This window comes from Rhodococcus shunpengi (assembly GCF_048381395.1).
In the GTDB taxonomy this organism is placed as follows: domain Bacteria; phylum Actinomycetota; class Actinomycetes; order Mycobacteriales; family Mycobacteriaceae; genus Rhodococcus.
In genome coordinates this window covers 48,199-105,869 of the sequence record NZ_JBLWIU010000034.1, presented here as the reverse complement: position 1 = coordinate 105,869, position 57,671 = coordinate 48,199, and the positions used below count along the sequence as shown (strand labels likewise).

The 57,671-nt window shown below is 68.9% G+C and carries 46 protein-coding genes and 3 tRNA genes (1 of these 49 running past the window's edge); 22 read left to right on the top strand and 27 right to left on the bottom strand.

The genetic code is table 11. The features are described 5' to 3' along the window. Positions 1 to 1,538 carry the 3' portion of an aminopeptidase N gene (gene pepN, locus ACNJ7K_RS20740; RefSeq protein ID WP_230787679.1) on the top strand. The gene continues 1,045 nt to the left of window position 1, outside the view, so 1,538 of the gene's 2,583 nt are visible here — the last part of the coding sequence; its start codon lies beyond the left edge, outside the window; the stop codon is at positions 1,536 to 1,538. A gap of 111 nt (positions 1,539 to 1,649) precedes the next feature. On the opposite strand, the gene ACNJ7K_RS20735 is transcribed toward pepN, so the two are convergent. Genes ACNJ7K_RS20735 through ACNJ7K_RS20725 form a run of 3 tightly spaced genes read right to left on the bottom strand, consistent with a single transcriptional unit; the run spans position 1,650 to position 3,071 of the window. Further along, entirely contained in the window at positions 1,650 to 2,123 is a 474-nt protein-coding gene (locus ACNJ7K_RS20735) for a DUF5130 domain-containing protein (protein ID WP_120282182.1), read from the bottom strand. After that, complete coding sequence (gene ctaJ / locus ACNJ7K_RS20730; RefSeq protein ID WP_016691850.1) at positions 2,110 to 2,382, bottom strand: aa3-type cytochrome oxidase subunit CtaJ; 273 nt, start codon at positions 2,380 to 2,382, stop codon at positions 2,110 to 2,112. The genes ACNJ7K_RS20735 and ctaJ overlap by 14 nt, the downstream gene beginning before the upstream one ends. Positions 2,383 to 2,441: 59 nt before the next feature. Then, positions 2,442 to 3,071 carry an HNH endonuclease gene (locus ACNJ7K_RS20725; protein WP_080597645.1) on the bottom strand — a complete coding sequence of 210 codons (630 nt, stop codon included), beginning with the start codon at positions 3,069 to 3,071 and terminating at the stop codon, positions 2,442 to 2,444. A gap of 186 nt (positions 3,072 to 3,257) precedes the next feature. Here ACNJ7K_RS20725 and ACNJ7K_RS20720 point away from each other — a divergent pair, with 186 nt between their 5' ends. Beyond that, the gene (locus ACNJ7K_RS20720) at positions 3,258 to 3,650 is read left to right on the top strand and encodes a globin (RefSeq protein ID WP_006551125.1); all 393 of its coding nucleotides are present in this window, start codon (positions 3,258 to 3,260) and stop codon (positions 3,648 to 3,650) included. A gap of 18 nt (positions 3,651 to 3,668) precedes the next feature. Here the strand turns inward: ACNJ7K_RS20720 and ACNJ7K_RS20715 are convergent, their stop codons facing one another. Next, a complete protein-coding gene (locus ACNJ7K_RS20715; RefSeq protein WP_159418646.1) occupies positions 3,669 to 4,088 on the bottom strand; it encodes a cupin domain-containing protein in 420 nt (139 codons plus the stop codon). Between the two features lie 85 nt (positions 4,089 to 4,173). Here ACNJ7K_RS20715 and ACNJ7K_RS20710 point away from each other — a divergent pair, with 85 nt between their 5' ends. Beyond that, on the top strand, positions 4,174 to 5,835 hold the full coding sequence (locus tag ACNJ7K_RS20710) for a glycoside hydrolase family 13 protein (RefSeq protein ID WP_487042123.1): 1,662 nt from the start codon (positions 4,174 to 4,176) through the stop codon (positions 5,833 to 5,835). A gap of 7 nt (positions 5,836 to 5,842) precedes the next feature. On the opposite strand, the gene ACNJ7K_RS20705 is transcribed toward ACNJ7K_RS20710, so the two are convergent. The 6 genes from ACNJ7K_RS20705 to ACNJ7K_RS20680 all read right to left on the bottom strand — a co-directional run bounded on the left by ACNJ7K_RS20705 (position 5,843) and on the right by ACNJ7K_RS20680 (position 15,359). Further along, on the bottom strand, positions 5,843 to 6,538 hold the full coding sequence (locus ACNJ7K_RS20705) for a DUF8185 domain-containing protein (protein WP_120282179.1): 696 nt from the start codon (positions 6,536 to 6,538) through the stop codon (positions 5,843 to 5,845). A gap of 28 nt (positions 6,539 to 6,566) precedes the next feature. Beyond that, positions 6,567 to 7,001 carry an acyl-CoA thioesterase gene (locus tag ACNJ7K_RS20700; protein ID WP_120282178.1) on the bottom strand — a complete coding sequence of 145 codons (435 nt, stop codon included), beginning with the start codon at positions 6,999 to 7,001 and terminating at the stop codon, positions 6,567 to 6,569. A gap of 3 nt (positions 7,002 to 7,004) precedes the next feature. Continuing rightward, positions 7,005 to 11,813, bottom strand: a complete 4,809-nt coding sequence (locus ACNJ7K_RS20695; protein WP_120284156.1) for an NAD-glutamate dehydrogenase — start codon at positions 11,811 to 11,813, stop codon at positions 7,005 to 7,007. Between the two features lie 140 nt (positions 11,814 to 11,953). Continuing rightward, positions 11,954 to 12,376: an acyl-CoA thioesterase gene (locus ACNJ7K_RS20690; protein ID WP_120282177.1), complete on the bottom strand. Its 423-nt coding sequence runs from the start codon at positions 12,374 to 12,376 to the stop codon at positions 11,954 to 11,956. After that, positions 12,369 to 14,042, bottom strand: coding sequence for an energy-dependent translational throttle protein EttA (ettA, locus tag ACNJ7K_RS20685; protein ID WP_120282176.1), 1,674 nt, complete (start codon positions 14,040 to 14,042; stop codon positions 12,369 to 12,371). Before ettA ends, ACNJ7K_RS20690 begins: the two co-directional genes overlap by 8 nt. Before the next feature lie 165 nt (positions 14,043 to 14,207). After that, positions 14,208 to 15,359 carry a lipase family protein gene (locus ACNJ7K_RS20680; RefSeq protein WP_487042122.1) on the bottom strand — a complete coding sequence of 384 codons (1,152 nt, stop codon included), beginning with the start codon at positions 15,357 to 15,359 and terminating at the stop codon, positions 14,208 to 14,210. A gap of 96 nt (positions 15,360 to 15,455) precedes the next feature. Here ACNJ7K_RS20680 and ACNJ7K_RS20675 point away from each other — a divergent pair, with 96 nt between their 5' ends. Beyond that, a complete protein-coding gene (locus ACNJ7K_RS20675; protein ID WP_120282174.1) occupies positions 15,456 to 16,310 on the top strand; it encodes a tryptophan-rich sensory protein in 855 nt (284 codons plus the stop codon). A gap of 75 nt (positions 16,311 to 16,385) precedes the next feature. Here the strand turns inward: ACNJ7K_RS20675 and ACNJ7K_RS20670 are convergent, their stop codons facing one another. The 7 genes from ACNJ7K_RS20670 to ACNJ7K_RS20640 are packed head-to-tail and all read right to left on the bottom strand — an operon-like array spanning position 16,386 to position 25,290. Continuing rightward, positions 16,386 to 18,419 (bottom strand): bifunctional copper resistance protein CopD/cytochrome c oxidase assembly protein, encoded by a 2,034-nt coding sequence (locus tag ACNJ7K_RS20670; RefSeq protein WP_159418648.1) that lies wholly within the window; start codon positions 18,417 to 18,419, stop codon positions 16,386 to 16,388. 2 nt (positions 18,420 to 18,421) lie between these two features. Beyond that, on the bottom strand, positions 18,422 to 19,672 hold the full coding sequence (locus tag ACNJ7K_RS20665) for a vWA domain-containing protein (RefSeq protein ID WP_120282172.1): 1,251 nt from the start codon (positions 19,670 to 19,672) through the stop codon (positions 18,422 to 18,424). Next, the gene (locus ACNJ7K_RS20660; RefSeq protein WP_120282171.1) at positions 19,669 to 20,568 is read right to left on the bottom strand and encodes an AAA family ATPase; all 900 of its coding nucleotides are present in this window, start codon (positions 20,566 to 20,568) and stop codon (positions 19,669 to 19,671) included. Before ACNJ7K_RS20660 ends, ACNJ7K_RS20665 begins: the two co-directional genes overlap by 4 nt. Continuing rightward, the gene (locus ACNJ7K_RS20655; protein ID WP_183070799.1) at positions 20,565 to 21,476 is read right to left on the bottom strand and encodes an XdhC family protein; all 912 of its coding nucleotides are present in this window, start codon (positions 21,474 to 21,476) and stop codon (positions 20,565 to 20,567) included. The genes ACNJ7K_RS20660 and ACNJ7K_RS20655 overlap by 4 nt, the downstream gene beginning before the upstream one ends. Positions 21,477 to 21,522: 46 nt before the next feature. Further along, the gene (locus ACNJ7K_RS20650) at positions 21,523 to 23,916 is read right to left on the bottom strand and encodes an aerobic carbon-monoxide dehydrogenase large subunit (RefSeq protein ID WP_230787683.1); all 2,394 of its coding nucleotides are present in this window, start codon (positions 23,914 to 23,916) and stop codon (positions 21,523 to 21,525) included. Beyond that, positions 23,916 to 24,401: a (2Fe-2S)-binding protein gene (locus ACNJ7K_RS20645; protein WP_019289024.1), complete on the bottom strand. Its 486-nt coding sequence runs from the start codon at positions 24,399 to 24,401 to the stop codon at positions 23,916 to 23,918. The genes ACNJ7K_RS20650 and ACNJ7K_RS20645 overlap by 1 nt, the downstream gene beginning before the upstream one ends. 4 nt (positions 24,402 to 24,405) lie before the next feature. Continuing rightward, positions 24,406 to 25,290, bottom strand: coding sequence for an FAD binding domain-containing protein (locus tag ACNJ7K_RS20640; protein WP_487042121.1), 885 nt, complete (start codon positions 25,288 to 25,290; stop codon positions 24,406 to 24,408). 246 nt (positions 25,291 to 25,536) lie between these two features. Between ACNJ7K_RS20640 and ACNJ7K_RS20635 the strand changes: the two genes are divergently transcribed. The 3 genes from ACNJ7K_RS20635 to gdhA all read left to right on the top strand — a co-directional run bounded on the left by ACNJ7K_RS20635 (position 25,537) and on the right by gdhA (position 27,875). Continuing rightward, positions 25,537 to 26,193, top strand: a complete 657-nt coding sequence (locus ACNJ7K_RS20635; protein WP_120282167.1) for a DedA family protein — start codon at positions 25,537 to 25,539, stop codon at positions 26,191 to 26,193. A 62-nt stretch (positions 26,194 to 26,255) separates the two neighbouring features. Beyond that, positions 26,256 to 26,329 (top strand) — tRNA-Arg (locus tag ACNJ7K_RS20630). Between the two features lie 202 nt (positions 26,330 to 26,531). Continuing rightward, positions 26,532 to 27,875 (top strand): NADP-specific glutamate dehydrogenase, encoded by a 1,344-nt coding sequence (gdhA, locus tag ACNJ7K_RS20625; RefSeq protein ID WP_487042120.1) that lies wholly within the window; start codon positions 26,532 to 26,534, stop codon positions 27,873 to 27,875. Positions 27,876 to 28,008: 133 nt separating this feature from the next. Here the strand turns inward: gdhA and selB are convergent, their stop codons facing one another. The 3 genes from selB to ACNJ7K_RS20610 all read right to left on the bottom strand — a co-directional run bounded on the left by selB (position 28,009) and on the right by ACNJ7K_RS20610 (position 31,182). Beyond that, on the bottom strand, positions 28,009 to 29,751 hold the full coding sequence (selB, locus tag ACNJ7K_RS20620; protein ID WP_487042119.1) for a selenocysteine-specific translation elongation factor: 1,743 nt from the start codon (positions 29,749 to 29,751) through the stop codon (positions 28,009 to 28,011). Continuing rightward, positions 29,751 to 31,055, bottom strand: a complete 1,305-nt coding sequence (selA, locus tag ACNJ7K_RS20615) for an L-seryl-tRNA(Sec) selenium transferase (protein ID WP_487042118.1) — start codon at positions 31,053 to 31,055, stop codon at positions 29,751 to 29,753. The genes selB and selA overlap by 1 nt, the downstream gene beginning before the upstream one ends. A gap of 32 nt (positions 31,056 to 31,087) precedes the next feature. Continuing rightward, positions 31,088 to 31,182, bottom strand: a tRNA-Sec gene (locus tag ACNJ7K_RS20610). Positions 31,183 to 31,240: 58 nt separating this feature from the next. On the opposite strand from ACNJ7K_RS20610, the gene selD reads away from it, so the two are divergent. The 5 genes from selD (at position 31,241) to ACNJ7K_RS20585 (ending at position 38,976) form a co-directional block, all read left to right on the top strand. Then, a complete protein-coding gene (gene selD, locus ACNJ7K_RS20605) occupies positions 31,241 to 32,263 on the top strand; it encodes a selenide, water dikinase SelD (RefSeq protein WP_487042117.1) in 1,023 nt (340 codons plus the stop codon). 103 nt (positions 32,264 to 32,366) lie between these two features. Further along, positions 32,367 to 35,711 (top strand): formate dehydrogenase, encoded by a 3,345-nt coding sequence (gene fdh / locus ACNJ7K_RS20600; protein WP_487042116.1) that lies wholly within the window; start codon positions 32,367 to 32,369, stop codon positions 35,709 to 35,711. Then, positions 35,708 to 36,619 carry a 4Fe-4S dicluster domain-containing protein gene (locus ACNJ7K_RS20595; protein ID WP_024100544.1) on the top strand — a complete coding sequence of 304 codons (912 nt, stop codon included), beginning with the start codon at positions 35,708 to 35,710 and terminating at the stop codon, positions 36,617 to 36,619. Before fdh ends, ACNJ7K_RS20595 begins: the two co-directional genes overlap by 4 nt. Continuing rightward, complete coding sequence (gene nrfD / locus ACNJ7K_RS20590; RefSeq protein ID WP_120282162.1) at positions 36,619 to 37,638, top strand: NrfD/PsrC family molybdoenzyme membrane anchor subunit; 1,020 nt, start codon at positions 36,619 to 36,621, stop codon at positions 37,636 to 37,638. Before ACNJ7K_RS20595 ends, nrfD begins: the two co-directional genes overlap by 1 nt. A 33-nt stretch (positions 37,639 to 37,671) precedes the next feature. Next, on the top strand, positions 37,672 to 38,976 hold the full coding sequence (locus ACNJ7K_RS20585; protein WP_120282161.1) for an L-lactate MFS transporter: 1,305 nt from the start codon (positions 37,672 to 37,674) through the stop codon (positions 38,974 to 38,976). A gap of 22 nt (positions 38,977 to 38,998) precedes the next feature. Here the strand turns inward: ACNJ7K_RS20585 and ACNJ7K_RS20580 are convergent, their stop codons facing one another. After that, positions 38,999 to 41,383 carry an ATP-binding protein gene (locus ACNJ7K_RS20580; RefSeq protein WP_487042115.1) on the bottom strand — a complete coding sequence of 795 codons (2,385 nt, stop codon included), beginning with the start codon at positions 41,381 to 41,383 and terminating at the stop codon, positions 38,999 to 39,001. 177 nt (positions 41,384 to 41,560) lie between these two features. On the opposite strand from ACNJ7K_RS20580, the gene ACNJ7K_RS20575 reads away from it, so the two are divergent. Beyond that, the gene (locus tag ACNJ7K_RS20575) at positions 41,561 to 43,204 is read left to right on the top strand and encodes a flavin-containing monooxygenase (protein WP_487042114.1); all 1,644 of its coding nucleotides are present in this window, start codon (positions 41,561 to 41,563) and stop codon (positions 43,202 to 43,204) included. A gap of 38 nt (positions 43,205 to 43,242) precedes the next feature. Beyond that, positions 43,243 to 44,190 (top strand): alpha/beta hydrolase, encoded by a 948-nt coding sequence (locus tag ACNJ7K_RS20570; RefSeq protein ID WP_487042113.1) that lies wholly within the window; start codon positions 43,243 to 43,245, stop codon positions 44,188 to 44,190. A 25-nt stretch (positions 44,191 to 44,215) separates the two neighbouring features. Here ACNJ7K_RS20570 and ACNJ7K_RS20565 read toward each other — a convergent pair whose 3' ends face one another. The 3 genes from ACNJ7K_RS20565 to ACNJ7K_RS20555 are packed head-to-tail and all read right to left on the bottom strand — an operon-like array spanning position 44,216 to position 46,850. Then, positions 44,216 to 44,458 (bottom strand): hypothetical protein, encoded by a 243-nt coding sequence (locus ACNJ7K_RS20565; protein WP_120282158.1) that lies wholly within the window; start codon positions 44,456 to 44,458, stop codon positions 44,216 to 44,218. Next, on the bottom strand, positions 44,436 to 45,692 hold the full coding sequence (locus tag ACNJ7K_RS20560; RefSeq protein WP_159418665.1) for a fatty acid desaturase family protein: 1,257 nt from the start codon (positions 45,690 to 45,692) through the stop codon (positions 44,436 to 44,438). Before ACNJ7K_RS20560 ends, ACNJ7K_RS20565 begins: the two co-directional genes overlap by 23 nt. 39 nt (positions 45,693 to 45,731) lie before the next feature. Continuing rightward, a complete protein-coding gene (locus tag ACNJ7K_RS20555; protein ID WP_487042112.1) occupies positions 45,732 to 46,850 on the bottom strand; it encodes a ferredoxin reductase in 1,119 nt (372 codons plus the stop codon). Between the two features lie 154 nt (positions 46,851 to 47,004). On the opposite strand from ACNJ7K_RS20555, the gene ACNJ7K_RS20550 reads away from it, so the two are divergent. Further along, positions 47,005 to 47,658 (top strand): TetR family transcriptional regulator, encoded by a 654-nt coding sequence (locus ACNJ7K_RS20550; RefSeq protein WP_487042111.1) that lies wholly within the window; start codon positions 47,005 to 47,007, stop codon positions 47,656 to 47,658. Positions 47,659 to 47,736: 78 nt separating this feature from the next. Then, positions 47,737 to 48,570, top strand: coding sequence for an alpha/beta fold hydrolase (locus ACNJ7K_RS20545; RefSeq protein WP_088897404.1), 834 nt, complete (start codon positions 47,737 to 47,739; stop codon positions 48,568 to 48,570). A 23-nt stretch (positions 48,571 to 48,593) separates the two neighbouring features. Here the strand turns inward: ACNJ7K_RS20545 and ACNJ7K_RS20540 are convergent, their stop codons facing one another. Further along, positions 48,594 to 49,130: a TetR/AcrR family transcriptional regulator gene (locus ACNJ7K_RS20540; RefSeq protein WP_120282155.1), complete on the bottom strand. Its 537-nt coding sequence runs from the start codon at positions 49,128 to 49,130 to the stop codon at positions 48,594 to 48,596. Between the two features lie 134 nt (positions 49,131 to 49,264). Here ACNJ7K_RS20540 and ACNJ7K_RS20535 point away from each other — a divergent pair, with 134 nt between their 5' ends. Next, positions 49,265 to 50,086 (top strand): thioesterase family protein, encoded by an 822-nt coding sequence (locus ACNJ7K_RS20535; RefSeq protein ID WP_120282154.1) that lies wholly within the window; start codon positions 49,265 to 49,267, stop codon positions 50,084 to 50,086. Between the two features lie 87 nt (positions 50,087 to 50,173). Then, positions 50,174 to 51,064: an SGNH/GDSL hydrolase family protein gene (locus ACNJ7K_RS20530; RefSeq protein ID WP_372473116.1), complete on the top strand. Its 891-nt coding sequence runs from the start codon at positions 50,174 to 50,176 to the stop codon at positions 51,062 to 51,064. 6 nt (positions 51,065 to 51,070) lie between these two features. On the opposite strand, the gene ACNJ7K_RS20525 is transcribed toward ACNJ7K_RS20530, so the two are convergent. Next, on the bottom strand, positions 51,071 to 52,402 hold the full coding sequence (locus ACNJ7K_RS20525) for an MFS transporter (protein WP_120282152.1): 1,332 nt from the start codon (positions 52,400 to 52,402) through the stop codon (positions 51,071 to 51,073). A gap of 155 nt (positions 52,403 to 52,557) precedes the next feature. Here ACNJ7K_RS20525 and cmrA point away from each other — a divergent pair, with 155 nt between their 5' ends. Continuing rightward, entirely contained in the window at positions 52,558 to 53,364 is an 807-nt protein-coding gene (cmrA, locus tag ACNJ7K_RS20520; protein WP_230787722.1) for a mycolate reductase, read from the top strand. Between the two features lie 27 nt (positions 53,365 to 53,391). On the opposite strand, the gene ACNJ7K_RS20515 is transcribed toward cmrA, so the two are convergent. After that, a complete protein-coding gene (locus tag ACNJ7K_RS20515; RefSeq protein WP_230787725.1) occupies positions 53,392 to 54,933 on the bottom strand; it encodes a helicase HerA-like domain-containing protein in 1,542 nt (513 codons plus the stop codon). A gap of 273 nt (positions 54,934 to 55,206) precedes the next feature. On the opposite strand from ACNJ7K_RS20515, the gene ACNJ7K_RS20510 reads away from it, so the two are divergent. The 3 genes from ACNJ7K_RS20510 to ACNJ7K_RS20500 all read left to right on the top strand — a co-directional run bounded on the left by ACNJ7K_RS20510 (position 55,207) and on the right by ACNJ7K_RS20500 (position 57,561). After that, positions 55,207 to 56,730, top strand: coding sequence for a flavin-containing monooxygenase (locus ACNJ7K_RS20510; RefSeq protein ID WP_487042110.1), 1,524 nt, complete (start codon positions 55,207 to 55,209; stop codon positions 56,728 to 56,730). A 72-nt stretch (positions 56,731 to 56,802) separates the two neighbouring features. Continuing rightward, a complete protein-coding gene (gene orn / locus ACNJ7K_RS20505; RefSeq protein ID WP_024100533.1) occupies positions 56,803 to 57,402 on the top strand; it encodes an oligoribonuclease in 600 nt (199 codons plus the stop codon). Positions 57,403 to 57,488: 86 nt separating this feature from the next. Further along, positions 57,489 to 57,561: transfer RNA gene (locus tag ACNJ7K_RS20500), tRNA-His, on the top strand. Positions 57,562 to 57,671 lie beyond the last annotated feature (110 nt).

Below are 57,671 nucleotides of genomic sequence, written 5' to 3'. Positions count from 1 at the left end.
TCGCGAACGTCGAGAAGTCGTGGGCCTACCGGCAGGACCAGCTGCCGTCGACACACCCGATCGCCGCCGACATCCCCGATCTCGCCGCGGTCGAGGTCAACTTCGACGGCATCACCTACGCCAAGGGCGCGTCGGTGCTCAAGCAACTCGTCGCCTATGTGGGGCAGGAGCCCTTCCTCGCCGGCCTGCGCGAGTACTTCCGCGACCACGCCTACGGCAACGCCACCTTCGACGACCTGCTCGCCGCGCTGGAGAAGGCCTCCGGCCGCGACCTGTCGGACTGGGGTGCCCAATGGCTCAAGACCACCGGCCTGAACATCCTGCGACCGGACTTCGAGGTCGACGACCAGGGACGCTTCACGCGTTTCGCGGTGGTGCAGGAAGGTGCCCAGCCCGGCGCCGGTGAGTTCCGCGTGCACCGCCTCGCGATCGGTGTGTACGACGACGACGGCTCCGGCAAGCTCGTCCGCACGCACCGCGTGGAGATCGACGTCGACGCCGCCGAGCGCACCGAGGTCCCCGATCTGGTGGGTGTACCGCGCGGCGCGTTCGTGCTCGTCAACGACGACGACCTGACGTACTGCTCGGTGCGGCTCGACGAGGAGTCGCTCGCGACCGTCATCGACCGGGTCGGCGCCATCGCCGAGTCGCTGCCGCGCACCCTGGTGTGGTCGGCGGCGTGGGAGATGACCCGTCAGGCCGAGATGAAGGCGCGCGACTTCGTCGCCCTCGTGCAGCGCGGGATCGCCGCCGAGACCGAGGTCGGTGTCGTCCAGCGTCTGCTCATGCAAGCGCACACCGCGCTGGAGAGCTACGCCGACCCGTCCTGGGCCGCGGAGCAGGGCCGGGCGGACTTCGCCAACCGCCTGCTCGAGCTCGCCCGCGAGTCCGAGGCCGGCTCCGACCATCAGCTCGCGTTCGTCAACGCGCTCACCACCGCGTACCTGTCGCCTTGGCACACCGAGGTGCTCGAGGAGCTGCTGGGCGCCGATCCGGCGACAGTCGGCCTGCCCGGGCTGACGGTCGACACCGATCTGCGCTGGCGGATCGTCCAGGCGCTCGCCGCGGCGGGTGAGGTCGACGCCGAGGGTGTCGAGTCGCCGTTCATCGACGCGGAGGCCGAACGCGACCCGACGGCTGCGGGTGCCCGCCAGGCGGCGGCCGCCCGCGCGGCCCGTCCGCAGGAGGCCGTCAAGGAACAGGTGTGGCAGACGGTCGTGCACGACGACAGCGTCCCGAACATCACGGCGCGCGCCGTGATCGGCGGTTTCGCCCCGGCCGGTCAGGGCGAACTGCTCGAGCCGTACGTCGCGCGGTACTTCGCGGAGGTGCCGGGAGTGTGGGAACGCCGTTCGAGCGAGGTCGCGCAGACCGTCGTGATCGGGCTCTACCCGTCGTGGTCGATCAGTGAGCAGTCGGTGGCGGCAGCCGACGAGTTCCTCGCCGACGACCATCCGCCGGCCCTGCGGCGACTCGTCGTCGAGGGTCGCGCCGGGGTCGTGCGCTCGTTGAAGGCACGCGCGTTCGACGTGTCCTGACGCACCGACCTCACCGAACGACTGTGGGCGGTGCCCACATGAGACGACTGTGGCCCGCTGCCTCTCCTTCACGGAGTGGCAGCGGGCCACAGATGGTTCGTGGGCTCCGTATCAGGGAGCGACCATGGCGTTCGCGATGACGCGGACAGCACTGGTGATGCCGTCGAGCAGATTCCCCTGACCGAAGGACGACACGGCCGCGGTGACGCCGAGCTGCAGCACCCGGTCGGTGGCGCGGTCGGCGGCGGTGCGACCCGAGCGGACCTCGATGCTCCGCTGGTTCGGGAAGACGGCCACGAGGACCGAGTTGTCGGCGTCCGGCGTCGTCGGCATCAGGGCGTCGGTCGCCGCAGCCGGATTCACGTCGTCACCGATGTAGACGGTGAACCGCACGTTGGTGATCCGCATCGCGTGCGTGAGCGTGTCGTCGAGGGTGATGAGGTCGCGGTCCTTGAACGGCGCACCCGTGAAGGCCTGCCCGAGACCGCGCACGGCGGAGATGCGTCCGCTCGCGGTGAGTGCCGCACCGTGCGGCAGGTTCTCCGGCGCGACGGCCGGACGCTGGATCACGTCACCACTTGCCACTTGCGGTACCTCCGATCAGCTCCGCCGAGGTCAGAGCGGCATGACCGTGACCATGATGCGGGTATTTCCAGGGATGGGTCGATTCGTCGGTCGCGGTCCACAGGAGCGGTCCGTGCTCCCATTTCCGGTCGAGCGTGTACGGGTCGTCCGACGGCGTGGAGCCCGGGTACTTGCTCATGACGAAGGACAGCCCACCGAAGACCAAGACGATCAGCAGCGGGATGCCGACGAAGATCAGGGTTGTCTCGAGAATGCTCACAGCCAAACGTTAGCCCAGCCGGGCCCGAAAGGCCTCATACGCCCCGGAGAACGACCCGATCAGGCCGCGCCCTCCCCCAGATAGGGCAGCCAGGTGGGGTGCAACTCGGGCAGGGTCGCGAGCAGGCGCCAGTGCCGACCCTTGGGCGGATTCGGCACCACACGCAGGGTCCATCCGAGTTCGGTGAGCAGCTTGTCGGCCTTGCGATGGTTGCACGGCGCGCAGCACGCGACGCAGTTCTCCCAGGTGTGCTCGCCGCCGCGGCTGCGCGGCACGACGTGGTCGATCGTCTCGGCCTTGCCTCCGCAGTAAGCGCACCGGTTCCGGTCGCGGTGCATGAGCGCGGCCCGGGTGAGCGGCACCCGGGCGTGATACGGAACGCGCACGTAGTTGCGCAGACGGATCACGGACGGCAGTTGCACGGACCATTCGGCCGACCGCACGAGCGGGGCGAGCGGATCGTCGTGCACGGTATCGGCCTTGCCCCCGGCCATCAGGACCACGGCCCTGCGGGCGGGCAGGGCGGTGAGCGGCTCGTAGGTGGCGTTGAGCAGCAAGACTCGACGTTTCAACCAGTCGGGTACCGTCGCGGTGCTGTCGTGCACCACGCGCAGTGTGGTAGCCCCCGGCACCCCTGCAGGGGCGTCCGCGGGCGGGAGTTGTCGATGCGAGCTGCTGCTGTGCTTCATACGACCTCCGAAAAGACTGGGAACAGTGGACCACGGATGCTCCCGAATCGCACCCCGAATCAGCGGACCGGTCCAGGTCGGGCCGGTGAACATCCGGTGACGGTCCCGCCCGGCACAGCTCGTCGGGCGGTGTGCGGTCGGGAGCGGGCACAATGGACGGTCGAGAGGGACGGTGAACGAATACAGATGAGTGACGAGCAGACCTTCTACGAGGCGGTCGGTGGCGCCGAGACGTTCCGCCGGCTCACTGCACGGTTCTACGAGGAGATCGCACGGGACGAGATCGTCCGGCCCCTGTATCCCGAGGAGGATCTCGGTCCGGCCGAACGGCGCATGCGGATGTTCCTGGAGCAGTACTGGGGCGGCCCGCGCACCTACTCCGAGGAACGGGGCCACCCGCGGCTGCGCATGCGTCATCATCCTTTCCGGATCGGGCCGCTCGAGCGCGACGCCTGGTTGCGGTGCATGCACACCGCGATCGCGTCGATCGACGAGAAGACGCTCGACGACGAGCACCGTCGGCAGCTCGTCGACTACATGAACATGGCGGCCGACTCGATGATGAATTCCCCTATCTAGGAGTCGGCGTGTCCGGGGTCAGCGGCCCAGTATCCGGCGCAGGCGGTCCTCCACCTTCTGGGTGAACCGCGCCGCCGGAGACAGATGACGACGCAGAATGGCGTGCTTGCGCACGTATTCGGGGACCTCCCACAGAGCGGTGGTCCCGGCTCGGAAGAGCGCCGCGTCCCCGGCACGCAAGGTGCGCGGCTCGGAGTCGACGGACGAGACGACGACCGAGCCCTCCACGATGTGGACGATCTCGTCGACGCCGAAATGCCAGTCGAAGCGACCGGCCGTGCAGTCCCACACGTGTGTGGTGGTGGTGCGGTCGGCGCTGGTCGCCCACTGACCGCTGCGTGCCACGGGGGCACCCTCGCGGATCCACGCAGGATTGATCGGGTCGTCGCGCAGCTCCACGTCGTCCAGCCGGACCGCGACGATCGATGTCGTATTCATGCCGTTCGTCCTATCATGCGACCCGGTCCGGACGGAACGGCCGCGGGCACCGTTCGCCCTGCCTTTCGCCTTGTCGTCTGACACGATGACTCTCGTGGCCCACCCCGCAGCACCGACCTCCGGACGAGGCGACCCGACGGCGTCGTGGTGGCGCAACGCGGTCTTCTACCAGGTCTATCCACGCTCGTTCGTCGACGCGAACGGTGACGGCATCGGCGACCTCGCGGGTGTGCGCAGCCGCCTCGGCTATCTCGAACTGCTCGGTGTCGACGCGATCTGGCTCAACCCGGTGATGCGTTCGCCGATGGCCGATCACGGCTACGACGTCTCCGACCCCCGCGACATCGACCCGCTGTTCGGGGACATCGCCGATCTCGAAGCGCTGGTCGCCGACGCCCACGCCCGCGGCATCCGGGTGGTGATGGACCTCGTACCGAACCACGTCAGCGTCGAGCACCGCTGGTTCCGGGCCGCGCTCGAAGCCGGGCCGGGCAGCCGCGAACGCCGGCGCTTCCACTTCCGCGACGGGCGCGGACCGGACGGCAGCGCGCCACCGAACAACTGGCCGAGCGTCTTCGGCGGGCCGGCCTGGACCCGCATCACCGAACCCGACGGCACGCCCGGTCAGTGGTATCTGCACGTCTTCGCTCCCGGGCAGCCCGATCTGAACTGGGACGACGAGGAGGTCGTCGAGGATCTCGACAAGACCCTGCGGTTCTGGCTGGACCGGGGCGTGGACGGTTTCCGCATCGATGTGGCCCACGGCATGGCCAAGCCCGCGGATCTTCCCGACCACGACGGGTGGGAGACCAACGAACTGCTCGGGCACTCCCCCGCCGACCCGCGGTTCAACAATCCCGAGGTGCACGACATCCACCGCCGCATCCGGCGGGTCTTCGACGAGTACCCCGACTCGGTGGCGATCGGTGAGATCTGGGTCGACGACCACGAACGGTTCGCCGAGTACCTGCGCCCGGACGAACTGCATCTCGCCTTCGACTTCCACCTGACGCTGTCGGACTGGGACGCCGACGCCGTCCGCGACGCGATCGAGAAGGGCCTGGCGGCGGTGACGTCGGTGCAGGCCTCACCGACGTGGACGCTGTCGAACCACGACGTCGACCGCGAGGTCACGCGGTACGGAGACGGTGAGGTCGGGCTCGCACGGGCACGCGCGATGATCCTCGTCGCCCTCGCCCTCCCGGGAGCCGTGTTCGTCTACAACGGTGCCGAACTGGGGTTGCCGAACGTCGACCTGCCCGAGGAGGTGCTGCAGGATCCGGTCTGGGAACGATCCGGCCACACCGAACGCGGACGCGACGGATGCCGCGTGCCGCTGCCGTGGGAAGGCGAGGCACCCCCCTTCGGATTCACTTCCGCCGGGTCGGCGTGGCTGCCCCAGCCCCCGGAGTGGTCGGCCCTGACCGTCGAGAAGCAACTCGAGGATGCGAGTTCGACGCTCTCGCTGTATCGCCGGGCGATCGAGATCCGCACGGAGCGAAGGCGACCGATCAGCACGGAGCGAACGCGACCCATCAGCACGGAGCGAAGGCGGGCCGAAGGCGGCGAGATCGGCTGGTACGGAAGCCCGGCGGGGTGCCTGGCCTTCCGCCGTTCCGACGGCCTGACCTGTGTGCTCAACGCCGGCGACGTCGCGGTCGATCTGCCTCCCGGTGAGGTGCTGCTCGCGAGTGCGCCGCTCACCGGACACGCACTGCCGCCGGACGCCGCCGCCTGGCTGGCGTGAGACCTCGTCAGAGGACGCTCAGACCGAGCCCGCCGCCGCGTCGCAGGTAGACCGACCCGAAGCGGGCGTCGAGGCGCATCCAGGTGGCGTGCGCCCGCACCCGGACCACCTCGGTGGGATCGATGTCCGTCGAGTCGACGCTGTCACGACCGGCACCGGGCACGAAGCCCATCGCACCGAGCGCGAACACCATGCGCATCGGCACGCCCACGGTCGTCCCGGCGCCGCTCACCTCGAGAACCTCCTGGGCGAGCAACGACGCCGGTGGCCCTTGCGCGCCGTGCTCGCGGGTGAGCGCGACGCCGCGTTGCGCGAGTTCGACGAGGATCCGGGCCGGCACGTCGTCGACGTGGACGTAACCGTCGTCGGGCGGAAGTGCGCCGCGCCAGGCGGAATCCATCGCCCAGCCCGGGTCGACCTGGGTGCGCGGTTCGGACCCGGCGAGGAGCGCGGCGCGCAGCGATTCGGCGGCCACGCAGGTGTCGGCCGGAGCCACGGTTCCGCGGACGACGCGTCCGGCGAGTACCTCGAAACCGGTACGTGTCCACACGCCGAGCAGTCCGTCGCCGCGGCGACGCAACCGCACCACCGCGGCCTCGTCGAGACGCGCGGCCCGGGCCAGGAAGGCGGCGAGATCGACGCTGTCGTCGGGGCCGGCGAGCGTCAGGAGGCGCTCTGCGTGCCGGATCCGGTCGTCGGTCACGTCGCCCTCGTCACTTGCGGTGCCACCGTCAGTTTCGTTGCCACTGCCGCAGGAACTCTCGTTCGTCGTTGCTGAGTCGGCGCAGGCGCTGGGTCTCGATGTCGAACGCCGCGATCTGGGTGGACGCGACCACCGCCGGCGCCGAGTCGACCGGAGCACCGCTCGGCCGCACCTCGTACCCGATCGTGAAGTCGACGGCCCGCACCTTCTCGGTCCACATCAGCACGTCGAGCGGACCGTCGTCGTGGCGCAGCTGACCGCGATAGCGCACGTGGAGGTCGGCGATGACGGCACCTTCGCGCAGGTCGCGGGTGGGGCGACCGTCGGCGAACAGCCACGGGATCCGTGCTTCCTCGAGGAGCGTGACCATCCGCGCGTGGTTGATGTGCTGGAAGACGTCCATGTCGGACCACCGCACCATCACCTCGGTGTGGAAACCGAACTGTTCGCCCGCACCGCTCACTCGTTACCTCCGATCGGATGCGCCCGTGCGCACCATGCCCCTGATCTGTCGTGCCGCCACCGACAAGGTGGCGAGGTCCAGACTTCCAGACGCGAAGATCTCGTCGAGCGCCGCCCTCGCACGGACGAGTTTGGATCCGTTGGACGACTCCCAGTCCTCGATCATCTCCTCGGTCGATTCCCCGGGTTCGGCGCCGGCGAGCACGTCGAGGACGATCGAACGCAACGAGCCGTACAGGTCGTCGCGCAGCGCGAGTCGCGCCAGCGAATGCCAGCGGTCGCCCCGTTCGAGACCGGAGACCGCCGTGAGCAGGCGGTCGACGCCGAGTCGCGCGTCGAGGGCGTAGTAGAGGTCGGCGACCTCCGCCTCGTCGCGCTGCTCGATGTCGGCGATGTCGATGACGTCGAGCAGCGGGAACTGGTCGAGGAGCCGGAAGACCACGCCCGTCAGCTCCTCTGGTGCTCCCCGCTCGAGGAGCGGACGGGTGCGGCGCACGAAGTCCTCGGCGTGGTGCCCACGCATCCAGTCCGCGACCCGCGGTGCGAGACGCGCGAATGCGTCGCGGTAGCGGCTGATCTCGGCCCCGACCGCGAGGGGCTGTGGCCGCGTGGCGAGGAGCCGGCGCGACGCCCGGTCGAGCACGCGGCGGGATTCGAGCAGCAGGTCGTCCTCGATGTCGACGCGCAGCCCGGCGGTCCGGATCTCGTCCCACAGGGCCGGTAACCCGAAGATGGTGGTGACGGCGGCGTAGGCGCGGATGGCGTCGGTCGCCGTCGCCCCGGCCTCCTCTGCGAGCCGGTAGACGTAGGTGGGGCCGCCGTTGTCGACGGTGGTGTTGGCCAGCATGGTGGCGACGATCTGCCGGCGCAGCGGATGCGCCCGGATCCCGGCCCGGAACCGCTCGCGCAGCGCGGACGGGAAGTAGGCGGGGAGGATCGCCGCGAAGGTCTCGCTGTCGGGCAGGTCCGTGGCGAGCAGGTCGTCGACGAGGGCGAGTTTGACGTGGGCGAGGAGCTGCGACAGCTCCGGCGACGTCAATCCCTCCCCCGCCGCTTCACGACGGTCGAACTCGGCCTCGTCGGGCAGGGCCTCGAGGTCGCGGTCGAGTCCGCGATCGAGTTCGAGGGCCGCGAGCAGACGACGGTGTACTCCCAGCAGGGACGGCGCGACGGCCCGCTCCAGTCCGAGCACGGCGTTCTGGGAGATGTTGTCGGCCAGAACGAGTTCGGCGACGTCGTCGGTCATCGACGCGAGCAGCGGATTGCGGTCCTCCGCCGCGAGCTCACCGGCGGTCACCATGGCGTCGAGGAGGATCTTGATGTTGACTTCGTGGTCGGAGCTGTCGACACCGGCCGAGTTGTCGATCGCGTCGGTGTTGATCTTTCCGCCGGCACGGGCGAACTCGATGCGGCCGCGTTGCGTGACACCGAGATTGCCGCCCTCGCCGACGACTCGGGCGCGCAGCTCCCGCCCGTCGACGCGCACGCCGTCGTTGCTCTTGTCCCCCACGTCCGCATGGGTTTCCGTCGACGCTTTCACGTAGGTGCCGACGCCGCCGTTCCACAACAGGTCGACGGGTGCGCGCAGGATCGCGCGGATCAATTCGGGCGGTGGGAGTTCCGTGACATCGTCGGGCAGGTCGAGCACCGCCCGCGCCTCGGGGCCGACGGGCACCGACTTGGCCGTCCGGTCCCACACCCCACCCCCGGCCGCGATGAGCTCTGCCGAGTAGTCCTTCCACGACGATCGCGGCAGTTCGAACAACCGGCGCCGCTCCTCGAACGACCGCTCCGGATCGGGATCGGGATCGAGGAAGATGTGCCGGTGGTCGAAGGCCGCGACGAGCCTGATGTGCCGGCTGAGCAGCATGCCGTTGCCGAAGACGTCGCCGCTCATGTCGCCGATGCCGACCACGGTGAAATCGTCCGTCTGCGGGTCGGATCCGAGTTCACGGAAGTGACGCCGGACGCTCTCCCACGCACCGCGCGCGGTGATGCCCATCTCCTTGTGGTCGTAGCCGGCGGAACCACCGGAGGCGAACGCGTCGCCGAGCCAGTAACCGTATTCCGCTGCAACGGAATTCGCGAGATCGGAGAACGACGCCGTGCCCTTGTCCGCGGCCACCACGAGATACGGGTCGTCGCTGTCGTGACGCACGACCCGTTGCGGCGGGACCGTCTCGTTGCGGGCAGCATCGAGATTGTCGGTGATGTCGAGCAGACCGGCGATGAAGCGCCGATAGCACCGTTCGCCGCGCTCGCGGACGGCACGACGATCCGCCTCGGCGTCGCCGGTCGGACGGGGCGAGTGCTTGACGACGAAGCCGCCCTTCGCCCCCACGGGCACGATCACCGCGTTCTTCACGGCCTGCGCCTTGACCAGGCCGAGCACCTCGGTGCGGAAGTCCTCCCGGCGGTCCGACCAGCGCAGACCACCGCGGGCGACGGGACCGAACCGCATGTGGACGCCCTCGACGGCCGGGGCGTAGACGAACACCTCGAAAGCCGGTCGCGGCTGGGGTAGTTCGGCGATCCGCCGCGGCTCGAACTTGAGCGACAACGCCCGGCCGTCCGGACGCTCGTGCCCGATCCCGCCGGCCACGTGGAAGTTGGTGCGCAGGGTCGCACGGATCAGGGAGAACAGTCCGCGGAGGATGCGGTCGGTGGCCAGTGCGGTCACCTCCGCGATCGTGGTCGTGATTTCCTCGGCGATCTGCTGTTCGCGTTCGGCGGAGGCATTCTCCGGATCGAACCGGGACTCGAACAGTCCGACGAGCAGGGCCGCGGTGCGCGGGGCGCCGAGCAACACACCTTCGATGTTGTACTGGCTGTACGGGAATTCGGTCTGGCGCAGGTACTTCGCGTAGGCCCGGACGAGCACGACCTGCCTCCAGGTGAGCCCGGCGCGCAGCACGAGCTGGTTGAACCGGTCGGTCTCGACCGCACCCCGCCATGCCACGGTGAAGGTGTCGGTGAGGCGACCCGCCAGCGTCGGATCGGTCTCGACGATGTCGGGCTCGATGTCCTCGGGCAGGCAGAGCCCGAAATCGTAGATCCAGCAGTCGATCCCGTCCGATCGTGGCAGCCGGTAGGGTCGCTCGTCGACGACCTCCACGCCGAGGCTCTGCAACACCGGGAGGATACGGCCGAGGGTGACCGTCTCGTCCGCGACGTACAGGGTGAAGCGCAACGACAACGGATCGTCGGATCCCGGCCGGTACAGGTGCGTGTCGAGATCACCGGAGTCGAGCGCTTCCAGACGCCGCAGGTCGTCCAGGGCGCGTTCGGAGCCGAAGTCCTCCTTGTACGCCTCGGGCACGACCTCGGAGTACCGCTGCACCAGCAACGGATCGAGATCGCCGGTCGCGGCCGCCGCCTCACCGAGCCGATCGGCCCAGTTGCGGGTCACCTCCGCGAGCATCGCCTGGATCCGCAGACGGTTGTCCTCGGAGGTGTCCACCTCGCGACGCGCGCGACCGGAGAACCGGATGGTCACATGCAGCAACGCGAGGTCGCGTTCGGAGACACGCGCGGTGTAGTCGAGTACGCCGCCGCCGAACTCGCGCAACAGGATGTCCTGGATCGCGACGCGCACCTTCGTCGTGTAGCGGTCGCGCGGCAGGTAGACCAGGCACGAGATGTATCGCCCGTAGGTGTCGACGCGGACGAACAACCGCACCTGCCGGCGGATGTCGACCACCGCGGTGACGGTCTCGTAGAGGGTGTCGGTGTCCATCGAGAACAGTTCCGCGCGGGGCACCGTCTGCATGATCTCGAGCATCGCCTGACCGCTGTAGGACGACAGTTCGACCCGCGCCCGCGCGACGACCTCCCGCACCCGGCGCGACACCACAGGGATGTCGAGGATGTTCTCGTGCAGAGCGGTCACCGTGAGGACACCGAGGAAACGGTCCTCTCCGACGACCGCGCCGTCGGCGTCGAGCCGGGCGACGCCGACGAAGTACGGGTAGACGGACCGGTGCACGGTGGCGGGAAGCGCGCCCTGGGTGAGCACGAGCAGCGGGCGGCGGCCCGTGCCGACCTCACCGGGCAGGTCGAGCGGGTCCGCGACCGAGGCGTCCGTGCGCAGCACTCCCCTGCCGCTGCCGGGTACGGGTGTCGCACGGACATGGTCGGCGCCGCCGTCGGGTACGAAGTCGTATCGGCGGTAGCCGAGCAGTGTGAAATTCCCGCCGCTCAACCATCGCAGCAGCTCGGCGGTTTCGGTGAGCTGGTCGGCAGTGTACTGCGCGGGCGGATCGGCGGCCAGGTCGTCGAGCGCGTCCGCGAGGTCGCGCTGCAGGGCGTGCATCTCCGCGGAATCCGACGCCACCTGCCGCACGTCGGACAACACGCGCCGCAGGCCGTGATCGATCTCCTCGACCGACTCGTCGTCGACGGGCCCACGCAGCTCGATGTGCATCCACGATTCGGCGGCTCCGCCCGAGGCCCGTCCGCCTTCGTCGGCCAGGCTCTCGAGGTCGCCGTCGGCAGTGCGACGCGCCGACAGGACGGGATGGATGACCGTCCCCACCGAGACGCCCAGCCGGGAGAGCAGTGCCAGCACCGATTCGACGAGCAGCGGCATGTCGTCGGTGACGATCTGCACGGCGACGCCCATGCCGTCGGTGCGGCGCACGCCGACGACAGCGGTGTCCGGTGCGCGGCGGCGACCGAGGCGGACGTGCTCGAACGCGGCCGCGCCGTGGTCGGTGGTGAATTCTCCGGAGCCCTGATAGATCCGCTCGAGGACTGCCTCGGGGGGAGTATCACTGCCCGTTGAATTTGTCTGCGCCACAGCCGGATCGGCCATCGACACCCCTCCTGCTCTATCGGGCGGATACACCGCGCGCCGCGGACGGACTCGTGATCGAGCCTATCCGCGGCGCGCAGTCGGGGGGTCGGAACCGGCGGGTCGGTAACCGGCTCGGCCGGCCGACACGATGTACCGGCTCAGCCGGTGGGCGCGACGGCGCGGTGCCGGTCGAGCACCGCCCGTACCTCGTCGGTCAACGGCCGGGACGTATCGGTCTCGGGATCGAAGCCGACGAGCACTGTGTCGGCGACGGCGCACACCGCGCCCTCCCGGTCGAGGATCGTCTGGCGCACCGTGAACGAGCTCGTGCCGAGACGCAGCACCGCCGTCTCGACCTCGATCGGTGCCGACGAGTCCTTGAGCGGCCGCAGGAACTCGACGTCCATCTTCCGGACGACAACTGCGTCGCGCGACGGCAACTCGCTCAGGAAGAACTTGATGCGTCCTTCCTGCAGGTACTCGACGACCTTGGCGTTGTTGACGTGTCCGAGCCGGTCGGAGTCGCCCCAGCGCACCTCGATCGGGCACCGGTAGTGCCGGTGCCCGTCAGGCTCAGTCACGCGTGAGCTTCCGGTGCGTGACACGGTGCGGACGTGCGGCGTCCGCACCGAGGCGCTCGATCTTGTTCGCCTCGTAGGCCTCGAAGTTGCCCTCGAACCAGAACCACTGGCCCTCTGCGACGTTGCCCTCCCACGCCAGGATGTGGGTACAGGTGCGGTCGAGGAACCAGCGGTCGTGGGAGATCACGACGGCGCAGCCCGGGAACTGCTGCAGCGCGTTCTCGAGCGACGACAGGGTCTCGACGTCGAGGTCGTTGGTCGGCTCGTCGAGGAGGATCAGGTTGCCGCCCTCCTTGAGCGTGAGCGCCAGGTTCAGGCGGTTGCGCTCACCACCGGACAGCACACCGGCCGGCTTCTGCTGATCGGGGCCCTTGAAACCGAACGCGCTCACGTAGGCACGCGAGGGCATCTCGTTCTGCCCGACCTCGATGAAGTCGAGACCGTCGGAGACCACCTCGAAGACCGTCTTCTTCGGATCGATGTTCGCGCGGTTCTGGTCGACGTAGCTGAGCTTGACCGTGTCGCCCACCTTGACGGTGCCGCTGTCCGGCTCCTCGAGACCGACGATCGTCTTGAACAGAGTGGTCTTGCCGACACCGTTGGGGCCGATGACACCGACGATGCCGTTGCGCGGCAGCGTGAACGACAGGTCCTTGATCAGGACGCGGCCGTCGAAGCCCTTGTCGAGGTGCTCGACCTCGACGACGACGTTGCCCAGACGCGGCGGCGTCGGGATCTGGATCTCCTCGAAGTCGAGCTTGCGGTGCTTCTCGGCCTCCGCAGCCATCTCCTCGTAACGGGCCAGACGCGCCTTGTTCTTCGTCTGCCGGGCCTTGGCGCCGGAGCGGACCCACTCGAGTTCCTCGCGGAGCCGCTTCTGCAGCTTCTGGTCCTTCTTGCCCTGCACCTCGAGGCGCTCGGCCTTCTTCTCCAGGTAGGTGGAGTAGTTGCCCTCGTAGGGATGCAGCTTGCCGCGGTCGACCTCGCAGATCCACTGCGCGACGTGATCGAGGAAGTACCGGTCGTGCGTGACGGCCAGCACGGCGCCCGGGTACGACGCGAGGAACTGCTCGAGCCACAGCACCGACTCGGCGTCGAGGTGGTTGGTGGGCTCGTCGAGGAGCAGCAGGTCGGGCTTGCTCAGCAGCAGCTTGCACAGCGCGACACGGCGGCGCTCACCACCGGAGAGGTGGGTGACGGGCTCGTCCGGCGGAGGGCAGCGCAGCGCGTCCATGGCCTGCTCGAGCTGCGAGTCGAGATCCCACGCGTTGGCGTGATCGAGCTCCTCCTGGAGCTTGCCCATCTCCTCCATCAGCTCGTCGGAGTAGTCGGTGGCCATGAGCTCGGCGATTTCGTTGAAGCGGTCGAGCTTGACCTTGATCTCGCCGAGGCCTTCCTCGACGTTCTCCTTGACCGTCTTCTCCTCGTTGAGGGGCGGCTCCTGCTGGAGGATGCCGACGGTGGCCTCCGGATCGAGGAAGGCCTCGCCGTTGCTGGGCTGATCGAGCCCGGCCATGATCTTGAGAATCGACGACTTGCCCGCGCCGTTGGGTCCGACGACGCCGATCTTCGCGCCGTGGTAGAAGCTCATGGTGACGTCATCGAGGATGACCTTGTCACCGTGCGCCTTGCGCACCTTCTTCATCGTGTAAATGAACTCCGCCATGACCACCAGCGTATCGGGCGACCGTCGATAACCCACATCGTGCGAACACGACAGGTGGGGCCGGCGCCGGAGTCCGGCAGGTGCCGGAGCCTCCGGCCGGGTCACACCAGCTCCGCTGCCGGGGTCACAGCAGCTCCGCTGCCGGGGTCACAGCAGCTCCCGCTGTCAGGGGTGCAGCAGCTCCGCGACGAAGCCCGTGGTGTCGGGTAGCGACGCGAACATCGTCTCCGAATGCCCTGTCGGGTACGTCCTGAACTGCGCGTTCGCGCCACCGGCCCACAGGTCCGCGATCAGTGTGAACGCGAGGGGCGCGGGCACCGTCGCGTCGCGCAGGCCCTGGGCGAGGAACAGCGGCCGGTCGTATCCGGCGGTCGGCACGGCCAGGTAGTCGGTGAACGCCGCACGGAACCGGTCGTCGCTCAGCGGTCGAGCGAGGACCTCACCGACGCCGACCTCGCCGTACCGGTCGCTCAGGTCGTCGTAGCAGAGGCGTTCGGCGGCGTCGACGATCTCCCGTCCGAGGGGTGTGAGATATCCGTCGAGGTCCAGGGCCGGATCGGCGTCGCGCAGGCCCGCGAAGATGTAGGCGGCGAAGGTGGTGAGTCCGTCGAGACCGAGATCGGGAAGGCCCGGGAATCCGAGCGGGAACAGGTACTCGAGGTTGGACGGGGCGCCGGTCGTGAGCGTCCCGCGGAAGTCCAGTTCGGGTGCCCGGGCGGTCGCGGCGCGCGCGGTGTGCAGGCCGGTGTGCCCGCCCTGGGACTGCCCGATCACGACCCAGCGGTCGGACAGCGACGGTTCGACGGCGCGTCCCGCCCTCACGATGTCGATGACGCTGTTCGCGGCGCTCTGTCCGTCCAGATAACGGTGCAACCCGTCCGACCCGAGACCCGGATAGTCGGCTGCCACGACGGCGTAACCCTGCCCGAGCCAGTGGTCGAGATAGGCGGTGTCGCGCGGTGTACGCGGCAACCGCGAGGGTGCGCACGAATCGTCGAGGCCGACGGTGCCGTGCGCCCACGCGACGACGGGCCACCCTCCCTCGGGAGGCGTGCCGTGGGGAAGGAACAACGCCCCGGTCGCGGTGGTGGGAGCGCCGCTGCGCCACCGCGTGGTGTAGGTCAGGGCCCGCGCCGAGGACGCGCCGGGTAGCGACAACCCGAGCTCGAGCGGGGCGACATCGACGACGGTCCCCGGCGTGTCGACGACGGCCCCCGGTGCCGGACTCGCGTGCACCGCGGGAGGTGCGAGGAGTGGCGTCAGCAGTGCCAGTGCACAGGTGAGCAGCAGGGCCGGGACACGCGCGGTACGGGTCACGTCGTGGACGATACGGGTCGTGCGGCCGGTGCGTTCGCATTCGTCCGATTCGCCGGATCGGGATTGAGTGATCCGCAGGACGGGCACCCTCCAGGCATGACATCCCATTCCCACGGATCCGCGCCCGCCACATCCCCCGCGACCCGCACCGGGCGCGACATCGCCCGCGTCGTGGCCGTGGCGGTGAGCGCTCCGCTTGCCGTCGTGGTGTCGTTCTTCGGTTCGGGTGCGGCCGGTGGGACGCCGGTCGCGGAAGCTGCAGGTGGTGCGTTGTCGGCGGATTCCACGGCGGTCGCGCCCGGAGGCCCGGCCTTCTCGATCTGGACCCTCATCTACGCCGGTCTGCTCGCGCTCGCGGTGTGGCAGGCACTGCCGGCGAACCACACCGACGCGCGTCAACGCGCCGCGGGCTGGTGGATCGCTGCGTCGATGCTGCTGAACGCAGCGTGGATCACGGCGATCCAGTTCGATCAGGTCTGGCTGAGTGTCGTGGTGATCGTCGCGCTGCTCGCCGTGCTCGTCCGGGTGTTCCTGATCTTCACGCGCGTCCTGCCGTCGAGCAGGCTCGAAGCGGTGGTCGTCGACGGCACGATGTTCGTCTACCTGGGCTGGGTGTCGGTGGCGACCGTCGCCAACACCGCCGCGGCGCTGCGTTACGAGGACATCGATCCGTTCGGCTGGGGAGCCGACGTGTGGGCGATCATCGTGCTGGCCGTCGTCGCCGCCGTCTCCGTGGTCCTCGCGACGGCAGGTCGGGGCCGACTGGCCGTGACCGGTGCGCTCGTGTGGGGTCTGGCATGGATCGCGGTCGCCCGCACGGGTGACGGCGGTCTGGTGTCCACTCCCGCAGCGGTCGCCGCCGTGACAGCCGCGGTCATCGCGGTCGTGGCCACCGTGGTGGCGCGCATCGGCGCCGAGCGCTCCCCCACCCGCACGACAGCAGCCGCCTGATTCCCTCGGACGTGCACATCTCGTCGGTCCGCTTCGGCGTGGCGCGACGAGATGTGCGCGTCGGAGCGGGTGCGGTCAGCGACCCTCGTGGTCGCGGCGCGCCAGCTCCGCGAACATCGCGTTGTGTGCCGCGAGATCGGCGTCGTCGTCACGCTCGGCGGCCCGGTCGACACGTCGCGCCGTGCGCCGGTCGCTGCGCGACCACTGGACGAGCAGAGCGAGCATCACGAGCACGAGCGGGATCTCGCCGGCCGACCACGCGATGCTGCCGCCGACCTTCTGATCGGAGAACAGGTCGTAGTTCCACGGCAGTGCCAGGCCGCGGTAGTAGCTCTCGGCCATCACCGTGCCCATGCTCATGAGGGTCACGCCGAAGAAGGCGTGGAACGGGAGCGAGCCGAAGACCATGGCCAGCTTCGTCACGGGCTGCAGATCGCGCGGCGACGGGTCGACGCCGATCACCACCCAGTAGAAGAGGTAGCCGCTCAGCAGGAAGTGCAGGTTCATCAGGACGTGCGCGGTGTGGCTGTCGATGAACGTGGTGAAGATCCCACCGAGATACAGGGCGTAGAAGCCGCCCACGAACATGACCGACGCGACGATCGGATGTGTGAAGAAGCGCGACGGCGGGCTGTGCAGGAACTCGAGGATCCATTCGCGCGGTCCGGGAGGGGCGTTGCGTCCGGCCGGCTTGAACGCACGCAGGGCGAGGGTCATCGCCCCGCCGAGCGCCAGGAGCACCGGGGCGAGCATCGACAGGGCCATGTGCGCGCCCATGTGCACGCTGAACATCGCCGGCGAGTACATCCCGACGCCCGAACTGGTGGCGACGAACAACACGAAGCAGCCCGAGAACCAGGCGATCGAGCGGCCGATCGGCCACGAGTCGCCGCGCTTGCGCAGCGTCCACAGTCCGACTGCATAGGCGGCGGCGAGCACGAGAGCAGCCGTGCCGAAGATCAGGTCGAAACGCCACTGCCCGAAGAACAGGCTCACGAACGACGGCGGTACGTCGAGCTGGTAGCCGAGCTCGACCTCCTGGATCGTCGGCACCGTAGCCGGCGGCGGCGGGGGCGTGCGGCCGAGTCCCACGGCCAGACCGATCGTCGCGGCGAGGACGAACGCCTCGACGAGGGTGAACCGCACGAGCGCGGACCGGCTGGTGGGGTCGGCTTCGAGTGCCGGCAGTGCCCGGCGGCGCTGCGCCCAGCCGAAGATGCCGAGCAGGACCAGCGCGACGATCTTCGCGAGCAGCAGCCTGCCGTAGGTGGTCGTGGTCAGGTCGTCGAACGACATGCGGACCGCGGCGTTGATGACGCCGCTGACGGCCATGACGACGAAGGCGAGTCCGGCGACGAAGGAGAACCGCCGGGCCGCGATGTCGGTGTGCTCACCGCCCCGCATGGAGTGCGCGAGCAGGGCGAACAACCCGCCCGCCCAGACGGACGCCGCGACGAGGTGCAGCACGAGGCTGTTGGTCGCCATGTCGTGCGAACCACCCGACGATGAGTGCCCGGTCAGGGCGATCGGCATGAGTGCGACGACCGACAGCAGCAGCAGATAGGGCGTCCACGACCAGCGCACCGTGAGCCGGATCAGCAGGGCGGTGATCAGGGCGAGCACCGTCGTCCAGGCCCAGGCCGACGCAGCCTCCACCTGACCGAGCGCCGAGAAGAGGTTCTCCGGCCGGATCGCCTCGCTCAGCGGGCTGCCGGAGGTGTCGGACAGGGTCAGCGGCACCATCAGCGCCGCCGTGACCGCCCACACCGTCGCCGCGACGCCCGCGGTCCGCACGGCGCGGTAGCCGCCGACGTCGAGCACACCCCCTCGTTGCGGGGGCACGAGGAAGGCGGCGAAGAACAGCGATCCGATGGTGATGACGGTCGCGATCTCGGAGATCGCGCGGACCGCGGGCAGACCGTAGGTGGTGAGCGGACCGGGGTCGGGGATGCCGAGCAACACCAGAGCCTGCGCAGCGGACAGCCCGACCGCGAACGCCGCGACGAGGGCGGCGAGGAGGCCGAGGAGGATCAGCAGTGCCGGCGGGTTTCCCCTCGTAGGGGCGGGCGCCGGAGGCTGCGCGGGAGACGCGAGCTCGGATGTTGCCATGCCTACCAGGGTAGGACGTCCACGCCATGACCTACGACACGCCGTCGGAGCCCTCCGGGGCCGGTAGCGGTGCCTGTGACGACGTCGACGGCGTGCTGCAGCGCGAGGAGTGTGTCGGCCGCCACCATCGCGTCGCAGTGCGGGAGCGCCGCGGACATCGACCCGGTGGAGGGTGTGAATCCGGACTGCCCGGCCCGGGGGTTGAGCCACACCACCCGGTGGGCGCGGCGCCGGATCCTGGCCAGGACGTGGGCGAGTGCGGTGGGATCGTCGCTGTCCCAACCGTCGGACGCGACGACGACGATCGCTCCGCGCAGCAGGTGTCCGTGATGGGAGGCGACCACCTCGGCGAGGGATCCGGCGATGCGCGTGCCCCCGAACCGGGTCCGCACACGCTCGTTGGCGACGTCGATCGCCTGCTCCACCGACCGGTGCCGCAGGACCGGGGTCAGACGCGTCGCTGTGGTGGAGAACACGAAGACCTCGGCCGTTCCGGTGTGCGCAAGAGCACGGACGAGATGCAGATACACCCCGACGTAGGGGCGCATCGACCGGCTGACATCGCAGAAGACGACGATCCGCCGCCGCCGTCGATCGGGGCGGGTGCGGATCAGCCGGAGCGGCTCGAACCCGGTACTGCGCGAGGCGGCGATGCTCGCCCGCACGTCGACGCGACCGGTGCGGCGTTCGACCCGGCGACGGGTGCGGCGGGTGGCCCATCGGACCCCGGCCTCCTCGATCCACGATTCGAGCAGTGCGAGTCGTGCGGGGTCGAGGTCGTCGAACCGCTGGTCGGCGATCGCCGCCAGTGCGCTCGCGACCTCGCGGCCGGGCCGATCGGCCGCCCGCTCCCCCTCCGCCGATTCGACGACGGTCCGGGTGACCCATGGGACGTCGTGGCCGCCGGCCGGAGCGTCCCGTATGCGGCGGGGCGCGTCCGTCGTGGGCGCCGCGCGCGGGCCGTCGTCCTCCGGCCCGGTGCGGCGGGCGTGTGGGTCGAGTGGGAGCGGAGCATCGCCGAAGATGCGGTCGAACACCGCGTCGAAGGTGGCGAGGCTCTCGTGCCGGTCGACGAGCGTGAGCCGCGCCGTCCAGTACAAACGGCTCCGGGTGCTCGGGGGGCATACGCGCAGAGCACGCGTGAGGGTCGCCGCTCCGTCCGCCGGTACCACGATCCCGGCGGACCTGAGCCGGTCGACCAGTCCGACCGCGAAGGCTGCGTGATCGACCCCGGGAAGCAACCGAGCGCTCACGACACCTCGGTGGAGACGAACCGGGTCAGCGCCTCCCCCAGCGCATCGACGTCGTCGGGAGTCTTCGCCAGTGCCGCGAGCGACATCGCCGCTTCGGGCCGGACGAGGTCGGCGACGCCGAGCGCCGCGAGGGCCGATACCCAGTCGATGGTCTCCGCGATCCCCGGCGCCTTGTCGAGATCGAGCCCGCGGGCCACCGCGACGAAATCCGTGGCACGTTCGACGAGCGCGGCGTTCGCCGACGGTACCGTGCGACGCAGGATCGCCACCGCGCGGGCACGGTCGGGAAAGTCGATCCAGTGGTACAGGCAGCGCCTTCGCAGTGCGTCGTGCAGGTCGCGGCTCCGGTTGGAGGTGAGCACCACGACGGGCGGGCGGGTCGCGGTGAGGGTGCCGAGCTCCGGGACGGTGACGGCGAACTCCCCCAGGAATTCGAGCAACAGCGCCTCGAATTCGTCGTCGGCGCGGTCGATCTCGTCGACGAGCAGGACGGCGGGTCTGTCGCCGCGATGGCGGACGCAGCGCAGGATCGGGCGTTCGAGGAGATACTCCTCGGAGTACAGGTCGGCCTCGGCGGGAACCTCGCCGCGCGCTTCGGCGAGCCGGATCGCGAGCAGTTGACGCTGGTAGTTCCAGTCGTAGAGGGCCTCGGCGACCGACAGTCCCTCGTAGCACTGCAACCGGATCAGCGGGCTACCGAGGATCTGCGCGAGGACCTTCGCTGCGGTGGTCTTGCCGACCCCGGGTTCGCCCTCGAGCAACAGTGGTCGGCCCAGCGCGACCGCGAGGTGGATCGCGGCGGCGGTGCCCTGATCGAGCAGATGGTCGTGGTCGTCGAACCTGGCGACCACGTCGTCGACGTCGGTGAAGATGCCCGGGGACGACGGATCGCTCACGCCACGTCGTCCTTCTCGTAGCGGCGGCGGCAGCCCGGGCAGCAGAACCACACCGTCCGCCCGGCGACGACGAGGTGCGGGGTCGACTCGGTGACCGTGACGGTCATCCCGCACACCGGGTCGACGGCCGTGCGCGGCTTCGGGCCCGTCTCCCTCGGCACCTCGATGCGTTGCGCGCTCTCCTCGGAGGATCGGGCCAACCCACCGCTGCGCGCGACCCGCACGATGTCGGCGACGATCGACAAACCGATCTCCGCCGGGGTGCGGGCACCGATGTCGAGGCCGACCGGGGTGTGGATGCGGGCACGCTCCTCGTCGGTCGGCTCCACCTCGTCGAGCACCGCGGCACCCCGGGTGCGACTCGCGACCAGGCCGACGTATCGGCTCCCGGCATCCAGAGCCGCACGGATCACACTCGCCTCGTCGCCCCCGTGGCTCGCGACGATCACCACCGACGCCTCGGCGGGCACGCGCGTCCCCCGGATCGGTTCCACCGAGTACTCGACGCGCCGCGCGAAGTCGCCCACGGCCTCGGCGACGGGCGAGTCCCCGAAGACGGCCACCACAATCGCGGGCATCCGCGGTTCGAGGAAGATCTCGGTGGCCCCACCGGACATGCACGGGTTGACCGCGATCGTCGCTCCCGGGGCGTCGGGGAACTCGCCGGCCCCGGCGGGCAGCACCCGCAGGAGCATGCTCTCCCCTCGTGCGAGCACCGTGCGGGACGCTTCGCGCACGGAACTCTCGGTGCACTGCCCGCCGACGAACCCCTCGATCGTGCCGTCGGCGAGGACGAGTGCCCGGTCGCCCGAATGTGCGGACGTCGGTGGTTGCGCCCGCACGACCGTCGCTTCGACGAACGGTCGTCGTTCACTGCGCAACTGCTCCGCCCGCACCGCGAGATCCATGTCCCCGTCCTCCGATCGCTCCACTGGCATCCTCCGGTCGCGTCGCTCAGATCGGCGGGGTCGCGCGGCCCTGCATGGCCTCCCACACCCGCGACGGCGTCAGCGGCATATCGGCGTGCCGGACGCCGAACGGCTTCAACGCGTCGACGACCGCGTTGACGATCGCGGGTGGCGAACCGACGGTGGCGGATTCGCCGATGCCCTTCGCGCCGATCGGATGGTGCGGCGACGGGGTGACGGTGAACGCGGTCTCGAGCGTCGGCACCTCGAGGGCCGTGGGGATCAGATAGTCCATGAACGAACCGCCCAGGCAGGTGCCGTTCTCGTCGAACGCGATCATCTCCATCAGGGCCATGCCGATCCCGTCGACGATGCCGCCGTGCACCTGACCCTCGATGATCATGGGGTTGATGCGGGTGCCGCAGTCGTCCACCGCCAGGAACCGGCGGATCTTCACCTGCGCGGTGCCGGGATCGACGTCGACGACGCAGAAGTAGGCCCCGTAGGGGTAGGTGAGGTTCTCGGGGTTGTAGCAGATCTGCGCTTCGAGACCACCTTCGAGACCCTCCGGCAGGTCGCCGGCGCCGTGGGCGCGCATCGCGATGTCCTGGATGGTCACCGACGCTCCCGGGTCGCCCTTCACGTGGAAGCGGCCCTTCTCCCATTCGAGGTCGGCGACCGAGACCTCGAGCATGCCCGCGGCGATGATCTTCGCCTTGTCGCGCACCTTCCGCGCGACGAGCGCGGCGGCCGCCCCGGACACCGGTGTCGATCGACTTCCGTAGGTGCCGAGCCCGAACGGGGTGTTGTCGGTGTCGCCGTGCACGACGTCGATGTCGTCGGGCGGGATGCCGATCTCCTCCGCGACGATCTGCGCGAAGGTCGTCTCGTGCCCCTGTCCCTGCGACTGCACCGACAACCTCACGACGGCCTTGCCGGTGGGATGGACGCGTAGTTCGCATCCGTCGGCCATGCCGAGACCGAGGATGTCCATGTCCTTGCGCGGACCGGCTCCGACGGCCTCGGTGAAGAACGACATGCCGATACCCATCAGCTCACCCCGCGCGCGGCGTTCGGCCTGTTCGCGGCGCAGTTCGTCGTAGCCGACGATGTCCATGGCCTTGCGCATGGTGGTCTCGTAGTCGCCCGAGTCGTACTTCCAGCCGGTCTTGCTCGTGTAGGGGAACTGATCGGGGCGCAGGAGGTTCTTCAGGCGCAGTTCCGCGGGGTCCATGTCGAGGTCGTGGGCGAGGCAGTCGACGAGCCGTTCGACGAAGTACACAGCCTCGGTGATGCGGAACGAGCAGGCGTAGGCGACGCCGCCGGGTGCCTTGTTCGTGTAGACGGCCGTCATGTGGCAGTAGGCGGCCTCGATGTCGTAGCTGCCGGTGAACACACCGAAGAAGCCGGCCGGATACTTCACCGGGGCGGCGGTGGCGTTGAAGGCGCCGTGATCGGCGAGGACCCGCGACCGGATCGCGAGGATGCGGCCTTCCTTCGTCGCCGCGATCTCGCCGACCATGATGTAGTCGCGCGCGAAGCCGGTGCTCATGAGGTTCTCGCTGCGGTCCTCCATCCACTTGACCGGGTGCCCGGTGACCAGCGAGGCAACGATCGCCCCGACATAGCCGGGGTAGATGGGGACCTTGTTGCCGAATCCCCCGCCGATGTCGGGTGAGATGACGCGGATCTTGTGCTCGGGCAGACCCGCGACCAGCGCGTACAGCGTGCGGTGGGCGTGCGGGGCCTGCGTGGTGGACCAGAGCGTCAGCTTCCCGGAGATCCGGTCGTAGTCGGCGACCGCACCGCAGGTCTCCATCGGCGCGGGATGCACGCGTGGATAGACGATCTCCTGCCGGGTGACGACGTCGGCCTTCGCGAAGACCGCGTCGGTCGCCGCGGCATCGCCGGCTTCCCAGTCGAAGCAGTGGTTGTCGGTTTTGCCGTCGAGATCGGTCCGGATCACCGGTGCCTCGGGCGACAGGGCCGTGCGCACGTCGACGACCGGGTCGAGCATCTCGTAGTCGACGTCGATCAGTTCGAGGGCGTCGCGCGCCGAGTAGTGGTCGTCGGCGACGACGAAGGCGACCTCCTGACCGTGGAAGCGCACCTTGTCGGTGGCCAGCACGGCCTGTACGTCGTTCGACAGCGTCGGCATCCAGGCGAGCCCCTTCTCGGCCAGATCGGCGCCCGTGATCACCGCCCGCACCTTCGGGTGCGCGAGGGCGGCGGACGTGTCGATGCCGTTGATGCGAGCATGCGCGACCGGCGATCGGAGCACCGCGAGATGCAGCATGCCGGGCAGCCGGACGTCGTCGACGTAGTTGCCGCGGCCGCGCACGAACCGCGGGTCCTCCTTGCGCAGCATCCGGCCGTGTCCGCACGGCTTGCGATCGTTGTCCTGTTCCTCCGGACGTGTGTCCGGTTCGACCGCGGTCATCACGACACCTCCGTGGGTTGCGCCTTCGAGGAGTGTTCGGCGGCCCACCGGACCGACCGGACGATGGTGGTGTAGCCGGTGCAGCGGCAGATCTGCCCGGAGATCGCCTCGCGGATGGTCGCCTCGTCGGGGTCGGGATCGCGGTCGAGCAGGGACCGCGCGGTGATCATCATTCCCGGGGTGCAGAAGCCGCACTGCAGTCCGTGGCAACGCACGAAGCCTTCTTGCACGGGGTCGAGGACACCGTCGCGTTCGAGTCCCTCGACGGTGAGCACCTCGTGGCCGGCGGCCATGACCGCCAGCGTGGTGCACGACTTCACCGGCTCGCCGTCCACGGCGACGACACACGTTCCGCAGTTGCTCGTGTCGCATCCCCAGTGCGTTCCGGTCAGACCGAGGTGGTCGCGCAGGAAGTGCACGAGCAGTGTCCGGGGTTCGACGTCGGCGGTGACACTCTCGCCGTTGACCGTCATCGAGATCTGCATCGGTTCACACCCTTTCGGTGACGCCGAGACGTTCGGCGGATCGGCGCAGGGCCCGCACCGTCAACTCCGATGCGAGGTGACGCTTGTAGGCGGCGGTGCCGCGCTGATCGGTCTCGGGATCGCATGCCGACGCGGCCGCCGCTCCCGCCTCGCGGAACAACTCCTCCGAGACCGGCGAGCCGCGCAACAGCTCGGACACCCTCGACAGCGCCGCCTCGTCGGCGCGCACCGCCGTCAGCCCGACACGCGCGTCGGCGATGCGTCCGTCGTCCGACATCCACAGCGCGGCGCCCGCCGCGGCCACCGCCCAGTCCCCCGCGCGACGCTCGACCTTCTCGTACGCGCTGGAGGCGGTGCCCTTCCGCGGCAGTCGCACCTCGACGAGCAACTCGTTCGGAGCGACGGCCGTCTCGTAGGCACCGAGATGGAAGTCGTCGAAGGCGAGCTCGCGCACCCCCGCCGGCCCGCGGACGACGCATGTCGCACCGAGCACCGCGCAGACCGTCGACAGGTCCTCGGCGGGGTCGGCCTGGCAGATCGACCCTCCGAGCGTCCCGCGATTGCGGACGACCGGATCGGCGATGACCTTCTCCGCGTCCCGGAAGATCGGGAAGATGCCGGCGAGTTCGTCGGATTCGAGCAGTCGACGGTGGCGCACGAGGGCACCGATGCGAACGACCTCGGGTTCGACCGTGATGTGGTCGAGTTCGTCCCCGAGGTCGTTGATGTCGATCAGGTATTCCGGATTCGCGAGCCTCAGTTTCATCATCGGGAGAAGGCTGTGTCCGCCGGCGACGACGCGGGCACCTTCTCCGTGCCGGTCGAGCAACTCGACGGCGTGCTCCACTCCGGTTGCGCGCGCGTATTCGAACGGGCCAGGAACCTGCATGAAGAACTCCCACCCTCGGGCGGACGCATCGGTTGTCCCCCGCCGATCCGTCCGCACTTCCCCCTTCGGCGCCCAGGTTAGTCCCGAGCCACGATCCGTGGGGCGAAACGGACGATCTGGACCGAACCCCCATGTCCGGGGCGGCGAGTGGAGAGCCGACCGTCCTCGTCAGGAGCTCTCGGCGGCGCGAGCGGATAGCGTGGAAGGAGCCGACCGGCCGACGCGACGGGAGCACCACGCATATCCATGGACGTGATCAACGAATTCATCATCGGCCAGGCCGCAGCCCTGTGGGTCTACCCGTTGCTCTTCGCCGTGTGCACGCTCGACGGCTTCTTCCCACCGGTGCCCAGCGAGACCGTCCTGGTCACCCTGTCGTCCCTCTCGGGTTCGACGGGACGTCCCTATCTGTGGATCGTCATCGTGCTGGCGGCGCTCGGCGCGATCATCGGCGACAACATCGCCTACGCGATCGGACGGAAGGTCGGCACCGAACGGTTCCGGTGGATGCGCCGCCCGAAGGCGCAGGCCGCCTTCGCGTGGGCGCGGCGCGGACTCGACAAGCGCGGCGCCGCAGTGATCCTCACGGCGCGATACATCCCGATCGGTCGGATCGCCGTGAACATGACGGCCGGAGCGACCCGCTACCCGCGACAGAAGTTCGTGCCGCTCACGATTCTCGGCGGTACGACCTGGGCGCTGTACTCGGCGTTCGTGGGGCGTCTCGTCGGCGGCTGGTTCGAATCGCAGCCCCTGTTCGGCGCCGCGGTCGCCATCTGCGTCGCAGTGGTCCTGGGTGTCGGAATCGACCATCTCATCCAGCGGTTCAAGACCGGTCGAGTGGACATTCCCCGGGGCGAATCGAGCCCCGACGACGAACGCGGCAGCACGCTCGAGCGTTGATCCCGGCGGGTACGAGGGTGTGTGCGGCGACCACAGGAAGCACCCGCTAAGATTCTGGCCGCGCCTCCGTAGCTCAGATGGATAGAGCAAGAGCCTTCTAATCTCTAGGTCGCAGGTTCGAGTCCTGCCGGGGGCACCTCCGACCGTCGGCGCAGTGCCCGCCGCGGGGTCGCACATCGTACCGATGAACCGGGCAATCCACCCGACGGACAGGCCGTTCGGACCGTGTGTTTCTCATCCCACCTTGGAGGCGGGCTAACACATGCTAAGGGCCACACCCTATAGTTTTCGTCGTAAAACCCTTGTTACAGAATCCTCACAGAGTCAGGTAGGTGGGCGTGTCGACATCGGACCGCATCGAAGAGATCTACGAGCAGGTCAAGGCCCGCAACGCAGGTGAACCCGAATTCCACCAGGCTGCGGCCGAAGTGTTCGAGTCTCTGCATGTCGTGCTCGAGCGTCACCCCGGATACTTCGAATCCGGCCTGATCGAGCGCCTGTGCGAGCCGGAGCGACAGATCATCTTCCGCGTGCCGTGGATCGATGATCAGGGCAACGTCCACGTCAACCGTGGCTTCCGCGTGCAGTACAACAGCGTTCTCGGCCCCTACAAGGGTGGCCTGCGCTTCCACCCGAGCGTCAACCTCGGCATCGTCAAGTTCCTCGGCTTCGAGCAGATCTTCAAGAACGCCCTCACCGGCCTGCCCATCGGCGGCGGCAAGGGCGGCTCGGACTTCGACCCCAAGGGTCGCTCCGAGCAGGAGATCATGCGCTTCTGCCAGTCGTTCATGACCGAGCTGCACCGCCACATCGGTGAGTACACCGACGTCCCGGCCGGTGACATCGGCGTCGGCGGCCGCGAGATCGGCTACCTGTTCGGCCAGTACAAGCGCCTCACCAACTCCTACGAGTCCGGCGTCCTCACCGGCAAGGGCCTCACCTGGGGCGGTTCGCAGGTGCGCAAGGAGGCCACCGGTTACGGCGCGGCCTACTTCGTCAACGAGATGGCCAAGACCGCCGGCACCTCGCTCGAGGGCCGCACCGCCGTCGTCTCGGGTTCGGGCAACGTCGCGATCTACGCCATCGAGAAGATCCACCAGCTCGGCGGCACCGCGATCGCGTGCTCCGACTCCTCCGGCTACATCGTCGACCGCAAGGGCCTCGACGTCGCTCTCCTCAAGGAGATCAAGGAGGTCCGCCGCGGACGCATCTCCGAGTACGTCGACGAGCGCGGCGACGCCGAGTTCTTCCCCGGCGGTAACATCTGGAACGTGCCCTGCGACGTCGCACTGCCGTGTGCCACGCAGAACGAGCTCGACGAGGAGTCGGCCAAGACCCTCGTCAACAACGGCGTGAAGATCGTCGCCGAGGGCGCCAACATGCCCACCACCCCGGGCGGCATCAGCGTCTTCCGCGACGCCGGAGTCGCCTTCGCGCCCGGTAAGGCCGCCAACGCCGGTGGCGTGGCGACCTCCGCGCTGGAGATGCAGCAGAACGCCTCGCGCGACTCGTGGCACTTCGACTACACCGACGAGCGCCTCGCCGGCATCATGGCCGACATCCACGGCCGGTGCGTCGAGACCGCCGCCGAGTACGGCAAGCCGGGCGACTACATCCACGGCGCCAACATCGCCGGCTTCGTGAAGGTCGCCGACGCCATGTTCGCACTGGGCGTCATCTGACGCTGTGTTCGCACCGTGCGTCATCTGACGACCGATTCTTCATGCGAAGTGCGGGTACCGACGAGTTCGGTANACCCGCACTTCGTGTTTCGGGTGAAGAATCCTCGCCTCGGGGAGGGCGGGGACGGCTGTTCTAGCGGACGATCTCGCGGCGGTCGTCGGGGAGCCGGCGTGTGCGACCCGCCTTGTCGAGCCGGTCGAGCAACGGCAGGACCACCCGCCGTGTCGTTCCCAGCCGCTCGCGCGCGGCACTGGTCGTGAACGGCTGGTCCAATTCGTCCAGCAGTTCCACGGCCGTGTCGGCGGCGTCGGGGAGCAGGACGATGCCCGGGCCCGCCCGCCACAACCGTCCGCTGCGTTCGGCCGCGCCGAGGGCCCGGTCGTCGAGGCCGAGCTCGCGCAGGCGATCGGCGGTCGGAGCCGCGAACGGAGCGGCCGACAGATCGCGGCGCACCTGCTCGACGGCCTTGCGGATCTTCGGCGGTAGACCGTCGGCACCGGGAGCGATCACCCGTCCCCCGACCACTTCGAGCGGAGGTCGCACCAGCGCCCGGACGAGGTCGGGCGTGGGAAGACGAAGCTGCGACGCCAGCACCGTCAACGGGGCCGCCGGATCCAGTGGGTGGGCGCGGGCGTGGGCCTGCACGAGTGTGGGCAGCCGGTCGGCGACGGCCTTCGCGAGGCCGGGTGCGACGAGCCACGGCCCGACCGTCAGGTGCTCTCCCCGTTCGAGCGGGATGCCCAACTGTCGCAACCGTTGCCGATGCAGGAGTCCGCGGCGGGCGAGTTCGTCGGCCAGGCGCGGCGTCCCGTCGGCCCCCGCCAGTTGCAACGCGCGGCGTGCCGCCGCGCCGCGACGCCGGAATCGGGGTGGATCGGGATCGAGAACGTCGGCCCGCCAGATCATCCGGCGGCCCGGGTCGCGCAGCAGGGCGCGGTCGCCGATCCGCAGGGGCAACGGGCAGTCGAGGGTGAGCCGGACGAGATCGTCGCCCAGCGGACGGCACCGGACACCGACGTCCGCGGCACCGATGTGCAGCACCGGAGCGACGGGCGGCCGGTCGTCGCCGCTGATCCGCACGTCGACGACGGAGGTGTGGTGCCACGCGCCGGGCGTGACGAGCACACCGCCCCGTCCCAGGTCGTCGACCCGGCCGGTGAGATTGAGGGCGACCCGGGCCACGCCACTTACCGCGGTCCGGTCGCGACCGAGTGCCTGCAGGCTGCGGACCCGCAGCGGTGTGTCCCCGAGCGCGAGGGTGTCCCCCACGCGCACCGTGCCCGCGGGAAGCGTTCCGGTGACGACGGTTCCGGATCCACGCACGGTGAACCGGCGATCCACCCAGAGCCGGACGTCGGCCTGCGGATCGGGGTCCGGAAGCGAGGCGACCATCCTCGTCAGGGCGCCCCGGAGATCGTCTAGGCCCATCCCGGTCCGCCCGCTCACAGCGACGACGGGAGCCCCCGCCAGACTCGTACGGGCGACCTCCGCCGCGGCCCGCGCGGCCGCGGGTCCCGGATCGGCGAGATCGGCGCGGGTGACGGCGACGACCGCGTGACGAACGCCGAGCGCGTCGAGCGCTGCGAGGTGTTCGGCCGCCTGCGGCATCCACGGATCGTCGGCGGCCACCACGAACAGCGCGGCGGGGACCGATCCCACTCCGGAGAGCATCGTCGTGAGGAATCGCTCGTGTCCGGGGACGTCGACGAAGGCGACCTCCCCCACCTCGGACCAGGACGTCCAGCAGTAGCCGAGCTCGATGGTCAGTCCTCGTCGCCGTTCCTCGGCGAGCCGGTCCGGATTTGCACCGGTGAGCGCCTCGACCAGCGTCGACTTGCCGTGATCGACGTGCCCGGCGGTCGCGACGACGTGCATCAGGATCCTTCGCGAGTAGCCACGCGCGTCACGGCGTCGATCAACTCGCCGTCCTCGGCGGGGTCGACCGCGAGCAGGTCGAGCAGCAACCGGCCGCGTTCGACGCGGCCGACGACGGGGTGCTCGCCGAGCCGCAACGGGAGTGCGAGGTGTTCGGGCAGGGCGATCGCGACGCTCGGCAGGACGACGTCCGGGGCGCCGCCGCCCCCGACGACGCCGTCGGAGTCGACCACCTCGGGGTCGCACTCCGGTGGCAACGCCACGCAGATCGCCTGTGCGCGGGCACGGAGATCCTCCGGGCGGGAGGCCAGCGCCGCCGCCACGGGTGGCATCGGTCCCGTCAGGGTCGCTTCGAGAGCGGCCAGGGTGAGCTTGTCGACGCGCAGCGCCCGCGCGAACGGGTCGCGCCGCAGACGTTCCACGAGTTCGGCCCGCCCGAGCAGCAGGCCGGCCTGCGGGCCGCCGAGGAGCTTGTCGCCCGAGGCGGTCACCAGGTCGGCGCCGGCACGCAGCGCGGTGGTGGCGTCGGGTTCGTTCGGCAACCGCGGATGCGGCGCGAGCAGACCGGATCCGATGTCGACCACGACGGGCGGTCCGAGCCCGGTGAGTTCCCGGACCGACACCGACGACGTGAAGCCGCTGACGGTGAAGTTCGAGGGGTGCACCTTGAGGACGAAGGCGGTGTCGTCGTCGACGGCCGCGGCGTAGTCGCTCAGGCGCACGCGGTTGGTGGTGCCGACCTCACGCAGCGTCGCGCCCACGGATTCCAGCAGTTCCGGGATCCGGAAGCCGTCACCGATCTCGACCAGTTCGCCCCGTGCGATCACGATCGAGCGACCACCGCGTGTGAGCACCCGAGTGACCAGGGCGAGAGCCGCGGCACCGTTGTTGACGACGTGGACGCCGCCGGCGTCGGGTACCTGTTCGGCGAGCGCCTCGAGGGCGCCGCGTCCTCGCCGTCCGCGCCGGCCGGTGGCCAGGTCGAGTTCGACGTCGGTGGCACCCGCCGCGGTGGACACGGCCTCGACCGCCGCTCGGGACAGCGGGGCGCGACCGAGATTGGTGTGCACCACCACGCCGGTCGCGTTGACGACGCGGCGCAGGGTGGTCGCCTGTTGCGGCAGCGACGCGACCGCGACGTCGGCGACGGCATCGGGCGCGATCTCGCCGTCGCGGCACCGTTGCTGGGCCACGACGACGGTCTGCTTGACCAGTCGGGCGCCGAGCCGGTCGACGGCCTCTCGCAGGCGCGGATCGGCCAGGACCTGGTCGGTGCGGGGAACGTCCCGTCTCGGATCCGGCACGCGCTCCCCATCCCACGGTCGACGAAAACTTTTGGCGGAGGCGGACGGGAATCGAACCCGCCCAGCCCAGATACTGGGCCACAACGGTTTTGAAGACCGCGACCGTCACCAGACGAGAACCACCTCCGCGCTCACCCTAACCGAAGTCGGGCCCTCGGTTACGACTCGCCCGTATGTTTGGGTTCATGACCGCACACGTCGACCTTCCCGAGGGCGCCATCCGACTCACCCAGTACGCCGCCGGCGGCGGTTGCGCATGCAAAGTTCCGCCGGGTGAACTCGAACGGGTGCTCGGCGGTCTGCAGGGTGGACGGGCCGCCGGCGAACTGTTGGTGGGCGTGGAGAACGGCGACGACGGTGCCGCGGTCCGGATCGAACCGACGCCCGACGGGAGTGGCCGGGCCGTCATCGTGACGGCCGACTTCTTCACCCCGGTCGTCGACGACGCCTACGACTGGGGACGGATCGCCGCCACCAACGCCATGTCCGACGTCTACGCGATGGGTGGCACGCCGATCATCGCGGTCAACCTCCTGGGCTGGCCGCGCGAACTCATCCCGTTCGAACTCGCCGCCGAGGTGATGCGCGGTGGCGCCGACGCGTGCGCCGAGGCGGGTGCTCATCTCGCCGGCGGGCACAGCATCGACGACCGGGAGCCGAAGTACGGGCTGGCCGTGACCGGTCTGGGCGATCCGGATCGCCTGCTGCGCAACGACGCTGCCACGCCCGGCCTGCCGCTGACTCTCACCAAGCCGCTCGGTCTCGGCATCCTGAACAACCGACACAAGGCCACCGGCGAGCGTTTCGAGGAAGCGGTCGCGTTGATGACTACTCTCAACCGCGAGGCGGCGCAACTCGCGCACGAGGCCGGTGTCCGAGCCGCCACCGACGTCACCGGTTTCGGTCTGCTCGGGCACCTGATGAAGATGATGCGGGCCAGCGGTACGACCGCCGTGATCGACTCCGCGGCCGTGCCGTACGTCGCCGGGGCGCGGGAGTCGCTCGCGGAGGGATTCGTCCCCGGCGGGAGCCGGCGCAATCTCGACTGGGTACGCGACGCGGTCGACTCCGAGGTGGACGACGACGAACTGCTCCTGCTCGCCGACGCCCAGACGTCCGGCGGCCTGCTGGTCGTCGGTGAGCTGCCCGGCCATCCGGTCATCGGCGAGGTGGTCCCCGCGGGCGAACACGCGATCCGGGTGCGCTGACCCCGTTCATCGTCGGACATGCCGACACACCTGCCCCGGATTAACCGGCACGAACCGGGGGTAGACGGTAGCTTCGGAACGAGAGCGCAGGAAAGGAGCACCGATGGCGGAGAAGGACACGTCCCTCCCCTGGCCCGTCCTGCGCCAGTTCCTCGGCAAGGATCTGCTCGGGCGCGGCAAGGCCGCACGGTCCCGTCGTACCGAGGAGATCGAACCGCGCACCTCCACCGCCGATCGTGTCGCCCGCAGCGTGTGCCCCTATTGCGCTGTCGGATGCGGACAGAAGATCTTCGTCAAGGACGAACAGGTCGTCCAGATCGAAGGCGATCCCGACAGCCCGGTGAACCGCGGGCGACTGTGCCCCAAGGGTTCGGCAAGCAAGAACCTCGTCACCAGCGAGCTGCGCGAAACCCGGGTCCGCTACCGCCGGCCCTACGGCACCGAATGGGAAGACCTCGATCTCGATACGGCTATGGAGATGGTCGTCGACCGCGTGCTGAAGACCCGCCGCGAGACCTGGCAGGAGTTCGACGACAAGGGCCACCGTGTCCGGCGCACGATGGGTATCGCCAGCCTCGGCGGTGCCACGCTGGACAACGAAGAGAATTACCTCATCAAGAAGCTGTTCACAGCGATGGGGGCGGTCCAGATCGAGAATCAGGCCCGCATATGACACTCCGCCACCGTCCCCGGTCTGGGGACCAGCTTCGGACGCGGCGGCGCCACCGGCTACACGGCCGACCTTGCAAACGCTGACTGCATCATCATCCAGGGTTCCAACATGGCCGAGGCCCACCCGGTGGGCTTCCAGTGGGTCGTGGAGGCCCAGAAGCGTGGTGCCCGCGTCATCCACATCGATCCGCGCTTCACCCGTACCAGCGCAGTGGCGGACAAGCACGTCCCGATCCGGGTAGGCAGCGACATCGCCTTCCTCGGAGGCATCGTCAACTACGTCCTGAGCAACGAGCTGGACTTCCGCGAGTACGTGGTCAACTACACGAACGCCGCGGTGCTCGTCAGCGACAAGTTCGAGGACACCGACGATCTCGACGGGCTCTTCTCGGGCTTCGACCCCGAGAAGCGGACCTACGATCCGACGAGCTGGCAGTACGACGTGGAGGACGAATCCGGCGACCTGCACAAGTCGCAGGCCAACGGCTCCGACGAGCACGCCGAGCACCGGGAGACCGCCGCGGGCCTGCAGAACGAGTCCCACGGCATGCAGACGTCGAGTCATCCGAGGCGCGACGAGACGCTGCAGCACCCGCGGTGCGTCTACCAGGTGCTCAAGCGGCACTTCGCCCGCTATACCCCCGAGGTGGTCGAGCAGGTGTGCGGCGTCTCGCAGGAGGACTTCCTCGACGTCTGCCGCGCGTGGACCGAGAACTCCGGCCGGGAGCGGACGACGGCGCTCGTCTACAGCGTGGGCTGGACCCAGCACAGTGTCGGTGTGCAGTACATCCGCACCGGCGCGATCCTGCAGCTGCTGCTCGGCAACATGGGCCGCCCCGGCGGAGGCATCATGGCGCTGCGTGGTCACGCCAGCATCCAGGGCTCGACCGACATCCCGACGCTGTTCAACCTGTTGCCCGGCTACCTGCCGATGCCCGACGCGAACAAGCACCACTCGTTCACGGACTGGGTCGACAGCGTGCGCAACCCGGGCAGCAAGGGTTTCTGGTCGAAGGCCGACGCCTACGCGGTGAACCTGCTCAAGGCCTACTGGGGCGACGCGGCGACCGCCGACAACGACTACTGCTTCGACTACATGCCGAAGATCACCGGCGACCACGGCACCTACCGTTCGGTGCTCGACATGATCGACGGAAAGGTCAAGGGCTACTTCCTCCTCGGGCAGAACCCGGCCGTCGGCTCCGCCCACGGGCGCGCCCAGCGGCTCGGGATGGCGAACCTCGACTGGCTCGTGGTGCGCGACCTGTTCGAGATCGAGAGCGCCAACTTCTGGAAGGACTCCCCGGAAATCGAGACCGGTGAGATCGTGACCGAGGAGTGCCCCACCGAGGTGTTCCTCTTCCCGGCGGCCTCCTACGCCGAGAAGGAAGGCACCTTCACGCAGACCCAACGGATGCTGCAGTGGCGGGAGAAGGCCGTCGAACCACCGGAGGACTGCCGCTCGGAACTGTGGTTCTTCTACCACCTCGGCCGCATGATGCGGGAGCGTCTGGCCGAGTCGACCGACGAGCGCGACCGGCCGCTGCTCGACCTGGCGTGGGACTACCCCGTGCACGGCGAGTACGACGAGCCCAGTGCCGACGCGGTGCTCATGGAGATCAACGGCTACGACGTCGCGACCCGCCGGCCGCTGTCGTCGTTCACCGAGATGAAGAACGACGGCTCCACCCTCGGTGGCTGCTGGATCTACACCGGGGTCTACGCCGACGGCGTCAACCAGGCCAACCGGCGCAAGTCCCGGCACGAGCAGTCGTTCGTGGCTCCCGAGTGGGGCTGGGCGTGGCCGATGAACCGCCGCATTCTCTACAACCGGGCCTCCGCCGACCCCGAGGGCCGGCCGTGGAGCGAACGCAAGGCCTACGTGTGGTGGGACGACGACGCGCAGCAGTGGACGGGTGCGGATGTTCCGGACTTCGAGAAGACGAAGCCGCCGAGCTACCGCTCCCCCGAAGGCGCCGACGGTGTCGAGGCGCTCGAAGGGATCGATCCGTTCATCATGCAGGGCGACGGCAAGGGTGCCCTCTACGTGCCGCAGGGGCTCGTCGACGGTCCGATGCCGACGCACTACGAACCGGTGGAGTCGCCGTTCCGCAACCCGCTCTACGCGCAGCAGGCCAACCCGACGCGCAAGGAGTACCGCCGCGACGACAACCCGATGAACCCCTCACCGCCCGAGGACCACGTCGACGTGTTCCCCTTCGTGTTCACGACGAGCCGCCTCACCGAGCACCACACTGCCGGCGGCATGAGCCGCTATCTCGAACATCTCGCCGAACTGCAACCGGAGATGTTCGTGGAGGTCTCCCCTGCCCTGGCGGCCGAACGCGGACTCGAGCACATGGGCTGGTGCCACGTCGTCACCGCCCGCTCCGCGATCGAGGGCCGGGTCCTGGTGACCGAGCGGTTGCGCCCGCTGAAGGTGGAGGGACGGACCGTCCACCAGGTGTGGATGCCCTATCACTGGGGCAGCGGCGGCATGGTGACCGGCGACTCGACCAACGATCTGTTCGGCATCACGTTGGACCCCAACGTGCTCATCCAGGAGACCAAGGTCGGTACGTGCGACGTCCGGGCAGGACGCCGACCGTCCGGAACGGCACTGCGGGAGTACGTCGAGGGATATGCGCGGCGGGCCGGGGTAACCGACCACGTGTACCCACCCATCGTGACCGTCCCGGACGGCGATACGGCCTCGGACGACCCCCGTGCCCCGGAGGCCCCGGACGACCCACGTGCCCCGGAGGAGGACGAGTGACCGGCCCCAACAGCTTCTTCGGACCGATCGACCCGGCACCCGATGCCGGGTACGAGGATCCGCCGGCTCGCAAGGGCTTCTTCACCGACACCAGTGTGTGCATCGGGTGCAAGGCCTGCGAGGTGGCCTGCAAGGAGTGGAACGACGTCCCCGAGAACGCATTCGCGATGCTCGGTACCTCGTACGACAACAGTCATTCGCTCAACGCCAACCAGTGGCGGCACGTCGCCTTCATCGAGCGCCCTGCGGAGTCGAAACCCCCGGTCTCGCTGGGGATGCCGACCGTCGGCGCGACCCCGACGGAACTTCCGGAGGAGGAGAAGCCGGACTTCCGCTGGTTGATGTCCTCGGACGTGTGCAAGCACTGCACCCACGCGGCGTGCCTCGACGTGTGCCCGACCGGGTCGCTGTTCCGCAGCGAGTTCGGCACGGTGGTCGTGCAGGACGACATCTGCAACGGCTGCGGATACTGCGTGGCCGCCTGCCCGTACGGCGTCATCGACCGCCGCAAGGGTCCGGAGGGCGACCCGAAGGTCGGTATCGCCCAGAAGTGCACGCTGTGCTACGACCGGCTCACCGACGGCCAGACCCCGTCCTGCGCGCAGGCGTGCCCCACGGAGTCGATCCAGTACGGCGACGTCGAGGAACTGCGCGCTCGCGCCGAGGAACGGCTGGCCGCGCTGCACGAGCGCGGCGTGAGCGAGGCACGGCTCTACGGCAACGATCCCGAGGACGGGGTCGGCGGGACCGGCGCCTTCTTCCTGCTCCTCGACGAACCGGAGGTCTACGGCCTGCCGCCGGATCCGGTGGTGACGACCAAGGATCTGCCGGAGATGTGGACCCGCGCCGCCGTGGCAGCGGTCGCGATGCTGGCGGGCGCCGCCGCGTCCTTCCTGAGGAGGCGCTGATGACCCAGGTGCAGCACGGCGGCAGCCCGGGCAACCCCCGCCGGTCCGGAGGTGGTCGCGGCGGCGACCGGGTGATGGTGCCGGAGGCCGACTTCGAGTCCTATTACGGACGCCAGATCGTGAAACCGGCTCCGTGGGAACACGATATCGCGATCTATCTGTTCACCGGCGGCGTGGCCGCAGGCAGTTCGCTGCTCGCTGCGGGTGCCGATCTCACGGGGCGGCCCGCCCTCCGTCGCGTTGCCCGATTCGGTTCGCTCACATCGCTGCTCGTCAGTGTCGGTGCGCTGGTCCACGATCTCGGCAAACCGAGCCGCTTCCTCAACATGCTGCGGGTCGCCAAACCGACCTCCCCGATGTCGGTCGGGACGTGGATCCTGTCGCTGCACGGTCCGTTCGCGGGCGTCGCGGCGGTCGCGGAGATCGCCGAGATGCTCCCCGCCCGATGGAAGCGCGGACCGGTGCGCCTGCTGCTCGCCCTCGGCCGGCCCGCCGGGATCGTGGGTGCGCTGACGGCACCGCCGGTCGCCGCCTACACCGGAGTCCTGTTGTCCGACACCGCAACCCCTGCCTGGCACTCCGCCTACAAGGAAATCCCCTTCGTGTTCTGTGGGTCGGCGGCGGCCGCATCGGGTGGTCTCGGACTGCTGGGTGCGCCGGTCGCCGAGGCCGGGCCGGCGCGCGCCTTCGCCGTCGGCGGTGCGCTCGTCGAACTCGCGACCGAGCAGCAGATGGAGAAATCGATGGGCCTGTCGGCCGAGACGCTCCACCAGGGCCGCCCCGGGCGACTGATGAAGGCCAGTAAGGCATTGACGGTGGCCGGCGCGCTCGGCGCACTCGTCGGCCGCCGCAATCGAATGGTGTCGGCAGTGTCCGGTGCCGCACTCATGGTCGGTTCGCTGTGCACGCGAGTCGGAGTCTACGAGGCCGGCATCGCGTCGGCGAAGGATCCCAAGTACACCGTCGTTCCCCAGCGTGAACGAGTCGATCGCGGGGAACCCGTTCGTTACCGCAGCTGAGATCCGGCTCGCGGGCAGGACGAAGGAGAACGCATGGACTCCGGCAAGCCCACGCGCGAACCACACGGCGACGCCGCGACGGCACAGCCTCCGGGCAGCTTCCGCTGGCTCCTCGTCGCCGGGGGTCTGTTGCTGCAGTTCTCGATCGGCGCGGTCTACGCGTGGTCGGTCTTCGGCGGAGCCCTCGAGAGCGCCGACTCCTGGCAACTGAGCACGGTCCGGGCCTCACTGCCGTTCACCGTCACCATCGGCATGATCTTCATCGGCACCTATCTCGGTGGCCGACTGCAGGACCTGAAAGGTCCCCGGGTCGTCGCGTTGATCGGCGGCATCATCTACGCGCTCGGCATCCTCCTCGCCTCGTTCACCGACGGAGCCGACGACTACTGGCTGCTCATCCTCGGGTACGGCATCATCAGCGGTTTCGGGCTGGGCTTCGCGTACATCGTCCCGATCGCCATGCTGCAGAAGTGGTTCCCCGACAAGACCGGTCTCATCACCGGACTCGCGGTGGGCGGCTTCGGGTTCGGCGCCGTGCTCACCTCGCCGGTCGCGCAGTGGCTCATCGACCGGAATCCGGACGACCCCACGAGCGCCTTCCTGCCCTTGGGTATCGCCTACCTCGTGATGTCGCTGGCCGGTGCGGCACTCTTCCGCAACCCGCCCGAGGGGTACACCGTGCCGGGCTTCGACCCCGTCGGCCGCGACGGCGGCGGAGCGGACCGCGGCAAGGAGTACACCCAGGGCGAGGCCCTCCGCACGCCCCAGTGGTACCTCCTGACCGCCATCCTCACCCTGTGCGTGACCGCCGGCATCTCCCTGATCTCGCAGGCGAAGCCGAGTGCGTCCGACATCGCCGGTTTCAGCGCCTCCGGCGCGGCGGCCCTCGTGGGCGTGCTCGCGATCTTCAACGGCGCCGGCCGGATCGTGTGGGCGGCGATCTCCGACCGCATCGGCCGGATGAAGACCTTCACCGCACTGCTGGTACTGCAGGGCGTGTGCCTGATCGTGCTGCCGCATGCCACCGGCGTGGTGTTGTTCTCGATCCTGGCCGCGATCATCTATCTCTGCTACGGCGGCGCATTCGGCACCATGCCCGCCACTGCGGGCGACTTCTTCGGCGTCCGCAACGCCGGCGCCATCTACGGCCTGATGCTCATCGGGTGGAGCATCGGCGGCATCATCGGCCCGATCATCGCGTCCACGCTCCTCGGTGACGACAAGGCCTACACCCTCGCCTACACCACCATCGGCATCATCGCGCTCGTATCGGTCGTGCTCACGATGATCACGAAGGTACCCGCGGCACGCCGGGAGTCGGCCTCGGCCCGGTCCTGATCCGGATCGCCGCCCTGCTCGCTCAAACCCGGGGCGCTTCGTGGCCGTGCAACCACGAGACGACCTGTGTGCGGGAGTGCACGCCGAGTTTGTCGAGTATCCGTTCGACGTGACCGTCGACGGTCCGGCGTGAGATCACGAGCCGGTCGGCGATCGCGCGATTGCTCAGACCTCCGGCGACGAGTCCCGCGATCTCCTGCTCCCTCTTCGTCAGTGGGGATGTCCGGGAGGCGGACTCGCCTCCACCGCGGTGCCGCCGTTCGGAGACCGGAGCACGCGAGGCCCGTCTCCCCGAGGACTTCCTCGGCTCCAACGCGCTGTCCACGAGATCGACGATGGTCGTGCCGGACTGCGGGTGAGGCGATCCGACGGAGTCCGTCTCGCCCACCTTGTCCCGGAGGCGACGTTCCGCTGCGATCGAGTCCTGCTCGATATGCGGTCCGAATGCTGCGATCGTCGTACCGAGGCGCTGCCACACCGTCCGTGCGGCCCCGAACAGCCGTGCCGCCTTCTCCGGATCGTCTTCGGCGCCGGCCGACCAGGCCAGCAACTCGAGCGACAGCGCCGTGCAGATCTTGTCCTCGAAGTCGCGCTGTACGGCCAGGGCACCGTTCGCCGCGTCGACCGCGGAGTCGAGGCGCCCGAGACGGAAATGGGCGAGTCCCGAGACCCACAGCGCATAGGCCTTGTTCCACCGCTCGCCGTGCTGATCCGCCATCTCGACGACACGAGCGCACGTCTCCAGGGCGTCGTCGAGTCGCCCCTCGTAGGTCTGCGCCATCGCCAGCTGGAACAGGCAGGTCAGGTGGGCGGCGTGGTCGCCGTGCGCACGATGCACCCGGGCCGCACGGAGGTAGAGGTCGATCGCCTCGGCCGTCGCCCCGCAGAACAGTGCGTGCAGAGCGCTCCAGTGATCGCAATGAGCCCGCAACCGTACGTCGCCGGATTCGTCTGCGATCGAACGACACTCGTCGAGGTGGACCGCCGCTCCGTCGCGATCTCCCTGGATGAGAGCCGTCCACGCGGTCACCCACAGCACGTTGCCGCGCTCGCTGCTCGAGAGCGGAAGTCGTTGCAGGAGTCGTTCGAGCCGGGCCCGCCCGGTGGACAGGTAGCCGCCCGCGATCCAGTGATAGCGCAGCGCGACGGCGAGTGCCGCCCCCGTGGCGAGTTCCTCGTCGTCCCGGATCGACCGGTCGAGCGCGGCCATGAAATCCGCGTGGTCGGCGCGCATCGACGACAGCAGGGCGGATTGTCTCGGCCCGTACCAGCTCTCGGCGCAGCGGCGGGCACGGTCGAGATAGTGCTCGCAATGCCGCCGGTACAGCTGCTCGCGTTCCCCGCGGGCGTCGAGCAGTTCGTGTCCGTACTCGCGCACGGTCACCAATTGCGAGTATCTCAACACCGACGACGAACGATCGACACCCACAAGCGATTTCGCGATCAACCTGTCGAGCAGGTCGATGACCTGCTCGCTCGGCAGATCGTCGTCGGCGCAAACGGTCTCCGCGGCTTCGAGGTCGAAACTGCCGGTGAACACCGACAACCGCGCCCACAGCGTCCGCTCGGCGTCGGAGCACAGTTCGTAACTCCAGTCGATCAGGGCGCGCAACGTCTGCTGCCGTGGCACCGCCACGCGACTGCCTCCGGTGAGCAGTGCGAAACGACGATCGAGTCGGTCGACGAGTTGTGCCGGAGACAACGAACGCAGCCGGGTGGCCGCGAGTTCGAGAGCGAGCGGCACGCCGTCGAGCGCGATGCACAGTTGCGCCACGGCATCGGCATTGTCATCGGTCACCTCGAAGTCCGGGACCACCTGCCGAGCCCGTTCCGCAAGCAGACCCACCGCTTCGAACCGCTCGAGATCGGCCGCCCGGTTCCCCGTCGATCCCTCCGGTGTCGTCAGAGGTGGAAGCACATACTCCGTCTCCCCTGCCACCGCGAGCGGCTCACGACTCGTTGCGAGGATCCGCACCTCCGGTGCATCACCGAGGACGGCAGCGACGAAGTCGGCCACGGTCGCGATCAGGTGTTCGCAGTTGTCGACCACGATCAGCATGTGCTGGTCGCGGAGACGATCGATGATCTTGTCCATCACGGGTCTGGTGGACTGGTCGGTCACGCCCAGAGCGGCCGCCGCAGCCGAGGGAACGGACTCCGGATCCCGCACCACCGCCAGATCGATCCAGCGGAACGAATCACGGAACGCCCGCGAGGTACGCACCGCCAATTCCTCGGCCACCCGGGTCTTCCCCACTCCGCCCGGACCGAGGATCGTCAGCAGCCGGGTCCGCTGGAGACACGACCGGGCCTCGTCGATCTCGCGACGGCGACCGACGAAGGTCGTCACCGAACGGGTGGGCCCCGCGGTGCGGGGTGGCGCAGATTCCGGCAGGGCAGATTCCATCGTCACGCTTCTCAGAGATAGTGGGCCCAACATACCCGGGTGGTCGTGTGACGGCCAACACAGGTATCGAATGGGGTAATTCACCCCGAGTCCATGAGTGTGATCCACGTCATCGTCGATGCAGACCTTCGGTTCACCCGCCGGAGCCACATCCCCGATACCGAGGAGCCAGGACAGATGACCACTTCCTCCATCACCCCCGACACCGACGTCGTCGTCGTAGGAGCCGGTTTCGCCGGCCTGTACGCGCTGCACAGATTGCGCGACCGGATGAACATGTCCGTGCGGGTCTTCGAGGCCGGCGACGATGTGGGTGGCACCTGGTACTGGAACCGCTATCCCGGCGCCCGCTGCGACATCGAGTCGATCCACTACTCGTACTCGTTCGATGAGGACCTGCAGCAGGAATGGCAGTGGAGCGAGAAGTTCGCCGGGCAACCGGAGATCCTCCGCTACCTGAACCATGTGGCCGACCGCTTCGATCTTCGGAAGACGATCACGTTCGGCACGCGGGTGATCGGTGTGCATTGGGACGACGACAATTCGTGGTGGACGGTCCGTACCGACACCGGCGAGACCGTGACGGCCCGGTGGTTCATCTCCGGCGCCGGCAACCTCTCGGTCCCCAAGAAGCCCGAGTTCGGAGGCATCGACAACTTCCGCGGACAGGTGCTGCTGACCGGTAACTGGCCGCACGAACCCGTCGACTTCAACGGCAGACGCGTCGCGATCATCGGCACCGGCGCCAGTGGGATCCAGGCGATCCCTCTGATCGCGCAACAGGCCGCGGAACTGGTGGTCTTCCAGCGCACACCGCAGTTCGCCACCCCACTCGGGAACGGCCCGCTCGACCCGCAGGTGCTCGACGATGCCAAGAAGGTCTACCCCGAACTGCGAGAGGCCGCACGCAATCACTTCCTGGGTGTTCCGTTCGACCAGGTGCAGCCGTCGGCGCTCGCCGTCGATGCCGACGAGCGTCGGCGGGTGTTCGACGAACGCTGGAACGCGGGCGGGTTCCGCCTGTTCATCGACAGCTTCCAGGACATCCTCTTCGACAGGAAGGCCAACGACACCGCCGCCGAGTACATCCGCGAACGGATCCGCGAGCGGGTGCAGGACCCTGCCACGGCAGACACGCTCGCACCCCGGGGCTACGCCTACGCCACGAAACGTCCCCCGCTCGAGACGAACTACTACGAGGCCTACAACCGCGACAACGTGCACCTCGTCGACGTGAAGAGCACCCCGATCAGCGAGATCACCGAAACCGGTGTGCGCGTCGGCGACCACACCTATGAGGTCGACACCATCGTGCTCGCGACCGGCTTCGATGCGATGACCGGACCGCTCATGGCCATGGACATCCGCGGCCGCAACGGTGTGCGCCTGGCCGACAGGTGGGCACACGGGCCGCGCACCTATCTCGGCATCATGAGCAACGAGTTCCCCAACCTGTTCACGATCACAGGACCGCAGTCGCCCTCGGTGCTCTACAACATGCCGCTGGCGATCGAGGACCACGTCGATTTCGCGACCGACGCGATCGCGTACCTGCGCGCACACGATCTCGACGTCATCGAACCCACCCCCGACGCCGAAGCCGACTGGGTGCGCACCACCACCGAGATCGCCGAGCAGACGCTGCTGCCGCAGACCGACTCGTGGTACATGGGCGCGAACATCCCCGGCAAACCGCGTGCCTGCATGGTCTACCTCGGTGGTGCCCCGACCTACCGGCAGGTCTGCGCCGAGGTCGTCGACGGCGGTTACGTCGGCTTCGACCTCGCCCCCGCACGAGCCACCGTCCCGGCCGCCTCGTAGAGCACCGAATTCCCCCACCTCCCGGAAGGAAACCACCCATGGCACTCGACGACCACGCCGCCGGCCTCATCGCAGGACTTCGGCAGCAAGGATTCACGTCGTTCTCGCAGATGACGGTCGATCAGGTCCGCGCGACGATCGCGACCTTCACCGACCTCCAACTCCCACCGCAGGACGTCGAGCGTGTGGACGAGACCCACTACGAGAGCGACGGCACCCGTCTCCCCCTCCGGATCTACACCCCCGGGGCCGACACCGGGCCGCGTCCGGTGGTGCTCTACTTCCACGGCGGCGGGTTCGTCGCGGGTGACCTCACCGTCGTGGACGAACCGGCGCGGGCGGTCGCCCGCGCGACCGGGGCCACCGTCGTGACCGCGGGATACCGCCTGGCGCCGGAACATCCGTTCCCCGCAGCGGCCGACGACGCGTGGGCTGCGTTGCAGTGGGTCACCGCGCACATCGCCGAGCACGGCGGCGACCCGCACAACCTGGTGGTGATGGGCGACAGCGCCGGTGGCAACCTCGCAGCAGGAGTCGCGTTGCGGGCCCGTGACGAAGGCGCACCGGCGCTGCGCGGACAGGTATTGATCTACCCGGCGCTGGACCGCGCTGCCGACCTGCCCTCGCGCCACGAGTTCGCCGAGGGGTACATCGTCACGGCAGCCGACATGGACTGGTTCCTCGACCGGTACTTCACCTCACCCGAGGACGCAGATACTCCGTATGCGCTTCCCGCACGCGCGGCCGGTGTCGACGGCCTGCCACCGACCCTGGTGATCACCACCGAGAACGAGGTGCTCCGCGACGAAGGTGAGCTCTACGGACGACGGCTACGCGAGGCCGGCGTGGACGTGACGATCCGCCGGTTCGACGGGCTCGTGCACGGCGCCTTCTGGATGTCGGGTGCGGTGCCGCGCAGCGGCGAGATGCGCGACGAGGTGGCCGGGTTCGTCACCCGCACCACCTCGAGCGTCCCCGCGCGGTAGGAACTCGATCCGCTGTTCCGATCCGCTATTCCGTGGGAGGGGCCGAGCGACGATCCGACGTCGCCGGCCCTTCTCCGCGTTCCTCGTCGTCGCGCGCCGCGCGAGCAGCCTCCCGCATCTCGATCGCGTCGGTGATCAGTTCACCGATCTCACGGGTGACATCGCGGACCGCTCCGGTGATGATCCCCGCGATTGCGCCGACGTGGGTGGCCGCCGACTCGGTGACCTCCTGGATCGTGTCCTTGTTACGCTCGAATCTTCCCACCATGGTCGACCCCCTCGATCGTGTCGTCCGCGAGGGTACCCGCATCGTCGAGCCGGCGATCGGTGGAGCGACGACGTTGGATGATCACCTGCGACTCCGGTTCGGGCGCGAACCAGCCGGGCGGGAGAGCAAGCGTGAAGATCTTCTTCCACACCGACGTCACCTGGGCGGTGAGGCCACCGGTGTTGTACGGAAGTCCGTGCTTGTCGCACAGTTCCCTGACCTTCGGGGCGAGCTCCGGATAGCGGTGCGCCGGCAGGTCAGGGAACAGGTGGTGCTCGATCTGGTGCGACAGGTTGCCGGACATGATGTGGAACAGCGGGGAACCGGTGATGTTCGCGCTGCCCAGCATCTGCCGGACGTACCACTCACCACGGGTCTCGTCGGCGGTCTCCTCCTCGGTGAAGGACTGCACGCCGGACGGGAAGTGGCCGCAGAAGATGATCGAGTACGCCCACACGTTGCGCACCACGTTGGCGGTGACGTTGCCCAGCAGGGTCGGGACGAACATCGGGCCGCTCAGCAGCGGGAACGCGATGTAGTCCTTGATCACCTGACGGCGGGCCTTGCGCCACCATCCCTTCGCGATCGGGATCACGTCGCGCCACGACCGCTTGCCGGCGACGATCCGGTCGACCTCCGCGTCGTGCATCATCACGCCCCACTCGAACAGGAACATGAGGGCGGTCGCGTAGACCGGGTTGCCGAGATAGTAGGGATGCCACTTCTGGGCCGGGTCCATGCGCAGGATCCCGTATCCGATGTCGCGGTCCTGGCCCAGGATGTTGGTGTAGGTGTGGTGCACGTAGTTGTGCGAGTGTCGCCACTGGTCCGACGGGCACACCGTGTCCCATTCGAAGACACGGGAATTCAGCGACGGTTCCCGCATCCAGTCGTACTGACCGTGCATGACGTTGTGCCCGATCTCCATGTTGTCGAGGATCTTCGACACGCTCAGCGCCGCGACACCGGCGACCCATGCGGGCGGGAGGAATCCGACGAAGAGCAGACCGCGACCGGCGATCTCGAATCCGCGCTGCGCCCTGATGATCCGGTAGAGGTACTCGCGGTCCTCGTCACCGAGTGATGCGAGCGTCTGCTCCCGCAGCGCGTCGAGTTCGCGGCCGATCTCCTCGACACTGTCGTGGTCGAGGACGAGCGGTTCGTTCTCGACCGCAGAACTGCGGCCGGACAGGAAGGGCAGGAAGGGGACAGTGGGTAGGGACAATCCGAACATGATGTCCTCCAATGGTTTCGGTGGTGTCCACCGGTCGGTTCAGAGTTCGACGGCGACGTCGCCGACCGGGGCGTTGACACAGATCCGGATGCGGCGGCCGGGTTCCGAATCGACGTCGCCGGTACGCACGTCGCGCGTGCACCCCGACAGCCGGACGGCGGTGCAGCTGTGGCAGATGCCCATGCGGCATCCGTGTTCGGGCGTGAGCCCGGCCGCTTCGGCCTGCTCGAGCAGCGTCGACCCGGTGTTCTCGGCAACGACTCCGGATTCGGCGAATGAGATCTCACCGCCGGCATCGTCCGTCGACACGACCGGAGGCGCGAGGACGAATTCCTCGGTGTTCACCATGGTCTCGGCGCCCCGCTCCGCGTAGACCTCGCGAATGCTCGTGACCATCTCCGCCGGACCGCACACGAAGGTGGGCGTGTCGGCGTACCAGGGTGCGACGGCCGCGAGGTGACTGCGGTCGAACCGCCCCTGCAGCATCCCGTCGTCGGAGCGGGTGTGGGCGTGGACGATCTCGATGTTGGGCCGGTCCGCGAGCGCCTCGAGCTCGGCGCGGCGCGGAACGTGTCCGGGGGTGCGGGTGTAGTAGAGCAGCACGGCGGACCCGTCGTACCCCTCGGCGACGAGACCGGACAGCATCGACAGCACCGGCGTCAGCCCGGAGCCCGCGGCGACGAACAGCAGGCGTCGGGGACGCGGACTCGGCAGCACGAACTCGCCTACGGGAGACCCGAGTTCGACGACGTCTCCGACCTGCGCACGGTCGTGGAGGTGGCGCGAGACGGTGCCCTCGGGATGCCTGCCGATGGTGAACCGCAGATCGGGCCGGCGCTTCGACCCCGCGTCGACGAGCGTCGGCGAGTAGCAGCGCGTGTGCCGCACGCCGTCGACGCGGACCGACACGGTCACGTACTGCCCGGGGAGGGGTCGGCACGGCTGCGCGGGGCGCACCGTGACCGTGAGCGAATCGGTGGCACTTCGGTCCACATCTGTAATCCGGGCATAGTTCGCCGACGTGACGAGAAGCGGGTCGGCGAGTTCCAGGTAGCGGTCCGGGTGATGCGGATAGGACAGCATCCCGAGTGCTCCCACCAGCAGTTTCCGCAACGAACCCGGGCGCGGGACGGGTGTCGGACGGTCGCGCACGATCATGTCTGTCCGCCTTTCGGTAGACCTCTGCGTGCTCAGTGAACGAATGTGCACTGAAATCAGTGTGACAGCCGGACACACCTGCCTGTCAACCCCGATGTGACTGCCGACACAGATGTACGGACACCGCGCGGAACGTCGTGCCTAGACTCGGGGGGTGTCCACCGCTTCCGTACCTCCGCCGACCACACGCGCCGAACGCAAGGAACGCACACGTCAGGCGCTTCTCGACGCCGCCCTCGACCTGTCCGCCGACCGGGGACTCGGCGGGCTGAGCCTGAGGGAGGTGGCCCGTCACGCGGGCATCGTGCCCACGGCGTTCTACCGGCACTTCTCGTCCATGGACGAGCTCGGTGTCGCCCTTGCCGCGGACACGATGCGGGTGCTGCGGCGCCTGCTGCGCGACGCGCGTCGCACACCCGGCCCGGCAGGTGCGCGGCAATCCCTCGACGTGCTGGTCCAGCAGGTACGGGCACACAAAGCGGCCTTCCGGTTCCTGGCACGCGAACGCCACGGCGGCGTTCCCGAGGTCGCCGCCGCGATCTCCGTCGAACTGCGCCTGCTGACCAGCGAACTCGCCGCCGACCTGGGTCGCTCCCCAGGACTCGAGGACTGGGATTTCGACGATCTCGAGATGGCCGCCGACCTGCTGGTGACCGCGATGCTCGATTTCGTCCTCGACCTGCTCGCCGTCGAACGTCCCGGCAGCGCGCAGGAATCGGAGGTGGTCACGCGCGCGGAGAAACAGATGCGTCTGATCCTGCTGGGCGCGGCGGCGTGGCGGCCGCGACGGACGTCGAACGACCGGTGACGGGTCGGGGTGACGCCGGTTCGTCGAGGTGGACAGGAAATCCTGTCGCAGACACTCCCCTTCCGTAACGTGGTTCCCATGGCATCGACCGAACCCGCCACCTACGACGACCTGACCTTCGACGTGCGTGTGGCGGGTCCGAGGGACGGCACACCCGTCGTGCTCCTGCACGGCTTCCCCGAGACATCACGCAGCTGGACGCCGGTGGCGCGCCTGCTCGTCGAGCGCGGTTTCCGCGTGATCGCCCCCGACCAGCGCGGATACTCCCCCGGTGCCCGGCCGACCGGCGTCGAGCACTACGGGGTGCCGGCACTCGCCGGCGACGTCCTCGGCCTGCTCGACGAGTTCGAGCTCGATCGCGTCCACCTCGTCGGGCACGACTGGGGCGCCGCTGTGGCGTGGTACTTCGCCGCCCACAATCCCGACCGCGTCTCGGCGTTGACCGCGGTCTCGGTCCCCCACCTCGCTGCCTACGGCTGGGCGTTGCGGGAGGACGCCGACCAGCGCGAACGCTCCTCCTACATCGGGCTCTTCCGCGAGGAGGGCAAGGCGGAGGACCTCCTCCTCGCCGACGACGCGCGGCGCCTGCGGGCGATGTTCACCTCCGCCGTCGACCACGACTCGGTCGACCACTACGTCGCCGCCATGTCCGCGCCGGGCGCTCTCACCGCCGCCCTGAACTGGTATCGCGCCATGACGCGGGATCTCGATTCGACTCCCCCGGTCCGCGTCCCGACGACCTACATCTGGAGCACCGCCGACATCGCGATCGGCCGCGCCGGCGCCGAACGGTGCGGCGAGTTCGTCGACGCCGAGTACGACTTCGTGGTCCTGCCCGACGTCTCGCACTGGATTCCGGAGGAGGCCCCGGACGAGATCGCGAACGCGATCACGCGGCGGCGGAACGGCTGAGAGCCCGCCCACCGCGGCTTCCGTCAGCCCACGACCGGGGCGAGCAGCACCTCGAGTTCGGCGACGACCGCATCGAGCGGAGCCGGACTGCGCTGCGCCTGGGCCACCACCAGTGCGCCCTCCAGAGCTGCGATGACCAGGTTCGCCAACGACCGCGCACGCTCCGCGCCGACGCCGTCGGCCACCAGGGACCGCGCGACGACGTCGACGAAGGTGTCGAAGGCCTCCGCTGCTCGTGCACGCGCCCGCGGTTCGGTCCCGAGACCTGCGGCCACCACCGGGCATCCCGCGACGTAGTCGGTGGCCACGAGGCCCTCGCGCCACAGGTCGACGACGGCGCGCACCGTCTCCACCACGCCGAGACCGTCGACCTTCGCCGTCAGCGACCGCTCGATCCGGGTCGCGGCCTGGTCTGTGGCCTCTTCGACGAGTTGGGCCTTGCCGCCGGGAAAGTGGTGGTAGATGGAGCCGCGCGGCGCCCCGCTGTGCTCGAGCACGTCCCGGAACGACGTGGCCGCGACACCTCGTTCGCTCATCAGCGCGATCGCGCTGGCGATCATCGCAGCGCGCGGTCCGTCCCGCCGTTCTGCAGCGCTCACCCGTTCCTCCGGCAGTGGTGGTTGTCACCCATATTCTATGTACGTAGTCGTACAGATCCGACGCTGGGCGACACCATTTTCGAGGAGACCCTGCCATGACCGACGTCTCGGTGACCACTCATGTCTTCGACGCTGCCGTCGACCTGTTCGAGGTCCGGGACGACCGCACCGAAGGGCACACGCACCCCGCCTACGCGAACATGGTCGGTCCGTTCGGTGGCATCACCGCCGCGACTCTCCTCCGAGCGGTCGAACGACACCCGGACGTCCTCGGCATGCCGCTGTCCCTGACGATCAACTACGCCGGTCCCATCGCCGACGGACCGTTCGACATCGCGGTGCGACCGGTGCGCACGAACCGGACCACCCAGCACTGGTCGATCGAACTGTCGCAGGACGGCGAGGTCGCCACCACCGCGACGGCCGTCTTCGGTCTCCGTCGCCCCACCTGGTCGTCGACCGAACTGCAGGCGCCGGCCGCCCCTGCACCCGACTCGCTCGAGCCGACACCGCTGCCCGACTTCATCGCGTGGGCACGCAACTACGAGATGCGGTACACCGCGGGAGTCGTTCCCGAGGAGGGCAGCACGGAGGTCGCCGACTCCACGTCGACGCTGTGGGTCCGCGACGTCCCGTCGCGCCCGCTCGACTTCGCCTCGCTCACCGCGATGTGCGACATCTTCTACCCCCGCGCCTTCCTTCGTCTGGGCCGGGTGCTGCCGGCCGGCACGGTCTCGATGACCGTCTACTTCCACGCGGACCCGGAGACCGTTGCCGCGCAATCCGACAACCCCGTACTCGCGACCGCACGCGCGAATCGTTTCGAACAGGGCTTCTTCGACCAGAGCGCACAACTGTGGGGACGCGACGGCGTTCTCCTCGCGACCTCGCACCAGATCGTCTACTTCAAGGCCTGACCCGAGCGGCCGCGTTCGGCGCCCGTCCCGGTCACCGGCACACCTGTAGCCTCGGAAACATCTACCCACCGGATTGCGAGGTCCACTGTGACGATGCCGAGACTCCTCCGACGGTCGGGTGTCATCGCCTGCGCCGCAATCGCGTTCACGACCGTGGGCACGGTCGCCTGCGCCGACACGGAGGACACGGCCCCGGCTGCGGACTACGCGTCGTACGTCGCCCTGGGAGACTCGTTCACCTCCGGGCCCGGCATCCCGCCGCAGACCGAAGGTGATCCGTGCGGGCGGTCGGCGAGCAACTACCCCACCCTCGTCGCGACCGATCTCGGTATCGAGGACTTCGTCGACGCGTCGTGCGGTGCCGCCACCTCCCTCGACTTCGCGATGCCGCAGACCACCTTCCGTGGCGCGACGGTGCCACCGCAGTACGACGCGCTGCGCCCCGACACCGAACTCGTCACCGTCGGTATCGGCGGCAACGACATCGGTCTCGTCCAACTGGCGTTGGGGTGCGTCAATCTCTCGGCACCGCCCGAGGGCACGTCGTGCGCGATCACGAACGCACCGGACGGCACCGACCGTGTCGACGCCGCCATCGACGCCTTCGCGCCCGTCTACACCACGGTGATCGACGAGATCCGCCGGCGCTCCCCGGAGGCACGCATCGTGCTCGTCGGCTACCCCACCGGGATCCGCGACGGCGGATGCTTCCCCGAACAGCGGATGTGGCCCGAGGACGCGACCTATCTGCAGGCGAAGATCGACCGGTTGAACACCGTCATGCGTGAACAGGCCGAGGCCGCGGAGGCGGACTACGTCGACCTGCGTGAGTCGAGCCGCGACCACGACGCGTGCGCCGATCCGGAGACCCGGTGGATGGCCGGTCTGCAGCCGACCGCCGGATCGATCCCGCTGCATCCGAACGCGGCCGGGCACCGCAACGCCGCCGACCAGGTGCTGGCCACGATCACCGACTGAGCGGGTTCACACCGTCTCGGACGTCTCGGGAGCCCGCACGGCGAGCAACGCCACCAAGCCCGCGCCGAGCACGATCAGCAATCCCACGATGCCTGCCCGGTCGGTGCCGAACCACCACGCGAAGAACCCGAACAGCGTCGGTGCCAGGAACGACACCGCGCGTCCCGTCGTCGCGTAGAGACCGAACATCTGCCCTTCCCGGCCCGGTGGAGTGAGTCGCGCCAGGAAGGTGCGCGCCGACGACTGGGCGGGGCCGACGAACAGGCACAGCACCAGACCGAAGATCCAGAACATCGTCGGACCCGAGACCACGAGCAGGACGATGCCGGTCGCGATCATGGCGACAAGTGAACCCACGATGACCGCCTTGGGTCCGACCCGGTCGTCGACGCGTCCGGCCACCAGTGCGCCCACCGCGGACACGACGTTCGCGGCGACACCGAAGATCAGCACGTCGCCCGCTCCGATCCCGTAGACCGTGACGGCGAGGACCGCGCCGAAGGTGAAGACACCGGCGAGGCCGTCCCGGAACAACGCCGACGCCCCGAGGTACCAGATGGTGCGACGATCCGCCCGCCACAACTCCGTCAGGTCGCGCCACAGCACGCGATAGGACTCGACCAAACCGGCGCGGCGGGCGACGTCGCCACGCGCGACCGGTTTCTCCGGGACGGCGAGGAGCACGGGCACGGCGAACACCGCGAACCACACGGCCGCGAACAGCGCGACGAGCCGGATGTTGGTGCCGTCCTCGGTGGGCACCCCGAGGAAACCGCGGGTGTCGCCGTCGCCGGCGATGAACCCGGTGTAGCACAGCAGCAGGAGCACGATGCCACCGAAATAGCCCATCGCCCAACCGAAACCCGACACCCGTCCGATGTCGTCCGGCGTCGACACCTGACGCAGCATCGAGTTGTAGGGCACCTGCGCGAGCTCGGCCATCACGGACGCCACACCGAGCAGGACCAGGCCGAGCCACAGATAGTGGTAGTCGTCGCGCACGAAGTACATCGCCGCCATCGCCGCGACGGTGACCGCGGTGAGGATGCCCAGCGACCACTTCCGTCGCCCGGCGGCGTCGTACCGCTGACCCGACACCGGCGCGGTCACGGCGATGACGAACCCGGCGATACCGAGCGACCATCCGAGCCAGGTGCTCGCCGAGATCCCGCCCGGCAGGTCGTCGCCGACCGCATCGGTGAGATAGACGGAGAACACGAACGTCAGGATCACGGCGTTGAACGCCGCGGAACCCCAGTCCCACAGACCCCACGAGACGACCTGACGACGTGTCGCGGCCTCCCCGGCCCCGCTCGCCGTGTCCGTGAACGCATTCATGCCCCGGAGCCTAGGCTTCCGGAGCTGCCGTGGCACCGAACGACTCCGTCGCGTGGCACCGAACGACTCCGTCGCGTGGCACCGAACGACTCGGCCGCACGACCGGAAGGCGGGCCCGGTCGCCGCTCCTGTGCCTGCCGCTACGCTGACCCACTGTGACTCTGCCGAATCCCCATCCCGATGCCCGTGCCGTCGTCACCGGAGCGTCCTCCGGCATCGGCGAGGCCCTCGCAACCGAACTCGCCGCCCGCGGCCACTCACTGATCCTGGTCGCCCGTCGCGGAGAGGTGATGGAGGCCCTCGCCGAGACCCTGCGCGAGAAGCACGGCGTGACCGTCGAGGTGCGCGCGTGCGATCTGTCCGACCGCGACGCACGGACACCGCTCGTCGACGAACTCGGACGTCGGCGCATCAGCATCCTGTGCAACAACGCCGGTATCGCCACCTTCGGTGCGGTCGCCGAACTCGACGCGGCCTACGAGCGGGCACAGGTCGAGCTCAACGCCGTCGCCGTGCACGACCTCACCCTCGCGGTGCTGCCGCAGATGGTCGAGCGGAACTCCGGCGCCATCCTCATGGTGGGTTCGGCCGCCGGCAACATGCCGATCCCGAACAACGCCACCTACGCCGCGACGAAGGCGTTCGTCAACACCTTCTCCGAGTCGCTGCGCGGCGAACTCAAGGGCACCGGCGTGCACGTCACGCTGCTCGCCCCCGGCCCGGTCCGCACCGAGGAACCCGACCCGGCCGAGGCGTCGATCGTCGACAAGCTGGTTCCGGACTTCCTGTGGATCTCGAGCGAGCACACCGCGAAGGTCTCGCTCGACGCGCTCGCCGCGAACCGGATGCGCATCGTGCCCGGCGTGATCAGCAAGGCCATGTCGGCCGCCGGTCAGTTCTCGCCGCGGTCGATCTCGGCCCCGATCGCCGGCGCCTTCTACAAGAAGCTCGGCGGCAACTGACGGGCCACCGCCTGCTGAAGCAGTCCTTCACCGCCGTCGGCGGCGTCCCGTGCCGAAGAGGCTCCGGCCGATCTCCCGACCGGCCGCGGACGCCGCCGACCGGATGAAACTGCGCACCGCCGCACTGCCGAGCACCTGCTCCACGACCGACACCCCGGCATCGTCCGACGCCTGCAGCGGCACGTCCGGGACGGGTTCGACGTCGGTCGCCCCGACCACCGACGCGGTGAGCTTCTCGTAGGCCGATTCACGATCGATGGTGCGGCCGTACTTGCCGTAGAGGGGGTTCGCCTGCGCCGACGCACGCATCGCGCTCTCCCCCACCGTGCCCATCAGCGAATGCGGCGGTCGCAGGCGCGTCCAGGCGACGGGCGTGGGCGCACCCAGCTCGGACAGGACCGTCACGATCGCCTCACCGGTCCCCAGGCCGGTCAGAGCGTCGGCGAGGTCGTAGGCGTCGGTCTTCGGGAAGGTGCGCACGACCTCCGCGAGCGCGGCCTCGTCCTCGGGCGTGAAGGCGCGCAGCGCGTGCTGGATCCGCGCTCCGACCTGCGACAGCACACTCCGCGGGATGTCGGTGGGCGACCGCGTGCAGAAGACCACCCCGACGCCCTTGGACCGGATGAGTTTCACGGTCTGTTCGATCTGCTGCAGGAACGCCTTCGACGCATCGGTGAAGAGCAGATGCGCCTCGTCGAAGAAGAACACGAGCCGCGGGGTGTCGACGTCGCCGACCTCCGGAAGCGACTGGAACAGGTCGGCGAGCAACCACATCAGGAAGGTCGAGAACAGGGCGGGGCGGGTGGCCTCGTCGCCGAACTCGAACAGGTTGATCGTGCCCTGACCGTCGATCACCCGCAGCAGGTCCTCGACCTCCAGTTCGGGTTCGCCGAAGAATCCGTCTCCGCCCGCGTTCTCGAGGTCGACGACCGCACGGAGGATGACCCCCGCGGTCGCCGGCGACACGGCGCCGAGGTCGTCGAGTGCGCCGCGCCCTTCGTCGCTCGCCAGGTGCCGGATCACCTGCCGCAGGTCGGCGAGATCGAGCAGCGGCAGGCCGTTGCGGTCGGCCCAGTGGAAGATCAGCCCGAGGGTGGATTCCTGAGTAGCGTTGAGCCCCAGGACCTTCGAGAGCAGGAGCGGCCCGAACGAGGTGACGGTGACGCGGACGGGGATACCGACCCCGTCGGTGCCGAGCGAGTAGAAGGCCACGGGATGTCCTGTGGGCGTCCAGTCCTCGTCGCCGGTGTCGGCCGCACGGGTGATCACCGCATCGTCCGGCTCACCGGCGGCCGACAGACCCGACAGGTCGGACTTCATGTCGGCCATCACCACCGGAACCCCCGCCGCCGACAGCTGTTCCGCCATGACCTGCAGCGTCTTGGTCTTGCCCGTGCCGGTCGCACCGGCGACCAGCACGTGACGATCGAGTGTGGCGAGCGGGATACGCACCGGCGCCTCGGGATCGGCGACGCCGTCGAGCACGACGGCGCCCAGTTCCAGCGCCTCGCCGATCACCTCGTACCCGGCCGCGATGGTCGCGGCAGTGTTCTCCGGCTTGTCGGTCATGCTCGCCCCCTCCGGCCTCGACCTCGCCCACCGCGACGGTACCGGGCCGTCGAACCCACGGAAGGACCATTTCTATCGGGCGCCAGAATTGTCGCATTACAGTGATTCCGATCACAACAGCGGCGACGAGGTTTGCCGCTTCGCGAACCGTGCTGACCTGCGATTTCTCCGAGAGAATCCTCGTCGTCGACGACGCGAGGATCGTTCGCAAAAACAACGACGTGTGCTAGCAACGAACTACGCGACATATTCGACGAACACAGGAGAAACACATTGACGCCCAAGATCGCCATTCTCGGAGCAGGTCCCAGTGGACTCGCGCAGCTGCGCGCTTTCGAAGCAGCCCGAAAGGCCGGTCTGGAGCAGATCCCCGACATCGTCTGCTACGAGAAGCAGCCCGACTGGGGAGGAATGTGGAACTACACCTGGCGTACGGGACTCGACGAGAACGGTGAGCCCGTCCACGGGAGCATGTACCGCTACCTGTGGTCCAACGGCCCGAAGGAATGCCTCGAATTCGCCGACTACTCCTTCGAGGAGCATTTCGGACGTCCCATCCCGTCGTACCCGCCGCGGGCCGTCCTGCTCGACTACATCATGGGTCGCGTCGAGAAGAGCGACGTGCGCAAGTACATCCGGTTCAACACCGCTGTGCGGTGGGTCGAGTGGTCCGACGAGACACAGAAGTTCACCGTGACGGTGATGAACCACGACCGGGGCGCGCTGGAATCCGACGAGTTCGACTACGTCGTCGTCGCCACCGGACACTTCTCCACCCCGCACGTTCCCCACTTCGACGGCCTCGACCGGTTCCCGGGACGCGTGCTGCACGCCCACGACTTCCGCGACGCCCGCGAGTTCGCCGGCAAGCGACTGCTGCTCGTCGGCAGCAGCTACTCGGCCGAGGACATCGGAACGCAGTGCATCAAGTACGGCGCCGAGCAGGTCACCTTCAGCTACCGCAGCGCACCGATGGGTCACGACTGGCCCGAGCAGTTCTCCGAGGTGCCGTTGCTCACCCACGTCGACGGCAAGGTCGCCCACTTCCGTGACGGCAGCACCCGCGAGGTCGACGCCATCGTGCTGTGCACGGGGTACAAGCACCACTACCCGTTCCTGCCCGACGAACTCGCACTGCGCACCGGCAACCGGCTCTACCCACGCGACATCTACAAGGGCATCTTCTTCCAGCGCAACCCGAAGCTGATGTACCTCGGCGCGCAGGACCAGTACTTCACGTTCAACATGTTCGACGCGCAGGCCTGGTACGCACGCGACTTCATGCTCGGCCGCGTCGCCCTGCCCGACTTCGACACCCGCGAGCAGGACATCGATCATTGGCGGGCTCGCGAGGAGAAGCTGTCGTCGCCGGTGGAGGACATCGACTTCCAGGCCGCCTACATTCGCGATCTCGTCGACCGCACCGACTACCCCGAGTTCCACGTCGAACGCCAGGGCGAGGTGTTCAAGCAGTGGAAGCAGGACAAGAAGCGCGACATCATGGGCTACCGCAACAACAGCTATGCCTCGACGCTGACCGGCACCGTCGCTCCGCCGTTGCCGGCGCCGTGGATGGAGATCGTCGACGACTCCCCCGAGTCCTTCCTGAGCCACGACTTCACAGCCCCGGAAGTGACCGCCGAGGGGCGCTTCACCGCCCCTGACGTGACCCCGGAGGGGCGGTTCACCGCCCCGGACGTGACCTCGGAGGGCCGAACCCTCGAGCGGCAGTACACTCCGGCGGCACGTCGTCCCGCCCGCCCGGCCGCGCCGCGCACCGTCGCCGTGAAGGCGTGACGGTGCACATTTCGTCCCGGACCGTCGACGCCGCGCCTCGTGGGTGCGGCGTCGATGGATAGTCTGTCTGTCGTGCAGGACAAACTCGTATGGATCGACTGTGAGATGACGGGGCTGCGTCTCGGCAGCGACAAATTGATCGAGATCGCGGCTCTGGTCACCGACAGTGATCTCAACGTGCTCGGCGAGGGCGTGGACATCGTGATCCACGCCGATGACGACGCCCTCGCCGACATGCCGGAGGTCGTGCAGCAGATGCACGAGCGGTCCGGCCTCACCGAAGAGGTGCGCCGCTCGACGGTGAGCCTCGCCGAAGCAGAGAAACAGGTCCTCGCGTACATCCGCGAGCACGTCACCGAGGCGGGCACGGCGCCGCTGGCCGGCAACTCCATCGCGACCGACCGCGCGTTCATCACCCGCGACATGCCCGAGCTCGACAACTACCTGCACTACCGCATGGTGGACGTCAGCTCGATCAAGGAGCTGTGCCGGCGCTGGTATCCGCGCATCTACTTCGGTCAGCCGGAGAAGGGGCTGTCGCACCGGGCGCTCGCGGACATCAAGGAGTCGATCCGCGAACTGCGCTACTACCGGCGCACGGCCTTCGTGGCGCCTCCCGGCCCCACTCCCGCCGACCTCGCGGCCGTCGTGAAGGACCTGGGACCGGCCTGACCAGCCGATTCGTCTTTTTCGTCTTCGTCAGGCTAGTATCTGTACCGCAGGCGCAAGCGACCGAGAGGTTGCCGGCGAATGCGATGGTGAGTGTAGTTCAGTTGGTAGAGCACCAGGTTGTGATCCTGGCTGTCGCGGGTTCGAGTCCCGTCACTCACCCCGAAGAGAACCCCCGATCGGATTTCCGATCGGGGGTTTTCTCGTTCCCGGAGAATCCTCACGCACGGCGGTTCCTCACGCACAGCGGCTCCTCGCGCGCCGAACCGGGG

What these genes read in the sequence shown, in the direction of transcription:
- ACNJ7K_RS20725 (WP_080597645.1), bottom strand. Translation starts at nt 3,071, where the DNA reads ATGAAGCACAGCAGCAGCTCGCATCGACAACTCCCGCCCGCGGACGCC.
- ACNJ7K_RS20720 (WP_006551125.1), top strand. Translation starts at nt 3,258, where the DNA reads ATGAGTGACGAGCAGACCTTCTACGAGGCGGTCGGTGGCGCCGAGACG.
- ACNJ7K_RS20715 (WP_159418646.1), bottom strand. Translation starts at nt 4,088, where the DNA reads ATGAATACGACATCGATCGTCGCGGTCCGGCTGGACGACGTGGAGCTG.
- ACNJ7K_RS20710 (WP_487042123.1), top strand. Translation starts at nt 4,174, where the DNA reads ATGACTCTCGTGGCCCACCCCGCAGCACCGACCTCCGGACGAGGCGAC.
- ACNJ7K_RS20695 (WP_120284156.1), bottom strand. Translation starts at nt 11,813, where the DNA reads ATGGCCGATCCGGCTGTGGCGCAGACAAATTCAACGGGCAGTGATACT.
- ettA (WP_120282176.1), bottom strand. Translation starts at nt 14,042, where the DNA reads ATGGCGGAGTTCATTTACACGATGAAGAAGGTGCGCAAGGCGCACGGT.
- ACNJ7K_RS20675 (WP_120282174.1), top strand. Translation starts at nt 15,456, where the DNA reads ATGACATCCCATTCCCACGGATCCGCGCCCGCCACATCCCCCGCGACC.
- ACNJ7K_RS20670 (WP_159418648.1), bottom strand. Translation starts at nt 18,419, where the DNA reads ATGGCAACATCCGAGCTCGCGTCTCCCGCGCAGCCTCCGGCGCCCGCC.
- ACNJ7K_RS20655 (WP_183070799.1), bottom strand. Translation starts at nt 21,476, where the DNA reads ATGGATCTCGCGGTGCGGGCGGAGCAGTTGCGCAGTGAACGACGACCG.
- ACNJ7K_RS20650 (WP_230787683.1), bottom strand. Translation starts at nt 23,916, where the DNA reads ATGACCGCGGTCGAACCGGACACACGTCCGGAGGAACAGGACAACGAT.
- ACNJ7K_RS20645 (WP_019289024.1), bottom strand. Translation starts at nt 24,401, where the DNA reads ATGCAGATCTCGATGACGGTCAACGGCGAGAGTGTCACCGCCGACGTC.
- ACNJ7K_RS20640 (WP_487042121.1), bottom strand. Translation starts at nt 25,290, where the DNA reads ATGCAGGTTCCTGGCCCGTTCGAATACGCGCGCGCAACCGGAGTGGAG.
- ACNJ7K_RS20635 (WP_120282167.1), top strand. Translation starts at nt 25,537, where the DNA reads ATGGACGTGATCAACGAATTCATCATCGGCCAGGCCGCAGCCCTGTGG.
- selB (WP_487042119.1), bottom strand. Translation starts at nt 29,751, where the DNA reads ATGCACGTCGTCGCGACCGCCGGGCACGTCGATCACGGCAAGTCGACG.
- selD (WP_487042117.1), top strand. Translation starts at nt 31,241, where the DNA reads ATGACCGCACACGTCGACCTTCCCGAGGGCGCCATCCGACTCACCCAG.
- nrfD (WP_120282162.1), top strand. Translation starts at nt 36,619, where the DNA reads ATGACCCAGGTGCAGCACGGCGGCAGCCCGGGCAACCCCCGCCGGTCC.
- ACNJ7K_RS20585 (WP_120282161.1), top strand. Translation starts at nt 37,672, where the DNA reads ATGGACTCCGGCAAGCCCACGCGCGAACCACACGGCGACGCCGCGACG.
- ACNJ7K_RS20580 (WP_487042115.1), bottom strand. Translation starts at nt 41,383, where the DNA reads ATGGAATCTGCCCTGCCGGAATCTGCGCCACCCCGCACCGCGGGGCCC.
- ACNJ7K_RS20575 (WP_487042114.1), top strand. Translation starts at nt 41,561, where the DNA reads ATGACCACTTCCTCCATCACCCCCGACACCGACGTCGTCGTCGTAGGA.
- ACNJ7K_RS20570 (WP_487042113.1), top strand. Translation starts at nt 43,243, where the DNA reads ATGGCACTCGACGACCACGCCGCCGGCCTCATCGCAGGACTTCGGCAG.
- ACNJ7K_RS20565 (WP_120282158.1), bottom strand. Translation starts at nt 44,458, where the DNA reads ATGGTGGGAAGATTCGAGCGTAACAAGGACACGATCCAGGAGGTCACC.
- ACNJ7K_RS20560 (WP_159418665.1), bottom strand. Translation starts at nt 45,692, where the DNA reads ATGTTCGGATTGTCCCTACCCACTGTCCCCTTCCTGCCCTTCCTGTCC.
- ACNJ7K_RS20555 (WP_487042112.1), bottom strand. Translation starts at nt 46,850, where the DNA reads ATGATCGTGCGCGACCGTCCGACACCCGTCCCGCGCCCGGGTTCGTTG.
- ACNJ7K_RS20545 (WP_088897404.1), top strand. Translation starts at nt 47,737, where the DNA reads ATGGCATCGACCGAACCCGCCACCTACGACGACCTGACCTTCGACGTG.
- ACNJ7K_RS20540 (WP_120282155.1), bottom strand. Translation starts at nt 49,130, where the DNA reads ATGATCGCCAGCGCGATCGCGCTGATGAGCGAACGAGGTGTCGCGGCC.
- ACNJ7K_RS20535 (WP_120282154.1), top strand. Translation starts at nt 49,265, where the DNA reads ATGACCGACGTCTCGGTGACCACTCATGTCTTCGACGCTGCCGTCGAC.
- ACNJ7K_RS20525 (WP_120282152.1), bottom strand. Translation starts at nt 52,402, where the DNA reads ATGAATGCGTTCACGGACACGGCGAGCGGGGCCGGGGAGGCCGCGACA.
- ACNJ7K_RS20515 (WP_230787725.1), bottom strand. Translation starts at nt 54,933, where the DNA reads ATGACCGACAAGCCGGAGAACACTGCCGCGACCATCGCGGCCGGGTAC.